The 43,270-nt window shown below is 45.9% G+C and carries 29 protein-coding genes and 1 pseudogene; 12 read left to right on the top strand and 18 right to left on the bottom strand.

The features are described 5' to 3' along the window. Nucleotides 1–791: 791 nt before the first annotated feature. The 3 genes from QUB66_RS19910 (at nt 792) to QUB66_RS19900 (ending at nt 2,827) form a co-directional block, all read left to right on the top strand. Complete coding sequence (locus QUB66_RS19910) at nt 792–1,430, top strand: class II aldolase/adducin family protein (protein WP_265234879.1); 639 nt, start codon at nt 792–794, stop codon at nt 1,428–1,430. 199 nt (nt 1,431–1,629) lie between these two features. Next, a complete protein-coding gene (locus QUB66_RS19905) occupies nt 1,630–2,184 on the top strand; it encodes an Npun_F5560 family protein (RefSeq protein ID WP_265234880.1) in 555 nt (184 codons plus the stop codon). Continuing rightward, nucleotides 2,177–2,827: a hypothetical protein gene (locus QUB66_RS19900; protein ID WP_332969440.1), complete on the top strand. Its 651-nt coding sequence runs from the start codon at nt 2,177–2,179 to the stop codon at nt 2,825–2,827. Before QUB66_RS19905 ends, QUB66_RS19900 begins: the two co-directional genes overlap by 8 nt. A gap of 98 nt (nt 2,828–2,925) precedes the next feature. On the opposite strand, the gene QUB66_RS19895 is transcribed toward QUB66_RS19900, so the two are convergent. Then, the gene (locus QUB66_RS19895; RefSeq protein WP_265234882.1) at nt 2,926–3,270 is read right to left on the bottom strand and encodes an STAS domain-containing protein; all 345 of its coding nucleotides are present in this window, start codon (nt 3,268–3,270) and stop codon (nt 2,926–2,928) included. Nucleotides 3,271–3,618: 348 nt separating this feature from the next. Between QUB66_RS19895 and QUB66_RS19890 the strand changes: the two genes are divergently transcribed. Beyond that, complete coding sequence (locus QUB66_RS19890) at nt 3,619–4,242, top strand: DedA family protein (RefSeq protein WP_332969442.1); 624 nt, start codon at nt 3,619–3,621, stop codon at nt 4,240–4,242. Nucleotides 4,243–4,448: 206 nt separating this feature from the next. Next, complete coding sequence (locus QUB66_RS19885; RefSeq protein ID WP_332969443.1) at nt 4,449–5,066, top strand: Uma2 family endonuclease; 618 nt, start codon at nt 4,449–4,451, stop codon at nt 5,064–5,066. Nucleotides 5,067–5,127: 61 nt separating this feature from the next. Here QUB66_RS19885 and QUB66_RS19880 read toward each other — a convergent pair whose 3' ends face one another. From QUB66_RS19880 to QUB66_RS19860, 5 genes are all read right to left on the bottom strand, one after another. Next, complete coding sequence (locus QUB66_RS19880; RefSeq protein ID WP_265234885.1) at nt 5,128–6,027, bottom strand: type IV pilin-like G/H family protein; 900 nt, start codon at nt 6,025–6,027, stop codon at nt 5,128–5,130. A 218-nt stretch (nt 6,028–6,245) separates the two neighbouring features. Further along, complete coding sequence (locus QUB66_RS19875) at nt 6,246–6,545, bottom strand: type II toxin-antitoxin system Phd/YefM family antitoxin (RefSeq protein ID WP_332969446.1); 300 nt, start codon at nt 6,543–6,545, stop codon at nt 6,246–6,248. Between the two features lie 4 nt (nt 6,546–6,549). Beyond that, a complete protein-coding gene (locus tag QUB66_RS19870) occupies nt 6,550–7,140 on the bottom strand; it encodes a Uma2 family endonuclease (protein WP_265234887.1) in 591 nt (196 codons plus the stop codon). 59 nt (nt 7,141–7,199) lie between these two features. Further along, on the bottom strand, nt 7,200–7,889 hold the full coding sequence (locus tag QUB66_RS19865; protein WP_265234888.1) for a Uma2 family endonuclease: 690 nt from the start codon (nt 7,887–7,889) through the stop codon (nt 7,200–7,202). Between the two features lie 314 nt (nt 7,890–8,203). Further along, on the bottom strand, nt 8,204–9,406 hold the full coding sequence (locus tag QUB66_RS19860; protein WP_265234889.1) for an argininosuccinate synthase: 1,203 nt from the start codon (nt 9,404–9,406) through the stop codon (nt 8,204–8,206). 327 nt (nt 9,407–9,733) lie between these two features. Here QUB66_RS19860 and QUB66_RS19855 point away from each other — a divergent pair, with 327 nt between their 5' ends. The 3 genes from QUB66_RS19855 (at nt 9,734) to argZ (ending at nt 16,804) form a co-directional block, all read left to right on the top strand. Beyond that, nucleotides 9,734–10,672: a glycosyltransferase family 2 protein gene (locus QUB66_RS19855; RefSeq protein WP_332969448.1), complete on the top strand. Its 939-nt coding sequence runs from the start codon at nt 9,734–9,736 to the stop codon at nt 10,670–10,672. Between the two features lie 584 nt (nt 10,673–11,256). Then, nucleotides 11,257–14,466: a PAS domain-containing protein gene (locus QUB66_RS19850; RefSeq protein ID WP_332969450.1), complete on the top strand. Its 3,210-nt coding sequence runs from the start codon at nt 11,257–11,259 to the stop codon at nt 14,464–14,466. Nucleotides 14,467–14,689: 223 nt separating this feature from the next. Further along, nucleotides 14,690–16,804: a bifunctional arginine dihydrolase/ornithine cyclodeaminase gene (argZ, locus tag QUB66_RS19845; RefSeq protein ID WP_332969452.1), complete on the top strand. Its 2,115-nt coding sequence runs from the start codon at nt 14,690–14,692 to the stop codon at nt 16,802–16,804. A gap of 735 nt (nt 16,805–17,539) precedes the next feature. Here the strand turns inward: argZ and QUB66_RS19840 are convergent. From QUB66_RS19840 to QUB66_RS19810, 7 genes are all read right to left on the bottom strand, one after another. Beyond that, nucleotides 17,540–18,517 (bottom strand): BsuBI/PstI family type II restriction endonuclease, encoded by a 978-nt coding sequence (locus QUB66_RS19840; RefSeq protein ID WP_332969453.1) that lies wholly within the window; start codon nt 18,515–18,517, stop codon nt 17,540–17,542. Between the two features lie 19 nt (nt 18,518–18,536). After that, nucleotides 18,537–20,066 (bottom strand): Eco57I restriction-modification methylase domain-containing protein, encoded by a 1,530-nt coding sequence (locus tag QUB66_RS19835; protein ID WP_332969454.1) that lies wholly within the window; start codon nt 20,064–20,066, stop codon nt 18,537–18,539. A 310-nt stretch (nt 20,067–20,376) separates the two neighbouring features. Next, entirely contained in the window at nt 20,377–21,522 is a 1,146-nt protein-coding gene (locus tag QUB66_RS19830) for a citrate synthase (protein WP_265234896.1), read from the bottom strand. A gap of 248 nt (nt 21,523–21,770) precedes the next feature. Continuing rightward, nucleotides 21,771–22,265: a phosphohistidine phosphatase SixA gene (sixA, locus tag QUB66_RS19825; RefSeq protein ID WP_332969461.1), complete on the bottom strand. Its 495-nt coding sequence runs from the start codon at nt 22,263–22,265 to the stop codon at nt 21,771–21,773. Between the two features lie 88 nt (nt 22,266–22,353). Further along, nucleotides 22,354–25,965 carry a diguanylate cyclase domain-containing protein gene (locus tag QUB66_RS19820; protein WP_332969455.1) on the bottom strand — a complete coding sequence of 1,204 codons (3,612 nt, stop codon included), beginning with the start codon at nt 25,963–25,965 and terminating at the stop codon, nt 22,354–22,356. Nucleotides 25,966–26,515: 550 nt separating this feature from the next. After that, the gene (locus QUB66_RS19815) at nt 26,516–27,793 is read right to left on the bottom strand and encodes a DHH family phosphoesterase (RefSeq protein WP_265234898.1); all 1,278 of its coding nucleotides are present in this window, start codon (nt 27,791–27,793) and stop codon (nt 26,516–26,518) included. 241 nt (nt 27,794–28,034) lie between these two features. After that, nucleotides 28,035–28,532, bottom strand: coding sequence for an HNH endonuclease (locus QUB66_RS19810; RefSeq protein ID WP_265234899.1), 498 nt, complete (start codon nt 28,530–28,532; stop codon nt 28,035–28,037). A gap of 343 nt (nt 28,533–28,875) precedes the next feature. Here QUB66_RS19810 and QUB66_RS19805 point away from each other — a divergent pair, with 343 nt between their 5' ends. Then, nucleotides 28,876–29,340, top strand: a complete 465-nt coding sequence (locus QUB66_RS19805; protein ID WP_265234900.1) for a COP23 domain-containing protein — start codon at nt 28,876–28,878, stop codon at nt 29,338–29,340. A 395-nt stretch (nt 29,341–29,735) separates the two neighbouring features. Here the strand turns inward: QUB66_RS19805 and QUB66_RS19800 are convergent, their stop codons facing one another. From QUB66_RS19800 to QUB66_RS19790, 3 genes are all read right to left on the bottom strand, one after another. Further along, entirely contained in the window at nt 29,736–29,966 is a 231-nt protein-coding gene (locus QUB66_RS19800; protein WP_332969456.1) for a hypothetical protein, read from the bottom strand. Between the two features lie 327 nt (nt 29,967–30,293). Next, complete coding sequence (locus QUB66_RS19795; protein ID WP_265238680.1) at nt 30,294–30,659, bottom strand: hypothetical protein; 366 nt, start codon at nt 30,657–30,659, stop codon at nt 30,294–30,296. A gap of 222 nt (nt 30,660–30,881) precedes the next feature. After that, nucleotides 30,882–37,592: a translocation/assembly module TamB domain-containing protein gene (locus tag QUB66_RS19790; RefSeq protein WP_332969457.1), complete on the bottom strand. Its 6,711-nt coding sequence runs from the start codon at nt 37,590–37,592 to the stop codon at nt 30,882–30,884. Between the two features lie 621 nt (nt 37,593–38,213). On the opposite strand from QUB66_RS19790, the gene QUB66_RS19785 reads away from it, so the two are divergent. Both QUB66_RS19785 and murQ read left to right on the top strand, forming a co-directional pair. Then, nucleotides 38,214–38,600, top strand: a complete 387-nt coding sequence (locus QUB66_RS19785) for a DUF3110 domain-containing protein (RefSeq protein ID WP_265238676.1) — start codon at nt 38,214–38,216, stop codon at nt 38,598–38,600. Nucleotides 38,601–38,724: 124 nt separating this feature from the next. After that, on the top strand, nt 38,725–39,639 hold the full coding sequence (murQ, locus tag QUB66_RS19780) for an N-acetylmuramic acid 6-phosphate etherase (RefSeq protein WP_332969458.1): 915 nt from the start codon (nt 38,725–38,727) through the stop codon (nt 39,637–39,639). Between the two features lie 70 nt (nt 39,640–39,709). Here murQ and QUB66_RS19775 read toward each other — a convergent pair whose 3' ends face one another. Beyond that, the gene (locus QUB66_RS19775) at nt 39,710–40,234 is read right to left on the bottom strand and encodes an adenylate kinase (protein WP_332969459.1); all 525 of its coding nucleotides are present in this window, start codon (nt 40,232–40,234) and stop codon (nt 39,710–39,712) included. Nucleotides 40,235–40,590: 356 nt separating this feature from the next. Between QUB66_RS19775 and QUB66_RS19770 the strand changes: the two genes are divergently transcribed. Then, the gene (locus tag QUB66_RS19770; RefSeq protein WP_332969460.1) at nt 40,591–42,312 is read left to right on the top strand and encodes a putative bifunctional diguanylate cyclase/phosphodiesterase; all 1,722 of its coding nucleotides are present in this window, start codon (nt 40,591–40,593) and stop codon (nt 42,310–42,312) included. 530 nt (nt 42,313–42,842) lie between these two features. Here QUB66_RS19770 and QUB66_RS19765 read toward each other — a convergent pair. Then, nucleotides 42,843–43,270, bottom strand: a pseudogene (locus tag QUB66_RS19765) (CAP domain-containing protein); the annotation flags it as partial.

The following is a 43,270-nucleotide window of genomic DNA, read 5'->3' as shown; positions in this document are numbered from 1 at the left end:
ATATTAGCAAGGGTTTTAGCAATTAATCACGCCGCGGGCGATCGGCTAGCATTTGTGTTGATTTGGTAAACTTTTTTAATTTTGTGTTCCGCTCACTGAAAAATCAATATTAGCAAGGGTTTTAGCAATTAATCACGCCGCGGGCGATCGGCTAGCATTTGTGTTGATTTGGTAAACTTTTTTGATTTTGTGTTCCGCTCACTGAAATATTAGTATTATGAAAGTAAGTAAATTTACGGTTAATTTTACCTAAGTTCCCGGATCAAGGGCTACTTTCTCGTTAAGTATTGTTGAGGAGGCCAGCAACCTCAGTATAAATGCTGTACTCTTGAGCAATAAATTGTTGACGTATGTTAAATAGTTTCACATAAGAGACTAGATATAGCAACAGCCAAGAATAAAACTCCCAGCCGGAAAGCGTGCGTTTTTACATTCAACTTTTGCAATCACCTGTTGAGGCTAAATTTATGATGTTTGGAATAATTTGTTCTTCTTGCGTAGTATACTTTTTGCTGATGTCGATCGCCAATTACGGCGACACAGGAATGTAGATTATTTGGCGATGCTTAATCAGGGTATGAAAAAGAACTAGGCAAAAATCCAGAAGTTTTGTGGAAAATGGTTTTTATGATTTGCATATTTAGCCGTTCATACCGTAAATCAGCAACGCCGATTATTTAAGGCACTCAGGCACTCTAGACAGAAGGCAGCAGACAAAAAACAGTTTGACAACTTCGGTCAAGTCTCAGAATAAGACTTGTGTGTCGTGTACGGGCTAGGCAGAAAAATAGATGGATGAAGGAGTCGTTAAGTACCGCTGCGAATGGCAAGAGGCAGATCCTTTAGCTGCCGATAACATAGCAGATTTGATCGACTGGCGCGATCGACTCCACTCTTGGGGACTAATAGGTGTCTACGAAAATGGCATTGGTTTTGGTAACGTCAGCGTCAGACTCGACAATTCTTGCCAATTCGTGATTTCAGGCACCCAGACGGCACACTTGCCAAATCTGGGGCCTGATTTCTACTGTACTGTCACTGAATTTAACTTAGAACAAAATTTTCTCGGCTGCCGGGGCCCCGTACCAGCTTCGTCGGAGTCCCTAACTCACGCAGCCCTGTACCTTCACAGAGATGATGTGGGCGCGATAATTCACGTTCACAATCCTCAACTATGGCAGCAACTGCTGTTTAAGATTCCTACGACTAGAAAAGAAATACCTTACGGTACTCCGCAGATGGCCTTAGAAATGTTTAGACTTTTTGAGGAGGAGAATTTAGGCGATCGCAAAATTCTGGCGATGGCCGGTCACGAGGACGGAATTATCTGTTTTGGCAGTACCTTGGATGAAGCTGGCAAAGTGCTCTCGGCGGCGATCGGGTTAGACCTAGAGAGTCAAAAATTTGAGACTAAGGTTCAAAGCTACTAGATTCATCTGTGCAGTAAATCTAAAATCTCACATCGACTGACTTTGGTGCCTGATGTGAGTTAGACTGGCTTTGACCGTTGACATCTGGCAGATCGATCTAGCAGGCCCGGGTGCAAAATTTTTAAATTGCCTCTTGCCTCTGTGGTGAGGGAAAGATATTTTAAAGAAACACATTTTATAGCAAAAGCTGAGAGTAATCGTGAATCCAACTAAACTTGTAAGCTCAAAAGAACTGCAATCAGAGGTATCTCGTCTCACCGAAGAGCTGCAAATGCGCGACCAATTGGTGCAGCAGTTATCTCAAGAACTTTTCAGACTGGTGAAGGGAAATTCGAGTTTTGTGCCGGCGCCGGAAGTTTCCGATCGCCACCAAGCTCAAATGCAGGCAATGCGGGAACAACTGCAAGCTGTGGAAGAGCAGGTGGGTTTTTATCAGGAACAAATCGCCGATCGGGATACGGAGGTTTACCAACTGCGGCAATCGGTGCAAGAATTGACCGATCGCTCTAGAATGCTCGAACAAGTGGTTCAGGAATTGCCTGGGGTTTACCGCCAGAAGTTTGCCGAGCGGATCGAGCCGATTAAGGAAAAGTTGGATCAACTGCAAAAGGAAAACCGCCAGTTGCATATTGAGTTGCAGAGCGTGACTTACCGTCTGGCGATGCGGAATCGCAAGGCGAAAGGCCTGGATCTGCCGAGCGTCGATCCTGATGACGATCGCGGTATTCAAATGCCGAGCTTTGGCAATGTCTAAGGTTTTGATTGTGGCGGGCGATTCGCGGGGCCTGGCCGATTGTCTCCTGGAGGCGATCTCTCAATCCGATCCTTTAACTGAAGTCCTGATCTGCGGGGTTTCCGATCTCTATTCTGGTGCGATCGCCGATGGTGGATCGATCGTTTGTCCTTTGACGCTGGATGTGCCGTCGGATCTGGTTTTTCCGGGTCAAGATGTGTTTCGATTTGGCGCTAATGTTGTGGCGGCGCGCGATCGAGTGGCCCAGGAGTTACAAGTGCCCGTCGGCGATGGCAATTTTTGGCTACCGGTGGTGTTGACGGCAAAGGGGCCGCTGTATGCTGAGGCGATCGCTGCGGAATCTGACAAGTTGTCTGGCGAGTTGAGTTACCGTCAACCGCTGCATTTGTCGGATGTTTGGCGACAGCAGTTGTATGAGTTGGCTTTCGGGTTACTGAATCTTTTAAATGCACCACCGGCGACTTATTTGATGCAGTTCGGGTTCGTTGGGGAAAGGATTTGTTTCGATCGACTTTTGCCTTTTCCGGCTGCACCTGCGATCGCTTCTGTCGGCGTTCAAGTGCCGGATTTATTTGTCTGCCATTGGTATTGCTTGACAAATAAGCCGATTTATGATATGCAAATTACTTTTTGGTGTTCGTAGTGAGGACTTTAGTCCTTTCTTGGCTAATAAATCAGGACTTGCATTCCCAACGATCGAACCTAGTTATGGGCAATTAACCGGAGATCGTATAATTTTTATCAGGCAACTAAAGCGGGAGTTGGTGTTGAGATAATTTGCTCGAAACTGTCAAAAATTTCAAAAAGTTGGTCGAGTTGAGTAAGTTCAAATATTAGCCTGACAGTGGCTGAGACGTTGCAGATGACGAGGCGGCATCCCCGGTGGCGGGCGGCGTTGAGTCCGCCGACTAGGGCGCACAAGCCGGAACTGTCGATAAAATCTACGTCGCCCATGTCAATTACCCAGAGTTGGGGGCGATCAGGCAAAATCTCGGCTAGCTGTTGCTGGAGGAGGCTGCCGGCTTCGGAGTCGAGGCAGTTTTGAGGTTGGAGGATGATGTGTTGGTTGAAGTTGGGAAATTCCATAGCAGTTATCCTCGGATTGTCAAGTATCAATAAGTGAGTTCGGTTGCTGCCAAAGTTGAGATCATCAGGGAATTTCAGCTAAGGTTCTAGGATGCGCGATCGCCCTTGTGGGAATCGGTGGCGATCGCCCTGGTGATAAATTTAGTAGGATGACGGGCTGGCGATGGGCTCAACGCAACCGCAACTATTCTCCATTCATCTATAATGCCCTAAAGGCTAGTTTTTTGTTAGGCGGGCGATCGCGAGTTTTGTGTGTTCTTAATCACAGCGAAGGATTGCACTATTGGCTGAATCGAGCCAAGATATAAATGTATTGAGCTTTGCAAAAGTTTACGAAGGCAGTATCGAATGTCTTTTGAGTTTTTATCGTTAGAGACTATTCAGCAATTTGCCCACGATTACGGCTACTGGGCGGTATTTTTGGGTATTTTGCTAGAAAATCTGGGAGTCCCTCTCCCAGGCGAGACAATTACTATTGCTGGTGGCTTTTTGGCTGGCAGTGGGGAACTGAATTTCTGGTTTGTGCTCGGAAGTGCGATCGCCGGTGCGACTCTCGGCGGAAATTTCGGTTATGCGATCGGCAGATACGGCGGCTGGCCGCTGCTGCTGAAGCTAGGACAATTTTTCCGCTTTCGGGAAGAACAACTGTTTGACCTAAAAGAACAGTTTAGCAAAAATGCAGCTAAAGCGGTATTTTTAGGCCGTTTCATCGCACTGCTGCGGATTTTTGCCAGCCCCCTAGCGGGCATCGCAGAAATGCCTTTTTGGAAATTTTCGCTGTTCAATATTCTGGGTGCAGCAAGCTGGGCATCTGTCATGGTAAGTTTGTCATACTTTCTAGGACAAGTTGTGTCTTTAGAGAAGTTGGTAGCTTGGGCGGCTCAATTTGCTGTATTTGCTTTGCTGTTAGCAGTTGCTTGGATTGTAATTCCTATGTGGTTAGAGTCGCGGACTTTGGACAAGACCAAGTAGAGACGCAACATTGTTGTGTCATCAACTCCGATACCGCCTAAGTAAGGACACAACAACGTTGTTGTGTCCTTATTTTTTGTATTGCTAAGACTCTCAGAAACCGGGTTTTTGACAACTCTGGGTACAGCGCCGAATTCTTGCAAACAACCAGGTTTCTAACACCTAATGCGGTTATAATTGCGAGTACGATCGCACGAGGATGTACTATGACGGCATCAACAGAAATTCGCGAAGAAGTAATGGAGAGTAAGCCACAAAGTTATTACTCTCCAACCGAGTATTTTGATTCAGAAGAAGCCGCAGAGTATAAAAGTGAATATCATCGCGGTCAAATAGTACCAATGGCGGCAAATTCCGCTAATCACAATATGATAGTAGGTGATTTTGTTACTCCTTTGAATTTTGCTTTTAAAGGACAGAAATATTATCATTTATTTGCTTTGGGTTTGCGTTTATGGATACCACAGAAGCAATTTTGTACTTATCCTGATGTGATGGTAGTTGCGGGTAAGCTAGAGTTTGCTGAGGGGAGGAAAGATGCGATTACTAATGTGGTGATGGTGGCTGAGGTTTTATCGAAATCGACAGCGAATTACGATCGTGGTGACAAATTTAAACTTTTTCGCACGATTCCTACATTCAGGGAGTATGTTTTGATCGATCAGTACGAAATGCACGTCGAACAGTTCTGTAAGAGGGATGACAATAAGTGGGTTTTGTCTGAGTATGATGGTGCTGATGCGGTTCTGGCGTTGAGTTCGGTGTCTTTTGAGATGTCTTTGGGCGAAATGTACGATCGTGTGGATTTTGAGTCTGAGGAGTGAGGAATGAGCTTTTGAATGCACTCAAGTAATTTCAAATATGCTATTAATCTAGTCCAGATTTTCAACGCACTATCGGCGAATAACCAAGAGGACATTGTAGCCCATCTTTAGAGTTGGTAACAACCGGTAATCCAGGAAGCTCTTTTGAAGGTTGATAGCTTTCACAAAATAGAGAAGATGTAGACTTACTGTCAGCATTGTTAACCCAAAAAACTATTCCTGTATAGTTTTTCAATCCATCTCTCTTTGCTAAACCAATTGATTGCACAAAACGCCCATCGTTGCTCAAAACAATACTATATGAATAACCTGCCGTCTCTGATTTTATACCTAATCCCAATTCTGGCAAAATAGACGTAAAACGTCCATTTTCAGCATAAAAAGCTTGTTGTCCTCTATTTATAGATGCAACATATTGTTTTCCTTCCGATTGTCTAGCTTGGTTGGGTTCTTTAAAATTAATTACTTTCACATTATCAGGCAATGTCGTTTTTTCAGATACTTTCTGAAAAATCCTGGCATTAGAATCAAAAGAAGTAGGTCGAGATGCTCGAATATTATTTAAGATTAAACGCAACTTACCATCAGCCGTAAACTCAAAAATTGTCCTTCCCGTAACTTGACCTCGTGTTAATATATCCAAATTCTTGGGTTGATGATTTACATCAGTCTGATATTCCATTTGTTTAGCAATAGTAGGCGTATTCCAAACAAATAACGTCCCTTCATTAGTAAAAATTAATGTTACAGAATTACCAGGAGTTTGTGTTTGCCATTGACCTATTAATTGTTTGGGAACAGACTGATTACCATTAGCCACAAAAGTTGAATTTGAAGAAGTTTCAGGATTTCGTGCCCTCCAGAATGCAAAGCAAGCTATGGCTAATACTACTATCCATCCTGGACTAATAAAAACTTTTTTCAAAGGTGAAATCTCAGGTCTTTTTTGAGGGGGAGTCATAGTAATTTACCATTTTTACAAAGCTTTGCTACACAATAAACGTTAGAAGCTCACGATAGCACAGGTTCGTCGCGGTGAAATTGTCTATATGTAAGTTAGGGATTTTTCATAAATAGTTGCCCTGCTTGTGCAGTCAAAATAACTTGATATTCTACAGGCTCCATTTTTAAGTGCTGTCAAAGGTTTAACTCGGCTTTTAACTGTTGTAAGTCTATTGTTTATCCATTCTGTGCTTGTTCAATGCCCGATCGCAAATGAGCCATAAACTCGCGATCTGAGAGAATTTCTATTGTTTCTAACAGAGATTCAAATTGTTTAAAACTGAGGGCAATTATTGCCGATTTCCCATCCTTAGTGATGATAGCTGGCTCTGCTACTAAGTCATCCGGCCACTTTGGTAGTTGTTGTTGCGCTTCTGCAATTGTCAGGTATTTTGGCATATTTGCAATTATGTTTTTTTGCTCGAAAACTTCACCATTTTTATTATACCGCACTCGCCCTGTTTTCAAGCTAGCCACTCGTTCAATTCTCTATTTCCGCATCATTCCCAGCAAACACCACATCCTCATATATAGCATCCATACTCGTGCGAAAATGAACACTAGCTAAGCAAACTTCGCTTCCGGGCGTGTAAGACTGCAAAACCCACAACCCCTCAGCATTGCGCCGAAAACACTCCACTCGCTGCCGTTTTTGGTTAATTAATACGTACTCCTGAAGCGTTTCTAATTCCTGATAATCAGCAAACTTATCTCCGCGATCGAATCCTTCAGTTCCATCAGACAAAACCTCGACAATTAAACAAGGATATCTTTTATAAGATTGAAATGCTTTGTCCCGTTCATCGCAACTTACCATCACGTCGGGATAGTAGTAAAGATTCTTAGATTCAATCCTCGCTTTCATGTCTGACATATAAATACGGCAGCCACTACCCCGAACATGATTTCTCAACAGTGCAAATAAGTTGCCGGCGACAGTCACATGAGCATCACTCGCACCCGCCATTGCGTAGACTTCGCCCCGAATATACTCATGCTTGATGGGGCTGAGTTCTTCTAATTTCAGGTATTCTTCTGGGGAGATGTAATTTGGGCTTTTATTGGCAATCATTGCTTTTTCAGAATGAATTGTTTGATGATTCTAGTATCCGCGATCGTATTATACCACAATCATTCTGTTTTTAAGCTAGCAATCTGTTGAGCAAACCACATGGCTGCACTGCCATTTGTTTCTGCATTTAAGCGTTCCAAAGTTTGATTCAACAAACAAATTGGCAATCCTGAAAGTGCTAGAGAAGTCTCGCATTCCTGATACTTGCCGTTTGACTGCAACTGAAAGGCAAAAACTCGCAAACCTTTAACGTCAACTACCCAATATTCAGGAATTCCCAAATCGGCATAGAGATATTTTTTCTCATCTAAATCTATTGTTAAAGTTGTGTCAGCAATTTCGCCAACTAAATTAGGAACTCGCCACTGTTCTAAATTAATGTAACGCCGCTCTCCTGTTTGCCAAGTTGGGTATTCGCTCCCCACGTAAACCATTAAATCTGGTGATGCAGCTTGCTTTTTAGGTTTTTCTAGCAAGCAGCCGCCCAGGGAACTGTATATCTGTTCTGGTACTTGACTAAACCAGATAGCGAATAACATTGGAAACAAGTTATTGATGATGGCGTGATTGATTCCTTCTTTTCCCATATCAATGACTAAAAGCCGATCGCAATTAAAGCACAATCCGATGTGATCATTATCGTTGGGAGCATCGCGATAAGCCAAGTAATCTTCCCAAGTGGCGGTTTTACCTTGAGATGTAGTTGTCGTAATATCTGTTTGAATAACTCTTGATATTGAGGCGGTCATGGCATTTGCGGGGATTTTTAAATTATTCTATTTATACCTTAGCAAATGCGGTGCGCAGTGCACACCCTACGTACTTTAAATCAGGTGCGCAGCATTTAATTCTTCAGTCCGCGGAGGCGGACATTGTTTGTGTAGTCGCGGTTTCAACCGCCGACTCCGATCTTCAGTCCGCGGAGGCGGACATTGTTTGTGTAGTCGCGGTTTCAACCGCCGACTCTGATCTGCCGACTCTGATCTGCCGACTCTGATCTGCCGACTCTTATTTTTAGCAAATAAGGTGCGCACTGCGCACCCTACTAATTTTTAGCTAATTTCTAGCCTCTATTCTTCTCCGACCAAATGCGCGTTGGCAGTCCCCAAACGTAGACAAATCCTTCGGCCGCTTTATGGTCGAATTCATCCTCAGCGCCGTAGGTTGCTAAGTCGAAACTGTACAGCGAATACTCGGATTTGCGGCCGACAATTGTGGCATTTCCTTTGAACATTTTTAGGCGCACGGTTCCAGTTACTCGCTTTTGAGTATCCTGAATAAATGCGTCTAAAGCAGTTTTTAAAGGGTTGTACCAAAGACCATTGTAAATCATTTCGCTGTAGGTTTCTTCGATGCCGCGCTTGTATCGCGTGACATCTGCTGTCAAGGTCAAACTTTCTAAGTCTCGGTGCGCGTGCATTAATACTAAAATCGCTGGTGTTTCGTAAATCTCCCGCGATTTAATCCCGACTAGGCGGTTTTCAATCATGTCGATACGCCCGACTCCGTGATTTCCAGCTATTTCGTTGAGTTGGGTAATCAGGGCGACTGGTGATAATTCTTTGCCGTTCAAACTGACAGGCTTTCCGCACTCGAAACCGATTTCTATGTATTCGGGTGTGTTGGGAGTTTGCTCGATCGCCTTTGTCATCAAAAACACCTCTTCCGGCGGTTCCGCCCAAGGATCTTCGAGGATGCCGGCTTCGATCGCCATTCCTAACAAATTGCGATCGATACTATAAGGCGAAGACTTCTTCACCGGCGACGGAATCCCGCATCTTTCGCCGTAGGCGATCGTTTCCTCGCGGCTCATTTTCCACTCCCGCGCCGGTGCTAAAATCTTAATCTTGGGATTCAGTGCGCCGATCGACACATCAAACCGTACCTGATCGTTTCCCTTACCCGTACAACCGTGGGCGATCGCATCTGCACCGTATTTTTCCGCAGCTTCTACTAACAATTTAGCAATCAGCGGGCGAGCCAGCGCCGTAGAAAGCGGATACCGATTTTCGTAAAGCGCGTTAGCTTGAATCGCTGGAAACGCATAATCCTTGACAAATTCCTCGGTAGCATCGATTACCAACGATTCCGAAGCACCAGATGCCAAAGCTTTCTTGCGGATTGGTTCCAATTCGTCTCCCTGTCCCAAATCCGCCGCCAGAGTAATTACCTCTTCGACTCCCCACTCCTTCATCAAGTAAGGAATGCAGACGGAGGTATCGACTCCGCCCGAATATGCTAGCACAACTTTTTTAGCGCGACTCATTTGTATTTACATCCTGAATTTAACTTAATACGCTTGGGCCAGAGCCGATCCCCCCTAGCCCCCCTTAAAAAGGGGGGGACAAGATTCTTCTCAAAGTCCCCCTTCTTAAGGGGGATTTAGGGGGATCTCCGGGCCATAAACACTGTTAACCCAACCGTATTGGAATTTAACCAACTTTGTATTATGCACCTAATTGAGATCGATTCTTGTCAGCAATCGTACAGATTTAGATATTCTTTTTTTGCTAAGGTTGGCGATTTCCCGGCCTAGTTGCTGCGAAAAATCTGCTACCGTGGGATACGGTAACTGTGGCGATGGGGAAAAGTTGTGTTTTTTAGTGTTGTGATTCCGACGTACAATCGTAAACCGATTTTGGAAAAATGTCTACTGGCTCTGGAAAATCAGCAGTTTGGTAGTAGTGTCACAGATTATGAGGTGATTGTAGTCGATGACGGCTCGACGGATGGGACGATCGAGTGGTTGAGCAACGATGCCGAGTTTTTACCCCATGTGCGATCGATCGCCCAATCTCACCAAGGCCCAGCCGCCGCCCGGAATTTAGGCGTTGAAAATGCTAAGGGCGAGACAATTATTTTTATTGACAGCGATTTAGTTGTAACAAAGCATTTTTTACAAGCACACGCAGATGCTTTACTACAGGGCTACAAAGATACTGATGCGGTTTTTACTTACGGCAGCGTGATTAATACTTGCAATTTCGACAATCCCACCTCGGAACCTTACAAAATAACGGATTTTTCGGCGGCTTATTTTGCTACAGGAAATGTGGCCATCGCCCGCCACTGGCTGCTGGAAGCTGGACTGTTTGACAATCGCTTTCAACTGTATGGATGGGAAGATTTAGAATTGGGTGTCAGGTTGAAAAAATTAGGTTTAAAACTGATTAAATGTCCGCAGGCTGTAGGCTATCACTGGCATCCAGCTTTTAACCTAGATCAAATACCAGGCATGATTGACCGAGAAATTCAGCGCGGGAGAATGGGAGTTTTGTTTTATCAAAAACACCCAAGTTGGGAAGTAAAGCTAATGATTCAAATGACTTGGCTACACCAAATACTGTGGGGAGTTTTGTCTTTGGGCGGGATGCTGAATGAGCGGACGATGACTCCTTTTTTGCAGTGGCTAATTGACCAAGGCAAACCGCAGTTAGCTTTAGAAATAGCTCGAATTTTTCTGAATTGGTATAATGTTAAAGCTGTGTATGCTGCTTACGGTGAATTACAGGCTGATGCAAAAGTTTCATAAATTAGCCCGCCCAAACAACATATCACATACGATCAGAGCTTGTCAGGGCTTGTGTATTTGCTGAAAGAGAGTCAGTATATTTACGCAAAAAACACAAGTCCGAGCAATCCAATAAATACAGGTAAAACAGGGCTTTAAACATTGTAAAAGTTTGGCGTTTAATGTAAAGTTGCGTGCTGAGCCGGTGATTTGAGGAATATCGGCTGTTTTCTCGATCGCCTGGGATAATTTTATGCCCACAAATTTTAAAAATGCAGACATTCTTGATACAATTATTACAAATATCAGGGGTAATCTATCTTAGCGAGCGATCGGACAGTGCCACTGCCTCAAGCGAAAGGGATACTGAGAGTCTGATTTATGCTGCCATAGCTGATAAAAGCATCGCATACAGTCGCTCATTGACCGCCAGTCCTCGAAAAACAGGATGCCGAGCTGATTGAAACTTGTATTGCTCAAATCCGCGCCATAAATTAACCTCTACCAATACTCATGCTGCTACAAACTAATAGTTTTATGTACAAATAATTGTAGGATTTAATATTTAAGATTTGATAAATAAAAATAGTGATAGGGGAGTTATTATGAATCAATATGATCAAGAATCCGCTGAAACAAAAACACTCGCATCTCAAAAAGATGTATTAACACAAAACATTTTAATCGTTGATGATCACCCAGAAAGCTTGCGCCTTTTATCCCAGGTTTTGTCTAAGCGGGGATATAAAGTGCGGCCGACACGGGATGGCAAATTGGCTCTTAACTTTGCTCAATCGACTCCACCGGATTTGATTTTGCTGGACATCATGATGCCCGGTATGAATGGCTATCAAGTCTGCGAACAGCTAAAAGCTTCTCCCAAAACCAAAGATATTCCTGTAATTTTTCTCAGCTCTTTAAATGAAGTATTTGATAAAGTCAAAGCTTTTTCGCTGGGGGCGGTAGACTACATTAGTAAACCGTTTCAAACAGAAGAAGTGGTGAGCCGCATCGAAAATCAACTGCTGCTCAGTCGTCTTTCTAAGCAAATTGTAGCACAAAATGCGCGGCTGCAAGCAGAAATAGAAGAACGCAAGCGGGTCGAAGCAGAACTGCGAGAAAGTCAGCACTGGCTGTCGGCAGTAATTAAAATGAATCCTAATGTTTTGTACATTTACGATGTGATGGAACAGCGGATTTTATATATCAATCGCGAACTGTATAGGGATCTTGGCTATTCCCTGGCAGAAATACAGCAAATGGGAGCAGCATTTCTGCCTAACTTAATCCACCCTGATGATTTGCCAGCTTTCTCAGAACACATGAGCCGGATTGAGACAGCACAAGACGGTGAAAGCTTTGAGATTGAGTACCGAATTCAGCACCAAAACGGTGAATATCGCTGGTTTTTTAGCATGGATACCGTGTTTACCAGAACAGCAGAGGGTAAACCTTGGAAAATTCTGGGAAGTGCTACTGAAATTAGCGATCGCAAACAAGCAGAACTCGAACTGAAAACGGCTTTAGCTGCTTTGGAACGGCAAATTAAGCAAAGATTTCTGCTAGAAACAATTACTCTGGAAATTCGTTACAGCTTAAAGCAGGATCGAGTGTTTCAAACAGCAGCAGCCCAAATATGTCGAGTTTTTAATGCCGATACTTGCTTGATTCACACCTACACAGAAGATCCAAGTCCCCGCCTTCCTTGTGTGGCTTACTACACAAGAATTGAATCAAAATCGCTTTCAAATTTAGAAATTCCCATCGAGGGCAACCCTCACGTTCAGTTTGTATTGTCCCAAGATAAAGTTGTAGTTTGTAATGATATTTATGTGGAACCGCTGCTAGAAAATGTCATAGGTTTGTGCGAGGAAATAGGTTTGAAGTCGATGATAGCAGTGCGGACTTCTTACCAGGGAAAAGCTAACGGAATGATGTGCTTGCACCAGTACGCTCACCGCCAATGGACGCAAGATGAGATCGGATTATTGAAAACTGTGGCGGCACAAATGGGAATTGCGATCGCCCAAGCCAATCTTCTCGAACAAGATAAACAGCAGCGACTGAAACTGCAACAGAGCGAAGCTACTCTAGCAGCAGCCCAGAAAATTGCCCATATCGGTAGTTGGGAATTTGATGTCGTCACAAATAAAATTACTTGGTCAGCAGAAGTATTCCGCATTTTTGGTCTTGACTCAACCGCACCTGAACCGACATACTTGCAACTTTTGGAGATGTATCATCCCGACGACAGAGAGGTTTTTGAGCAAACTATCAACCTCGCTATTTCAGAAGGAACTCCCTACAAAATTGAATTGCGAATTTTGCATTCTAGCGGTCATATCCGATATGTGGAGATCAGGGGAGAAACTGTTTCTAACGAAACCCCAGAAGTAATCCAACTGTTGGGAACAGTCATGGATATTACTGAACGGAAACAAGCCGAAGCTGCTTTGCAAATTAGCGAAGAGCGTTTTTATCTAGCATTTGAAGGCTGTGCTATGGGATTGTGGGATTGGAATGTGAGGACGGGAGAAGTATATTTTAGTTCGCGGTGGAAGACGATGCTGGGATATGAAGTAGAGGAGGTTGAAAATAATTTTGCATCCTGGGAGCAACTGGTACATCCAGAGGATTTGTCACAGGCTCAAGCAGCGATACAAGCTCACTTTCAATGGGAAAGTTCGATGTACGAAGTGGAATTTCGGATGCTGACAAAATCCGGCGAGTGGAAGTGGATTTTAGCTCAAGCTAAAGTGATGGAACGCGATGATTCGGGAAATCCTTTGCGGATGACGGGCACGAACACTGATATTAGCGATCGCAAACAAGCAGAAGCAGCTTTGCAATTTAGCGAACAGCGAGAACGAGAAAAAGCCGAACAGTTAGAACAAACTTTGGCATCATTAAAAAAAGCTCAAGCCCAGCTCATTCAATCCGAAAAAATGTCAAGTATCGGGCAAATGGTAGCGGGAGTTGCCCACGAAATTAATAACCCGATTAGCTTCATCTACGGTAATATTATTCCAGCCGCACAGTACGCTGGCGATTTGGTAAAATTGATTCAGCTTTACCAACAACATTATCCCGAACCATTTCCAGAAATTGCCAAAGAATTGACAGAAGTCGAAGTAGATTTTATCGCTGAGGATTTCCCAAAAATTATGGCTTCAATGCAAGAAGGTGCTAACCGAATTAAGCAGATTGTGCAGTCTTTGCGAAACTTTTCGAGACTCGATGAAACAGAGTGTAAAGTAATCGACATTCATGAAGGGATAGAGAGCACTTTGGTGATTTTGCAGCACCGATTGCAGTCACAGCCAAAACGTCGGGAAATTCAAGTTATTAAAAATTATGGCGAGCTGCCAAAAGTCGAGTGTTATCCGGCTCAATTAAACCAGGTATTTATGAATTTGCTGGTGAATGCGATCGACGCTGTGGAAGAGTCATTAGTCATCACTCATTCGTCATTAGCAAACAATATTTCAACAGTTACAAATGATGCTGGAAAAATGTTTGAGAAAAATCCTCAGATTCACATTAGCACTGAAATAAATAGGGACAATCAAGTTGTTGTGCGGATTGCTGACAATGGGCCCGGTATCCTTCCCGAAGTTCAGTCAAGGATGTTTGACCCGTTTTTTACTACAAAGCCGATCGGCAGTGGCACTGGTTTGGGGTTGTCGATTAGTTACCAAATTGTTAAAGACACCCACGGCGGTAAGTTGCGGTGTAATTCAGAGGTTGGGCGGGGAACAGAATTTGCGATCGAACTGCCGATTTCGCAAAAAGTGAAAAGTAAAACCTTTTATTAAGGTTAATTGACGGCAAATAATATCAAACCCTGACATTTGATCCGATATTTCATTGGAACCATCTGTGGTCTAGTTTAATCTTATCTTAATCGTGATAGAATTAAAAGCTACTTTTTTCGCTGCTAGACGTTTCACTCTTTCTCTTGGGAATGAATTTTACAGTTGATTTCATACATATTATCTCAACTCGCGTCTGTAGCATCTACTACATTTTAACTGACTTATGACTGACTCAATACGCTTCCTGATGTGCGCTCCCGACCACTACGATGTCGATTATGTAATTAACCCTTGGATGGAGGGAAACGTCCACAAATCATCGCGCGAGCGAGCCGTCGAACAGTGGGAGAAACTCTACCACGTCCTGAAAGACAACGCCATTGTAGATCTCGTGCCGCCCGAAAAAGGCTGGCCGGATATGGTTTTCACCGCCAACGCAGGCTTGCTTTTAGGCAATACTTTCGTCCTCAGTCGTTTCTATCACAAAGAACGCCAAGGCGAAGAACCCTATTTCAAAGCATGGTTTGAAAGCAAAGGTTTCACCGTGCACGAACTCCCGAAGGACTTGCCGTTTGAGGGCGCAGGTGATGCTTTGCTCGATCGCGAAGGACGCTGGCTGTGGGCTGGATACGGCTTCCGTTCCGAACTCGACTCGCACCCATTACTAGCAAACTGGCTGAACATAGAAGTGCTGTCGCTGCGTTTAGTTGACGAACGTTTCTATCACTTAGACACCTGTTTTTGTCCGCTCACAGGTGGCTATTTGCTCTACTATCCAGCAGCATTTGACTCTTACTCGAACCGCTTAATTGAAATGCGAGTTGCGCCGGAAAAACGCATCGCCATTGAAGAAGCAGATGCCGCGAACTTTGCTTGCAATGCTGTCAATATTGACAAAGTTGTGGTAATGAACAAGGTCAGCGAAGGCTTGAAAACGCGCATCACTGAAGCGGGTTTCAAAGTCATTGAAACGCCGATGAGCGAATTTTTGAAAGCCGGCGGTGCTTGTAAGTGTTTGACGCTGCGGGTGAATGAACCGGTGCAAGAAGATCGATCGGCAAACGTGATGGTAGAAAGCCGCACAATCCGCATGGCAGGCCACTTGCTAGATGCGGGTTTGATCAGTCGCGCTTTAGACTTAATCATCGAAAACGGCGGCAGTTTCCAAGTGCTGAATTTCAATTTAGGAGAGCAGCGCCAAAGCACATCATCTGCGGATGTTAAAGTTTCGGCACCTTCCCACGATGTGATGGAAGAAATCATGGGATTGCTGATTGATTTGGGTGCAGTGCCACCACCGGAAGATATTTGCGACGCTATTTTAGAAGATGTTGTGCAGGATGGCGTCGGCCCGGATGACTTTTATGTTAGTACGATTTATCCCACGGAAGTGCGGGTAAACGGTCAGTGGGTGAGAGCGCGAAATCAGCGGATGGACGGTGCAGTTGCGATTACTGAAACCGCAGAAGGCCCGGTGGCTACGTGCAAATTATTGCGCGATTTGAAAATAGGTGAAAAAGTCGTTGTCGATGTGGTGGGCATCCGCACTATCCGCAAAACAGAATCGCGAGAACAGCGCAATTCTCAAGAATTCAGCTTTATGTCGGGTAGCGTTTCTAGTGAGCGCCGGGTAGAATTGGTGGTGGAACAAGTAGCGTGGGAATTGCGCCAAATTCGCGATCGGGGAGGCAAAGTTGTAGTGACGGCGGGGCCTGTTGTCATCCACACGGGCGGCGGCGAACATTTGGCGCATTTGATTCGCGAAGGTTATGTGCAAGCATTGTTGGGTGGAAATGCGATCGCGGTTCACGACATGGAACAAGCGAGCATGGGAACCTCTTTGGGAGTTGACATGAAACGCGGCGTTGCTGTGCGCGGCGGACACCGCCACCACTTGAAAATGATTAACACCACGCGGCGTTATGGAAGTATTGCTAAAGTCGTTGAAGCAGGCGTAATTACCAGCGGTGTGATGTACGAATGTGTGAAGCACAATATACCGTTTTCGCTGGCTGGTTCGATCCGCGATGATGGGCCACTTCCTGACACGCAAATGGATATGGTGAAGGCTCAAGAAGAGTATACTGAGCTGTTACGGGGCGCGGATATGGTGTTAATGCTGTCGTCTATGCTGCACTCGATCGGTGTGGGAAATATGACACCGGCGGGTGTGAAGATGGTCTGTGTGGACATTAATCCGGCTGTGGTGACTAAATTGAGCGATCGGGGGTCGATCGAATCTACGGGAGTTGTCACGGATGTGGGATTGTTCCTGAGTTTGTTGGTGAATCAATTGGATAAGTTGACCAGCCGCCATCATGTAACTCAATCTGTGTAGATTCTGGGCGGATGTTGCGGTAGATAAGACGGCGGTTGAAACCGCGTCTACACAAACGATATCCGCCTCCGCGGACTCAAGAATAGAGCGCGTAGGGTGCGCCTCGCCGTGCACCTTACGAAATTCCTCTAAATATTGAGGTCAAGAGCAATGGTACAGGAATTAATAGACCTGAGAAATTGTATTTTAGAGGGCAGGAATGAAGATGCTCTCTTCATTGTCGATGAATTAGATAAGAACTAATGGCTGGCCCTAAATCTCCGATTGTGTATGGTATCAAAGATAGAGGTTCACCATACCAAAGCGTATTAAAATATCTATTCCAGATGATAATAATTGACCAACAAAACCATGTTATGGAAAATGTGTAAAGCAGAAAAAGCCCGATTGGTAGTAGCGATCGCTTTTCTAGTTTCATATTTCCTCTAAATTAGTATATTATCGCAACTTTTCACTCAAAGTTTATGCGCTAGCCCCAACAATCATCTTCTCAAGTTTACTAAAGGCGATCGCTATCTCACCCAACAACAAATATTCTCAAATGCTTTGATGTGTTTTGGAGTGCGATCGGCAATTATCTCTCGAAACCTAGCAACTAAATTAACTATTTTTGCTTGCCTAATCTCGAATAGAAATAAATAATCTCAACGATGCGATCTCCAACGGTCTAACGGCTTACGCTTCAACGAACGGCAATGATATAGCGTGTGTCACCTTTTTGCGTGCAAGCGCTTGTTAGATACTTTTACCATGAGGACCGAGGAAACGCTCACCATTAAAATGAACTAGATGATCAGGGTTATCTGCAATCCACACTTCAGTTTCCCATGCAATATCAGCCGCATTCTTGCGAAATTCAGCACGGTCTGGAAACGCTGTCACGTAAACAAGACCTACCTTACAATCTTTGAAGGTTTCCTCAAGTTCAATCCAACGCTTTGGGGATATAGGACCATGACTGGTAACTGCTTCAATCAAAAATAGCCATTCCCGATCTTCGTCATACACTACAATATCTGGCAATTTGTCATGTGACATTGGGGTTACACCTAGAGATTCCAGATATTCGGCTTCTCGGAACATCAGCTTTCCGCCTTCTTTTCGACTGCTGGCGGTGTCACCAATGTATAACAATCGACCGCCAGAACCGATGAAGCGCGAACAGAATTCGTGAACAATGTCAGCGTGAAGCTGATTATGCTTACCAGGTGACAACGTGATAGTTTCGCCATTTGGTAAGCTAATTGGAATTTTGTGCATATCAAGAGCGCGTTCATATTGTGCCTTCAATTCGGGCACCGCGTCTTTGTAATCTTGAACTTTTCCCAACCAGCCGCCGTTCGGGTATTCCGCCAGAATTTCCAATATTGACCGATTCAATGAATAGTTATTGTCTTTGCTATTGGTTGCTCGTGTAGGGTCGTCTCGGTTTCGATCAACAATACGGGCTTGCTCGAATTGATGAAGTGTTTGCCGTCTAATGGTTTCGCGACTGTTCGCCTTATAATCCATTCCATATTCGTTACGGATGAATTCCATGATCTTTACGGTTTGCAAAAGCTTTGCTGTTGATGAACTCCAGTTATCTGAAGGTTTTATGTTAGCCAACGCCAAAAAGACCCATGCTGATCGATCATTACACTGTGCTTTTGGCAGCCCCAAGGCGGTCAATAATGCTTTCGCTTCATTAAGTTTTTCTTGTTGTTGTACCATAAATCCCAATTTCTACCCCTTATATTAAATCCACTACACCAAGAACTGGGTTCACGATTAAATCAATTTTAGCCGTTTCAAAAAGCATCAGCTTTTGTGCTTGCTCACCAATTTCTTTCACTTGGTCACGGGATGGAAATTTCATCACCCTAATTTCAGTAGCATTAACTTGAGTATTTCCCGAAATACACCTAAAATACTTGTCCATGAATGATGAATTAAGAACAGCCGCAAGACCATAGGCTTCAATAGTAGATAATTCACCACCTAATACACCGATATAATTTGTCTTGTTGCCAAAACCAATCCATTCGCAATAGTGCATCTTGGCAAGGTGAACACTAGCGACCAATCGCTTTTTTTCGTCTTTGGATGAAAAACGCTTTAGCAACACATAAGTACCATTTTTAATCATATGTTTGTCATGGTCTTCATTAAGGCTGAAGGATACGTCTTTCCTATGGTTACCCGTCCAAGTTGCAGTTAATGGTGTCACATTGTGTGGACGGTATAGCGGAACTGTATTTTTTGTCCTAGTTTCTTGGGTGATATATTGACGGGTGCGATGTTCGACCACACGACCAGTCGAAATAAAATATCCTGCATCTTCAAAAGTAGTTTTGAAAGTTTCAGCTTTCTGCAAAATGACAGCAGCACAAGCCGATTCAGGAATTCTAATTAATCGTTGATTGTTTGAATAATCGACGATTAAATGAACTGGATATTGTTTTTCATCAGCATGGTTGATGCTGATATCACAGTCACTCGACCTAACTGTTATAGTGTTTGTATTACTACCTTTAACGAGGTAACAAATAATATTTTCTTGAAGCACCGATGAGTCATCATTATTAAACACCTTGTCTCGGTGTTTGAAAATATGAATCAAGCTTAGTGCTGATTCAGTCAGTAAGTATTCACGGAAACCTTTGAAATATAGTCCATTTGTGAAGCTGCGAGGTGTTATTGTGACCATTTGCCCACCAGCCTTCATGGAAGCCATTACAACTGCCATGAATGAAGCATATATATTTGGATCGCCGTGATACAAATCGGCTACCGCTTTAGCATAAGGTGAATCTTTCGCACTGTATTTAAAGTATGGCGGGTTGATTACTGATATATCAAATGGCTGAATATTTTCTTTCTTATCTGGTCTAGCAAGTACAAAGTCTTCACAACAAATTTCATAAGTGAAGGTTCCTAGCTGTTTACAAAACTTGTTCTGAACAATCTTCAGTGTTTGTTCAAGGCTAACAACGGCTTCACAGTCAAGTTCATATAGTACAGCATGAACAGTCCTACAACCCATACCTAAGCAATGCAAAGCAGTAGAGGCAGTTAATATACCAGTTCCTGCGCCAGCGTCCAGAATGCGAACAGTATTACTTTTGGGTTTGACGACCAGAGATGCCATGTAATCTGACACAACCGACCCGGTGAAGAACTGCCCTAAAGTCTTCCTGCTTTCTAATGACTTAGATCTGAGAAACGCACTTTGAAGGCTAATAATATCGTTTTTGGGTTCAATAAATGATTGCCGATTCAACGATTTTTACCCTTGCCCGTCTTATAAACTATAAACATTATCTCTCATTTGACTCAATTTAGGATGCACTATATTTTGTGTAGCTAACGGCTAAGTTGAGCGGCAGTAAAGTACATTTGCTCAACTAAAATATCATATTTGTCCGATCCAATGATCTATTATACTACGATCGCTTCTCAATTCTTAATTTTGGCGATCGCCCCAAAAATTGATCTTCTCAAAGTTAAGCCCTTGGGTGTGTCGCCATCGACAATCCTTCATCAACAGCGACAATCTCATGGCGACGCACCCTACGGCTACAGCTTTGAGGTTAAGATTGGGGCCTGTCCTCGATCGCAATATAAGGCTCACCGTGAGTACCCGTATAGATTTGAGTCGGGCGGTAAATGCGGTTTGTCTCTAGCTGTTCCTTCCAGTGAGCTAGCCAACCGGCAACCCGGGCGATCGCAAAAACAGGCGTAAACAAATCGATCGGAATTCCCATTTTCCGGTAAACCAGACCCGAATAAAAATCTACATTAGCATAAATTCCTTTCTGCCCCAATTTCTCCTCAACCACTTCTTCCAACTTGACAGCAATGTCGTAATAATCATCGTGTCCGAAATTTTCAAACAACTGTTCCGCTAACCCTTGAAGAATAGTTGCTCTCGGATCTTTCACCTTATAAACTCGGTGTCCGAATCCCATGATTTTGTCCTTATTTGCAACGCACTTCTCCACAAAAGGCCGCACGTTTTCTACCGAACCAATTTGCTCCAACATCTCAATCACTTCTTCATTCGCTCCCCCGTGCAGAGGCCCCGCCAAAGTGCCAACTGCTGAAGCAATCACCCCGTAAGGATCTGTCAGAGTCGAAGCTGTTACCATTGCCGAAAATGTAGAAGCATTGATTGTATGTTCGGCGTGCAGAGTCAGACAAACGTCAAAAATGTTAGCTAACAGCGGATCTGGTTCTCGCTCGTTTAGCATATAAAGAAAGTTAGCCGAGTAGTTCAAATCATCCCTCGGCCGCACTGGGTCATTTCCCCGCCGCATTTGTTGAAACGCTGCTACCATTGTGGGAATCTTAGCTAGCAGCCGCACTACAGCTTCTCGAATGTATGCTGGGTTGGCCAAAGCTCGGCGCGAGTAGAACAAACCCAAGGCCGCTGCTGAAGCTTGCAGCGCGTCCATTGGATGTCCTCTTTCGGGAAAGCATTTCATCATATCCCGGATGCGATATTTGATCCGGCGGTGATAGCGAATTTCATGCTCGAAAGCTTCTAGTTCTTCCTTTGTCGGAAGTACGCCCCAGATTAATAAATACGAAGTTTCCACAAAGGAACTTTTGAGAGCTAGTTCCTCAATGCTAATCCCGCGATATTCTAGCACCCCTTTTTGTCCATCTACATAACTAATACTGGACAAGGTGGCGGGAACACCTTCTAAACCTGGTTTGAATTCGCCGACGACCATTGCGATACCGTATTGTGTGATTGAATCTAATCAAATTACATTACCAGAAAGCAAGATAGTGTCACCGTCTTGACAAATAATCATTTACTCGCGACTCAGGCGCAAGGATGCTCAGAAACGAAATTTTTCCACAGAGTTTGCGATCGCACCGTTAGATATTTTAGTTCCTCACACCCTGTTGCGGAGTCGGAGAATGCCGGTCAAACAGGGCTGGCGCGCCCTGTGATTATCGCGCCGATTCGCTGTTTCTAACAAAGCAAAAACTTAGGCCCTGTGAGCCAGAACATTTGGCTGCGGCCGACTGGGGAGCCTGTTTCGGGGAGGATTAAGCCGATGATACCTGCTTTTTTGAGGATCAGGGCATCTTGCGATCGCCCCCAAAGCAAAGTTTCTGCCCAATTGCCCAAATCTGGTTGGTGGCCCACCAAGACTAAGCTGCGGTTGCCTGTTTCCTGCCACTGCTTGTACCACCTCAGCCAGTCCCCGATGTCTCCTGAAGGTGCGAGGGCGGCGGATTCTTCTATTTTGGAACTTAGACCGACTGAAAGCAGGATTTGCGCGGTTTGCGAGGCGCGCAGTAGGGGACTAGAGAGCATCATATCGAACTGAATTTCGAGCTCGTACAGCCGCTGGGCGATTTTTCGGGTTTTACGATCGCCCTCTTTAGTCAGCGGGCGTTCTGAGTCTGTTTCGTATTCTTCTGGTTCGGCTGCGATACCGTGACGGATCAAATATAAATGCACTCTCGCTGTCCTTTTGATAGCTTTGCGATGGCTACGCCCCGGCTTACGCACGCGATCGATGAAGTTTGGCGCGATCGACATCTTTTGCCTATTCTACAACTGGATTGACATCTAGCACTGTCATCTGGTACGCGCCATAGGCGTAGCGATCGCGCCCTTGTCGTTTCGCATCATACAATGCTCGATCGGCTGCGGCGATCAATTCATCCGGGGATTTGCCACAGCAGGGAATCATGCTAGCAATTCCCATACTCACAGTCAGGATCGCACTCACATCAGATTGCTCGTGAGGGATGGCCAAATCTCCGATGGCATCTCGGATCGACTCAGCAACTGCGATCGCCCCAGCAGCATCCGTATTTGGCAGAATAGCAGCAAATTCTTCGCCCCCATAGCGCACAAACAAATCCGTCGAACGTCTAACCGCAGCCGCCGCAGCTTTCGCCACTTCCACCAAACAAATATCCCCAGCTTGATGTCCGTAGCGATCGTTATATAGCTTAAAATAATCCACATCCAACATAATCAATGAAAGCTGTTGTTTGCCCTGCATCAGTCGGTGCCATTCCGACTGCAATCGCTGATCAAAACAGCGGCGGTTTGCTACTTGGGTTAACCCATCTGTCATAGCCATTAATCTTTCTTGTTCCGCCCGGTTTTTCAGAATCTCCTCGGCCTCCTGGCGTTCTGTAATATCAGCGAAAGTGGTCACTACTCCATAGGGTTGAGATTGATTGAGATGGAACAGTGGTTGAGAATTAATCGAAATCCAAGTCAGGGTTTGATCCGATTTGTGAATGCCCATCACCACATTCGATCGCGCTTCTCCCGTGCGTAGGGTGATTATTGCCGGATGCTGTTCCCGCGGAAACGGTTCGCCATCCTCGCCAATGGTGCGCCAGTCTAAATCTATGGATGTACGCCCCATCATTTGGTCTGGTGTCAGCCCGAGAATCCTTTCAGCACTAGCATTACAGGTAGTAATTTGTCCGTTTGCTAGCTGAAGTACGACACCTTCGGTCATTGTAGTAATCACAGAACAATACCGTTCATCGCTTTCCTGCAATTGACTCAGGAGACTGTTTTTAGCCTCAAACTCCGAAGCCAGATGCAGGCTCCCGGCCATAAACCCCGCCATTAGTTGTAAAGTTTGGATATCTGACTCTGTAAAGGCAAAGGGTGTAGCTGAAACGACTTTTAAGACGCCAACCCGATCGTCCTGATAGAACAAGGGAACAACCACCAGTGACCGGAGACCAATGCGCTGACAGGCCGCCAGATCCACCCGTGCATCGGTTTCTGAATCCTCGCAAATCATGATTTGGCCGGTCGCAATACATTTTCCCGATAAACTTGTCCCTACTTTGATCCGTAATCCAAGATAGGCGGTGGCGATACCGCTGGCTGCCCGATACACCATTTCATCCCCTTCCAGCATTGCAATCACGGCCCCATCGGCACCGATCAATTTTTGAGTTCGATCGGTAATCACCGCCATCACGGCATCCAGGTTAGGATTACGAAGGGCGATTTCCTGTTGGGTGGCAATCACTATACCCAGACGCTCGAACTCTTTTTTTAATGCTGCTTCTGCTTGTTTGCGAGCGGTGATATCCTTCATAAAACAGTGATGCCCGATCGATCGCTCCTGCGAGTCGTAGGCCGCCAACATCACCACCTGCTTGTAAAAAATCGAACCATCTTTCCTGATACCACGGGCCTCAACCTCCACTCGGCCGCAGGCTAGCATTTTTTGATAAGCGACCATCATCGTGTCGCAGTCTTCGGGATGAACTGTTTTCTGCCAATTCATACCAACCATTTCTTCAGGCTGATAACCTGCTATATTCGCATAGGCTTGATTAACGGTGATATACCGTCCGAAAATATCCAGCCGCGAGATGCCCTCCACCGCATTAGCAAGAGCTCTACTCATTTCTTTGAGTTCTGTTTCTGCCTGGACAATATCCGTAATGTCTTGGGATGTGCCAAACAACCGAATGACTTGTCCCTCTGCATTGAGTTCGGCCTGTCCCCTGGCTTCGATATAGCGGAGCGAAGCATTGACGCCCAAGACTCTGAGCCGCAATCGATAGGGTTCTCCGTGACTGAGGGATCGTAGAACTACCTGGTGTAGCTGTTCGGCACTTTCGGGATGGTAAAGCCGCATATTTTCTTCATAGGTAGGTTCGCCCAGGGCCCTGTTGCGTCCCACAATCTCGAATAGTTGGGCAGACCAGGTAATTTTATCTGTAATTACGTCCCATTCCCAGTTACCGATGTGGGCAACCCGCTGGGCTTCTGACAACCGGGTTTCACTCTGTTGCAGGGCTGTTTCCGTCTGCTTGCGGTCGGTAATGTCCTTTTCGTTCACGAGCAACATCGGGTTGCCTGTTACCGGGTCGTTGGTACATCGCACGTCCATCTCGTGCCACCGAATTCCCGCCAGAGTAATGACTTGAGTCTCAGCAGTAAAGACCTTACCGGACTTGAGAATTGCCATTGCTCGCTCTCCTACCCGATCGTCCACAAAGCGGCTCACAAAAGCATTGTCTGTCTTTCCATAACAGCGCAAGGCCGCCGGGTTTTGCAGCAGCAGCAAGCCTTCTAGGCTGTACAGCGCAACCATCAGCGTGGTGTGGCGGAGTGCTTCGATCGATCGCAGGGTTTCCGGCTCAATGCGATCGACGGTTTCGATCGTACCCTCCACCAGCATTGCCAAACGCCCGCCGTCAATTCTAATGCCAGAGCACCGACAGCCGACAAAAACAGGCTCACCGGCCGGGTAAAACGTCCACCGCTCGGACAAGGTTTTGCCTTGCTCAAACTGTTGCAGATAGCTCTGCAAGCGAATCCGAGTAGACTCCGACACATCGCTAAAGTTGCGGCTCGTGAGTTCTTGCCGCGTCGCAGCATTCCACAAATACAAGGATGCTTGGTTTGCCCACCGCATTTGCCAATGCTCAATATCAAATATCCAGAGCGGGTATTGCAACAAATCAAAGGCGTTGATGTTGACAATATCGCTGATCAGGGAACAGGCACTGTCTGGTTCCAGGCTATTTTGATGGTAGACTTTTTCTATATTGGTGGCAGTTTGATCCGGTGCTGTTTCGAGTTGTGGCGGTTGATTTGGTGGCAGCACCGGGTGGTGAGATTCCAGTTGCCGTATCCTCAAGCTGATCTGCACTGCAACGTGTTGCAGGATCTGAATGTCGAGAGGTTCCCACTGACGCGGACTTCGGCATTGATGAGCAATCAACAGTCCCCACAGCTTCGGAGATTGCTGCTGTTTGCCATCTAGCAAAATTGGTACAACTAAGTTAGCCTGCACTTGGAGGCGATCGAGCAATTCGACATGACAAGCTGGAATATGACCGCTGTTAATATCAGCAATGCTGCTGGTTTGTCCCTGGCTGTAACGCTTTACCCAGGTTTTTTCAAAGCAAGCGTCATAAATCAGTTGTCCCAGGATGGGCGGCCACTCGCCACCAACGGATTCAGCCAATACTACACTATCTCCATGCGGTAAGAAGCGATAAATAATTACGCGATCGGTTTGCAGCAACACCCTGGTTTCTGCTACCGCACATTGCAAAATGCTCTCCAGATCCCCGAACTCGTTGATTTGAATTGCAATTTCTGAAAGTTTTTCTAGAATTTTCTCTAACGACCAAGAGAAATCCTGTTTTGTAGACATCTCCGTGTTCCTTGTTCTGTGAAGCTATTTTATACTATTCTAGCCCGCGACAAATAAATATAATAATTTGTTTTAATTCGTAGCAACGTTTTTTTTGACTTTAACAATAAAACTAAAAAGTTGTTTTCTTGTTCAGGAACGCTCAAGCCAAAAAATCATCTTTATGTTATATTCCCAGGAATTTATGTGGTTTGGTCTCGGAAATAGCTAATTGTATATTTCAATACGGTTCATTTAAGACTGTCTTGGCGGTAAAACGATGTGAAAAACAGACACTGCGATTGCTTCACGAGTACCTTATATTCGGACAAAAAAACCTTAATTAAACCGTATTGTATTATATCCGGTCAATTACTGGTAACAAAAAAGGTTCGTAGTGAGGACTAAAGTCCTCATATAAGGACTAAAGTCATCACTACGAACCAAATAAGATTCTAAAGTTGAGATGTTTGCGAGACGAGTAAAAAATGCGATCGAACCTCACAGCGACAGATTGCTCGGCATTACCAGGCTGTTGCTCAAATCAAGACTCTACCGACAAACTCCATAATTAATGATCGTAAATAGGATTATCTTTAGGACTAATTAAATTCAGCAACTTTTGCTTGATCTGAGCATCGAATACTTCCCATTTGTGCCTTGCATAGTCGCTGTTATCATTCCTGCCAGACAGAAATCCCACCGGAATCTCAAAACCTCCAGCTTGACTTCTGCCTCCACCAAAAAAGCGTCCTTGAGCATCTTGACCGAAGGCTTCTTTAATAAATTCGTCGGGGTCGAGAGTAAGTTTATTCGTTCGCAGCGAGCCAATTACTACTTCAAGTTCTTCGTCTTTGTCGTGTACAATGGCGTAGACAACTGCTGTGTGTACGTTCTCTTCTGTTACTAGAAAGTCCGCTGCTTGGGGAATGGAATCCCGATCGTCATAACGGAGGTAGCCGATGCCCGCGATCGAGAAATTGTTCTGGACGATGCGGTGTTTGAGCGCTCGCTCGATCGCATCCATCACCCATTTAGACCGAGAGGACTGTAACACCGCATTCAACAACTGTGAGTCATAAAATCGGCTCAAATAAGCCGCAGCTAAAAAATCCTCCTCCTGAGCTTGTCTGAGGGCGTTGGTATCCGATCGCAAACCGTGCATCAAAGCTGTAGCGCATTTGACGTGCTGGCTAATACCGCTGTCGAGAGTTAGCAGTCCAGCCTGCAAATACTCCGTAAAAATCGTGGCTGTAGCGCGGATTTGAGGGCGCAAATCCGTAAATTCTGCGTTTATTTCTCCCTGCAAATTGTGGTGGTCGATCACGGCGGCGATCGGAATTCCTGCCCCTAAAATAAACTCGGTTAAGTTACAAGTCGTGCCTTGGTTGTCGATAAAAACGCAGCCCTGATAAGCCGATAAATCCTTAGCTTTTGCCGTTTCCAGCGTCCAGCGCTGTAACGGTAAACCAGTTAATTTAACTAAGGCAATATTTTCTTGGTGGCTGAGGGCGCCGGCGTAGATCATCTCGCATTGGATATCGTACTTTTCGGCGATTAATTTGTAAGCCCAAGCGCTGGAAAGTGCGTCTGGGTCTGGAAAATCTTGCAATAATATTAACTGGCGATTGCCTCTGTGCCGATCGAACATTTGGCGCAATTGCTCGACTTTGCGATCGTGCAATTCCCCGCGCAGACTGTCGCGATTCTCTTCGGAAACAACTTCGGCTTTGCCGCGCCGTTTTCCAGGTACACTCACTGCGGGTACAACCTCGCTGCTGGAGTTAACCTCAGCTTCGAGATTATTGCCAGATATTTCATCAGAATTGGTAGGGGGGTGGTCTTTCATTGTTAGAAATTAGCAATTTAACTTTGTCTGGACTGGCGCGCCAAAAGCTCTTAAACCCGGTTTCTTTGTAGATGCCGCGTTGTCAAACCGAATATTTCTTAAGAGAAACCGGAGTTAAGAGCTTAAATTATCTCTTAACTATTTAACTTTTTAACTCAAAACTATCGGGCGGACACACTGATGGCGCCACACAATTCAAAACTTCCGCAAAAAACCCCCGCGCTTGCTTGCGACAGGGGTTTCAAAGGCCGATTACATATTTTTGCCATTCTTGGTGCATACCACTCTTAACGTGTCTAGTCACTTCAAAATAAAGACCACTGTGAGGTTTCCTCGGCGGATAGCGCAGCACCATTCCCGCTTCTTTCGGGGTGCGACTGCCTTTATTGACATTGCAGCGCACGCAGGCTGTAGCCAGGTTTTCCCAACTTTCACCTCCCCCGCGCGATCGAGGAATCACGTGATCCAGCGTCAAATCGTCCCCGCTATAGCCACAGTATTGACAAGAGTGCCCGTCCCGGTGCAAGATGTTCCGGCGAGTCAGCGGAATATCCTTATAGGGAACTCGGACGTAATGCCGCAGTCGAATCACAGTTGGTAGCGGGAAGTTTGGCGCAATAAATTTCCCGTTATGTTCTACCTGTTCTGCTTTTCCTTTCAGCAACAAAACTACCGCCCTTCGCCAATTGGTGATGTTGAGCGGTTCGTAGGAGGCATTCAGCACCAGAACATTGCCCATTGTTGATTATTAAAGAGAAGATTTTTAATGATGCTAACACAGGTTCCAATTTAGGGGGGCGGGCTCAGGAATGGCAAGGCGATCGCCAAAAACGGCTAAAAACCTTACCTTTACCCTATACCCTCGCGCCTGCGCCCTTTGTGGCTGCACGTATTTTTTGCCCCAGCGTTTGTCAGCGAGGGATTTTCCGTGAGTTTAGGCGAAGATAAGGTCAGTATGTGCGATGGCCAAACTTTACAGAATAAATTTTATTTTTTTCCCTAAATGCCTAATCTTCCCGGCAACCAGCAGCGTAACTTTTTAGAGTATTAGTAACCTTAAATTAAAAAACTTATCACTGCCCATGAAATTTCGGCTCTTAAAGTCAGCTTTTAGCGCGTCAATTATTGCCCTAGCAGCTCCGATTTTAGCAAACAGTCCCGCCTTTGCCCAAACAACGTCATTCTTCTGTGGCGCTGCTGGTGGTCGCCCGGCCACAATTGCCGTCCAACAAGGAAAAAATATTCCCGTTATTCTGTGGGTGGCTGACAACTATTTCAATGAATCAGGAGAAGACGCCATTACTCGGTGTACACGAGTCTCTGGAATTCTCAACAACTCGCAACCCCAAGGAAACTGGGATAATATTGTCACAGCAGGTGCATCTCCTAGCGGTCAAATAATTATTTGTGCAGCTAATCCTCAAGATGGTTCCTGTAGATTATTATATCAAGTACCCAAAGGGCAAAATCCCGAACAAGCCCGACAAGAACTTTTAAAAAGAGTTAAAAATCCTAATCTAAATACTTCGCCTGTCAAGGTAAATTGATAGTCATCAGTCATCAGTCATCAGTCATCAGTCATTAGTCATTAGTCATTAGTTAGATCATTTTCGCTGCATCGAAATAATCATTTTTCGATGACAGTTATTTTCTTCAGTAGGGTGCGCAATGCTAGCCCTGTCAAGGTTTTTGCTGAGCTTGCTTCAAAAGTCGAGCTGTAGATACATGACGATGCAGTGGGTCTACAATCAAGTCCGGTTTTTTCTTCTTAGGAGAACGAGGTTGTTTAAGCAAAGATTTCAAGTTAACTAGCTGGGCTAAATCTGTCAACCAAAGAGCAAATTGGGGGGGTGATAATGATCCGACAGTCCTCCAGTATATAGGGTCAATCGCAATGATCATTCCTTGATAATTCCCCTGAATTTCAGTAATTAAGTAGAATTCAGAAAGGCTGGCATCGATTTTCCCGCGCACCATGTATGCTGCCGAGAGTTCTACGGATTACAGCTAAAGTATTGTAGGCAACCAAAGCTAAACAAAAACAGAATAAAGCAGCTTGGGGATAACCTAACCCTGGAATTTCTCCGGCAAAGTTCTTCTCTAGAACTTGAAACATCGTTTCAATATTCGGCGTTGCTGATTTACGGTATGAACGGCTAAATATGCAAATCATAAAAACCATTGTCCACAAAGCTTCTGGATTTTTGCCTAATTCTTTTTCATACCCTGATTAAGCAACGCCAAATATTGTTTCCGGCATCAACTTTTTCCTCGCTTATCCTATTCCCAGTCTGCGCAAGTGTTCTTCGGAATACACCATCCAGACTAACCTACTGACAGGACTTCCAGACCAAGCTCAGCACACACCTTGACAGGGCTAGCCTCCGTGGGCATAGGGCATAGGGCATACCTCACCACGCTTGAGAACCGCTATAAGAGAGAAATCTGGAATTAGGACGGACACGGAACACCGCCCTTACAAATTATCTAAATGCAGCTATTAGCCTAGGGCTTGAGTAGTCGTTTCAGGTGACATAACTAGGTTTCCGGTTATGTCCATAGTTGCACATTTCAACACTTCGTTAAATGCTAATCCCCGAATCTTGAGTTCCCAACGAATGCCTTTTTCTTTCATTCGCTTGGCTTTGCGCATATCGACATCGGCGGCTTTTTGATGCAGCAGTAAATATTTCATTGCTGCTGTGGCTTCTACTTTCGTGGGAAATGCAATGTAGGTGATATATCCGCCGTCCCAGTGGTTGGCGTTGCGGATGCTACTGATAGTTGCTACTCTGGGACTAAATCGGTTCCAGTAAAAGTCGCTGTAGCCGATCGCCTGTGTGTTCACTTGGAGTTTGTTTGCCATTTGACTTAACTCCTATAATCTTTTGTGCGGGGTTGGCAAGACTAATTTTCTGCTGTTACTATTATAGCAAATTATTGGGAAATTGGTAATTGAGAATTGGGAATATTGCAAAGCGTCAGAAACCGGGTTTCTTACACAATCAGGGTTGGTGGCAAAATATATCGGAAGAAACCCGGTTTCTGGGAACATGACAATTAATGACTAATGACTAATGACTAATGACTAAAATCTCAATTCGTATTCGGCGGTGACGCGATTGTCTCCTTGGAAATTGGTTGAACCTCTGAGCAATATTTTGTCGTTTAAACGATACCGCATATTGAATTCTGTTGGCTGATTTGCTGACAATACTCGAATGATTGATGCTGAAAGATTGCGCGTGATATCGGCCCCGACTTCTAAGCCTATACCGAGGGAACCTGCGCCGGATGCGACCCCTGAACTGGAACTGGCTGTTTGACCTTCATTACCCCTAATTCGAGTCGGAAACAACCGGAATTCGCTCAATCCGGTGGCGTTGGTAATCACGGATTGCAGGTTGTTTAATAATCCTGCACCGGCTAAATTGGCGATCGCCAGTGTACTATCTCCCTGTCCTAAAGTCTGTACGAAACTGCCACCTAGTAGCGCTACAATCTCTGTTTCCGATCGACTTGGAGAACTCCTCAACTCCAGACTTTCCGCCAATTGAGAAGCTTTACCCTGCACTAACGCTTGAATTCGGACACTCCGCACGCTGCCGAAACTTGTCGGTTCGTCGGCTATTTCAGAGGCGACAGATGTTCCCGGAGTGCGGAACCGCGTTACTTCCTGTACCGAAGTTGCTAATCTCACATCCAGCGTCGGATCGAGTCCTTGTCCCGCTACAAAGGTAGCAGTTTGCGGGTATCCCTTATCAAGCTTAAACTGCGTGGTAAACAAATTCACCGCCCCGGAAGTCAACCGAATCGTACCCTCCGGGCGAATATCGTCTAAAGTTCCATTCACCGTCAAACCCCCAGTCGCCTGGAAACTCAATATCGGCTGACTTGTTACCCGCACTCCCCGGCCCAACTTCAGTTGCAAATCGTTGAAGGCAACATCAAAGGAAGGGGAAGGAGAAGCCGAAGCCGTGGAAGGAGAATCGGAAGGGGAAGGAGATGCCGCAGGTGTGGAAGGAGAATCGGAAGGCGAAGCTTCTGTCGCAGGTGTGGAAGGAGAATCGGAAGGCGAAGAAACTAACTGAGTCTTGCCGCCGCCCGCACTTGGGAGAAATACTTCGCCGTCGTAGAGTTCAATGTTACCGCTCAAGCGCGGCCGAAAAGCCGTGCCCCTGGCTTGGATTTGACCGACTGCGCCGCCGCTATACAATCCTTTAAGATTCAAGGCCAGCTTGTCGAGATTGACAGCCAAAGGATTCGCTGCATCGACATCGCCCTCGGCAAAGGGCACCGACAGCGGAATCACGCCCTGCGCCACAACTTCTCCCTTACTCAACTGTCCCCGAATTCCTTCTACCCGAATTCGATCGCCCTCAAAGCGCACCGTCCCAGTCAGCCCTGTCAGCGGTTCTGGGAAGGCGTTCGCCCGGACGGTTGCATTTTCAAAATTTGCAATTCCTTGCGCTACAGGCTCTTGCAGCGTCCCTCCGACACGAATTTGCACCTGTCCCTTGCCGCTAACCCAAGCAACTTGCGGAGTCAAGACATTAATAATTGCCAATCCTTCATTTTTCAAATTCGCCCTCAAATCAATTTGATTGCTGTCAGCTTTCACAGCAGCAAACGGCAACTCAAAAGGCAAACTTCCCTGAACCTCAATCGGTTCGATTTGAGTCACCAAAGCGCTGCCGCCAAAATTGAGGCGGGCGTTGCTGTAACTAAAACTGCCGTCGGCTTGTTTAATCGGTTCTCCATTTAGCGTACCGTCAACCAAACTCAATTCTCCGGTGGCCTGCGGGTTTTCCAAACTGCCGGCCAAGTTCGCCCGCAAATTCAAATTTCCGGTGACATCGACAAAGGGCAATTCTACCAGTTCGGCTACCTTTTCCACCGGCACATTTTCGATTCGCAACTGCCCGGATTGACCTTTTTGCCCCAGTTGTCCCGAAAAGCCGATCGCACTTTTGCCCGATCGAATTTCCAGAGGTAAAATAGTTAAAATCCCGTCCTGAAAACCGCCCTCAATGCTGAACTTTTCAGCGACATATTTTCCCCACTGCCAATTATCGCCCGCAACGTTAAATTGAGCTTGCACGCCCGTTCGCAAAGAACCGGCGACAGAAATTTCCCCGCCAAAAGTGCCCTGCAATTCAGATAGCGGAGGCAATTTTTGCGATTCTGCAATCACCTCCTGCCGCTGCTGCAAAAGCACTTCAATTTCTGCCAAACGGCGCAACTGTTCGATTAGCGGGGCTTCCGGTTCTCCGACTGCTACAGTTTGCACATCGGCGGCGTTAGCGTAAACGGGAGGTTTGAGGCCTCTGGCTAAATCGCCTAAATTGAAATATTGTAAAGCGACTAAAACCTGTTGCAAGTTGCCCTGCTGGATGTTAACTTTCCCAGCAAATTCTGGGTTTGCGCCGGTTTTCACATTGCCGGAAATTAAGTATTGACCAGTACCTTGACGGAAGATGCCGTTTGTCAGAGTGGCGCTGCCGTTAGCATAGCTGAATTCGGCTTGGAAACTGTCACCTTTAATGTAGCCGATCGCCGGTTGGGCGATCGCAATTTGTCCGTTTGCTTGCAAAGTCTGCGGATTTAACGGCATCTTCCAGCCCGGTACATTTACCTGTCCCGAAACCGTACCAGTTATCGGCCCCAAACCGACAGATTGCCCCGGCGTGAGGTTCAAAGCAGCCAAGGGAAAATCGCTTAAATTGACTCGCAAAGTTTCTCCCTCAGCTTGGCCGCGGGCTACCGATTCCCCCCGTTGAACCAAGAAAGATGTCGGTAGAAAAGATGAATTTAAAGCTAATTCAATTTTGTCTTGGCGACCGGCCAAACGCAAGTCTACACTTTTATCCGAACTCGCACTTACAGTCCCCGCCAGTACAGGATCGAATTCAACTTGATTTACTGCTAAATTCCGCACTTCCACATCGCCAACTAAGCTGAGGGCGGTAAGAGTTCCGGTGAGGCGGCCCGTGAAATCGACATTGCCGCGGACAGGCTGATTTTTCTCTGAAGAATTTTTGAGACCAATTGGTCTCAAAAATGCCAACTGTTCTGCTGGCAAGGATTCCAGGTTAAAGTTGGAGAGTTTTACATCCAAATCTAAGTTGGAAATTGAGGGTAATCCTTTACCTTCGAGTTCGACATTCACAAAACCGTTGGCTGTCAAACCCGGAGTTGCAGCTTTTTCTATTTCTACCCGCTTCCCGTCCCAATTAAATACTGCCTCAAAAGGTTGTTTCAAAAACGGCAATTCGGAGATGCGGAAACTGCCGCCGGCGCGAACAGTTTGGGCCGAAGCAGCGGCAATCGGGCCGGATAAATTGACATTGCCGTTAAATATGCCTCGCAATAGCGGGAGATTTTGGGCTTGCGAGACTAAACTGCTGGCTTGCAAGCTTTGGCGCTGGGCTTCAAAGGCTTTCTGGAAGCGACTTAAGGCAATTTGGTCGCCTTCGATTGAGGCGCGCCAATTCCCGGAGGCGGCGCTAGCTATGGCGTTGACAACTCCGCCACCGTTGGCGAGTCGAATTTGTCCGTCGCCCTTGGCGGTGATGCCGTTGGCAGTTAAATTATCTACACTGCCTAAAATTCGGACTTTCCCGTCGAGGGTTCCAGCAATTTCTGGCGGTAAATTGGTTGTCAGTAAACCTGTTTGTTTGAGGGTTTGTTCTAAATTGCTGACTGTAACTCCGTTGGTTTCCAGCAATGCTTCTAAGTTGCCGTTTTCCAATTTGGCTGTAGTATCGATCGCCCCTAGTCGATCGACCAAAACCCGTCCTTCCCCACTAGCACGAATTCCTTTAGCTGTCAAATTATCCAAACTGCCCGCTGCTTGAAATTGGCCGTTAACTCTGCCGTCAAATCCTTTGGGCAAAGTCGCCGTCAGGGTAAACAGTTGGGTATCGCGGATTGTTTGTTCTAAGCGGCTGAGAATAACTCGATCGAGATCCGCGACAGCTTGCCAGCGTCCAGCATCTAATTTTCCCTTAAAATCAACAGTACCGTCAGCAATATTCAGTTTACCGCTGCTGTTTACAGAAACATCGGCGACGCTTGATTTACCAAGACTTCCGGCTGCTTGAATTTGATTAGATATTTGTCCGTCAAGCGATTTGAGATTTTGGATTTTGGATTTTAGATTGTTGATGTTGGCTACAACTTGGGGATTGTCAGCGGTGAAAGCTAAGCCTACATCTAACAGTGGCAACCCTAAATTTACCAGGCTGCTGATGGAAGTGCGATCGGTTTCTGCGATTCCCTCCCAATTTCCCCCCGCTAATCCTCCTTTGAAATTGACATTGCTGCCGCCCAGATTTAGTTGGCCTCTGCCACTGACATCGATTGCGCTAGCCGTCAAATTGTCAAGATTTCCCGAAGCGGTAAATTGACTCGATAGCTGGCCATCAATCGATTTTAGATTTTGGATTTTGGATCTTAGATTGCTATTTTGTTGATTTTCGGGATTGAAGGCCGAAGCCACATCTAACAGCGGCAATCCTAAATCTACCAAGCGACTGATGGAAGTGCGATCGGTTCCTGCGGTTGCTTGCCAATTTCCCGCTGCCAATTCTCCTTTGAGATTGACATTGCTATCGGCAATATTGAGCCTGCCGTTGGCGATCAAATTGATGCCACTAGCGGTTAAATTGTTAACATTTCCCGCCGCTTGAAATTCACCTGCTAGCTGTCCGTCTAACGATTTGAGATTTTGAATTTTGGATTTGAGATTTTCGAGATTGGTGGCGGGTGATCTGTTAGAATTGGCGGGCTGTTCCAGGGCTAAAAATGGCAATCCAATATCAATTAAGCGATTGAGAGCAACTTTTTCTGTCTGCCCAGAAGCTTGCCATTGACCGGATTCGAGTTTGCCATTAACATTAACAATACTGTCAGCAAGATTCAACGTTCCTTTGCCCCTAGCAGCAATACCATTTAAACTCAAATCGTCCAGAGTTCCCGCTGCTTCGGCGGTTCCGGTGAACAAACCTGCTAATTCAGGAGGTAAATTAAGTCCCGGTACGACTTGCTGTAAACTATTTATAGCCACGCGATCGCCCTTGATTATAGCTTCCCACTGACGGTCTTTGAGCGCCGCGTCAACATTCACAGCAGCGTCGCCAATTTTCACAACTGTATTTTGCAAGTCCGCAGAATTGCGGTCTGCTCTAATTTCGCCATTCGCGGGAAAAGTCCCTTGCGGTGCTTGCCATTTAGCTATACCTTGAATGTTGTCTAAGGGGCCGAAAACTTGAGCTTTTGCGGAGACATTGCCAATTTTAAGAGTAGCAGGAATTGGGACAGCGTAAATTTGGGCGATCGCATCTCCGGGTACATTTTCCGCTTGCAAATCAAACACCAAACCCGATCGCGAATTCTCACTTCCCGACGCGAGATATACTTCACCTTTCCCGCCAATTTTACCACCCGCCGCCGGCACTACCAAAATATCGCTCAATGTCAAAGCCAAAGAGGAAAACTGCCCAGTTGACGATGGAGAATTTGGAGTTGGAGTTTGAGCTATTCTCCCCCGTTCCAGTTTAAAATTAGTGCTAACATTGTTTAATTGTAGGCGATCGACTGTAGCGGGTTTTGTCGAGGCGATCGTACCTACCAATACTGGATTTGCAACGGTTCCAGTTAGCTTAGCATCCGCCTTAACTTCTCCCGCCACAGCAACTGGTAATACAACTTTCTGCCCTAACTCTGTTTCCACCGCACTGACAACACTTGCCACAGCTATCGGTGGCACATTAGTTATTAGATTGAATCTAGCTTGTTCGGTATTAAAATTAGCTCCAGTTGCCACTGTTCCTGCTATTTGAAAAGGAATTAAACCGTAATTACCAGTCAAAGTATCGACAATCACATTAGTTTCCTGAAACCGCAATTGACCGCTACTATTTTGGATAATCTGTTTCAGCGGTTTGATACTTGCCTGCACTCCTGCAAAACTCGCCACCCCAGTAATTCCAGATAATTTATTGTCTCGGACTTGCACGGTTAAATTGCTATTTGCCAGACCTTTTTGGAGAGAAACGCCGGAAACTTTCAGCAAGCGAGTGATGTCGGATAAAGGTAAGTTTTGCGCTTGCAATAGCACGTTAGTTTGAGCCGCAGGCAATAGAGAATCCGCCTTGACTGCAAAATTGTCATTATTAGTAAACTGACCGTTAAATTCGTAGAGAACGCGCTGATTTTGCTCGCGAAATAGAGCGCTGCCATTTTTCAGAGTTACGGAAATCGGAGCCGAAGTTTTTTGCCCGACTGCGGGACTCGGTACCAAAACTGCGCCGACATTTTCAACTCGAATTGCCTCAATTTCAGTTTTAAATAAACCCGCAGGTTTTGGCTCGGAGGTGGGAATATTAACCCAGCGGCCTTGAGCGTCCTGTTCGATATAAGCGCTGGGTTTAACTAAGGTAATATCTAATTTTAGGGTGCGATTGAACAGCAGTTGCCAGATTGAAAATTGCACTTCCACTGCTTCTGTGGAAGCATAATCTGGATCGGTAGCCGTTGCAGGTACGCTCGATCGACCAAACCGCAAACTCGTCGGAGTAAATCGCTCCAAGCTGCCAATTTGCACTGGCCGCTTCAGTGTCTGACTGACCTCAGATGCCACCAAAGGAGCTAACTTTTCCCGCACCCACTCCCGTGCGGCCACCGCCCCAACCAGGCCGAGAATGCCCACTCCCGTACCGCTAAGCAGCAGGATACGCCACCAGCGGCGCTGAGGATGGGGTGCAAGTTGTTTTTTGTCATCGTCCGAGTTAGTCATGGGTGTTTCTCAGAGCTTGTGAGAATTCAGGGATTGAGGACATCAGCCGATTTGAGACAGGAGAAGGAAGTTCGGCAGCGGATTCGCTCCACGGATGTAATGGATGTAACGGATCGAAGGCAGAAGGAAGAATCAATAAAAGCTCATATTTGTGCAATTAAGAGCGTCCTAACCGTCTTCGTGCTTGCTATATAACTTTTTTGATTCGCTCGATTGTGGCTTCTGCCTTTGGTAGACTGATAACTGAGGCAGGAAGTGCCGATCGTCTACGGGGGCTATGCTAACGCAGACGATCGATCTTCCAGATTTACGCCCCACGCAGGGGCAGACTCCAGAAACCTTGACCGAACTTAATCAAAGCACGCAACATCACCTCAAACCAAGTCCTATAACTCCCCAGAATCCTCTTGAGCCCCGCGCGTGCAGGATTTGGAGTCAATCTCAAATCTTAAATCTAAAATCTCAAACCAAGTCCTCGAACTCCCCCAAATCCTCTCAATCCCGTCAGTACAGAATCTATAGTCAATCTAAAATCTAAAATCTAATATCTAAAATCGACTAATTGGTGACCCGATCGCTTCTAAGATAAAAAAACGGTGGTTAAGAAGGTCTTTAAAACTTATGCGAGTGTTCGTCTTACTCTTCAATGCCCGCACCGAGAATGAGGGAATTCATACCATTCAACTCGGCTCACGCAACAAAGTTCTGATGTTTGAGTCAGAAGACGACGCGACACGCTTTGGCGTGATGTTGGAAGCCCAGGATTTCCCCGAACCCGCTGTCGAGGCGATCGACGATGAGGAAATTAAGGAATTCTGCGACAGTGTTGATTATGATTGGGAACTGGTACCGGCGGGCGCACTGGCGATTCCGCCAGAAGACAATGTAACACAGACTGAGTGGCAAGCAGAGGGGCAGTCGCAACCGGAGTCACAGCCGGAGTCGGATTCTGATGTTTCCCAAGACGAACTGGATTCTATGCGCCGCCGACTTGAAGGACTTTTGTAAGAGTCAGTTGACAGTTGACAGTTGACAGTTGACAGTTGACAGTTGACAGTTGACAGTTGACAGTTGACAGTTGGCGGTTGGCAGTAATCGGTACTCATTAGTAGATAGACTTGAATTGCAAAATATGAATAATTTGGAAGAACGGGGGCATCTGCTGACGGAACAGGTGAATCCCAACAGCGAGAATTTAGACCAACTTAGCTCGATCGAATTAGTGGACTTGTTCAACCGCGAAGACGCCCAAACCTTAAGCGCGATCGCCCGTGCGCGCGAACACTTATCACGGGCGATCGACATCGCAGCCGAGTCTCTGCGTCAAGGAGGCCGCCTGTTTTACGTCGGTGCGGGTACTTCCGGGCGTTTGGGGGTACTCGATGCCGCCGAGTGTCCCCCCACCTTCTGCACGCCACCAGAACTCGTACAGGGCATAATTGCCGGGGGTGCAGGGGCTTTGGTGCGGAGTTCGGAGGATTTGGAGGATCGGGCCCAGGATGGGGCTGAGGCGATCGCCCACCGTCACATTACCAATCTGGATGTGGTTGTCGGGATTACGGCTGGGGGTACGACGCCGTTTGTGGCGGGTGCTTTACAGGCGGCGCGCCAGCGGGGGGCGAAAACTGTGTTTATCGCCTGCGTACCCGTGGAACAGGTTAATTTTGACGCTGATGTGGATATTCGGTTGTTGGTTGGCCCGGAAATAGTCGCGGGTTCGACGCGCTTGAAAGCTGGTACTGTGACCAAAATGGCTTTGAATATTCTTTCGACTGGCGTAATGGTGAAGCTGGGGAAGGTTTACGGCAATCGGATGGTTGATGTGGCGGTGACTAATCAGAAATTGCGCGATCGGGCTATACGGATGTTACAAGACTTAACTGATTTGAGTCGGGATGAAGCGGGTTTTTTGCTGGAAAAAAGCGGCAAGTCTGTCAAGCTGGCTTTGATGATGCACTGGACTAATTTGGAGAGGGAAGAGTGCGATCGAATTTTGGGCGAGTTTCAAGGTAATTTGCGATCGGCTGTAGCATCAATTAGTCAGTAGTCAGCAGTCAGTAGTCAGCAGTCAGTAGTCAGCAGTCAGTAGTCAGCAGTCAGTAGTCAGCAGTCCACTGTCAACTGTCCACTGTCAACATCGATTCAAAAAATTGTGAAATCTCTTCAGTGGATCTGAGGTGATAAACACTTTTGGTATTTTGAGCGCGATCGACATATTCGCGATATTTGGGAGTCAAATACTTGTAACATAACCAAAGAGTGCGGTAACTATTAATTGAACTCTTCAAGATCGGACTTTTTTCCGGCCAGCCTTCTGGCGGTTTAAAGCTACCTGCAATCATCCGTTTAGTCACCCACCAGAAATGCACGTACAGCGGTAGATCGACAAAAACCAGACTATCCGCCTCGTTGAGTCGAAGCCAGAGGGTTTCCATACAACCAAACCCGTCAATAATCCATCGATCAGTAGCCAAAATTTGAGCGTGGGTACGCTTATATTGTTCATAGGGAATTTCAGCGCCCCCAGATTGATATTGAATCTTATCCAAGGCGTAAAGTGGCAAACCAGTGATTTCTGATAATTTCTTGCTGAGAGTTGATTTGCCGCCTCCAGTATTACCAAACACGGCTACTTTTTTCATACTTACTCCTTTTAGTTATTAGTCATTAGTTATCAGTTATCATTAGCAGACTAAAAGCTGAAGGTTGATCGAATTTGTAGCTTTCCAAAAAGTCAATTTCGGTAATTTGTGGCGCGATCATTGACGTTTTTGATAAATGCGATTAGGGTCATTATATATATTTATTGTTTGGCGATCGCTTGGATATTTTATCAGACAAGCGATCGCGACCCTGTATTGTCTGTCGATCGCTTTGTAAAATATCTGTCAAATCTAAGGCGATCGCTCCTTAGTTAAAAAAGCCGTTTCTGAAGCCAACGCACCTAGTACGAGACTGCTGGATACTCTACCCACCTTGAAATTTAAAACCGAGTCCTATGCAACCAAAGCCTAACCTTAACCTATACTCATCCTTGGGGCATCTCCCCTGGCTGAAAAAAAGCTACACTGCCAAAATTATGGTGGTTGCATTTTTAGGAACGCACGTTCCTTTGCTAACCTTAATGGTCTGGTTTCTTACCTCAAACGCTTACTCTGTAGAGACATCAGTCCGGGTTCTGCTGATTGCTCTGCTGGCGACATTAGCGGGTACGGCAGCAACGCTTTATACGCTACGCCACCTCCTGGTTCCGGTAATCTTAACCTCGGAGGCTCTACAAAACTATCTCGATACAAGAACATTGCCGAACTTACCCACAAAGTTTACTGATGAAGTCGGTACGTTGATGGCAAATTCCTCACAAACGCTTTACAAACTAGATGAATTAATTCATTACATTACTCACTACGATGAACTGACTGGATTGCCAAATCGTGACTTATTCTGCGATCGCCTGAATGAAACCCGATCTCAAAATCACTCACCCTTAGTCGCAGTGCTGGTATTAGGTATCGATGATTTCACAGGGATACGCCATGCGTTGAAGCCTGGGATATGCGACTTACTAATTATAGCCGTTTCCCAACGGGTTGTACAGTGCATGGATGGGTCAGATGCCTTGGCGCGTTTGGGCGACGGTGAGTTTGCGATCGCTCGCAGCGAACTCCCCTCGCTGGAGAGTGTGGTCAAGCTATCCCAACTCCTACTGAGTACGCTGACCAAACCTTTCTCTATAGATGGCCAACAGATCCACATCACCGGCAGTCTTGGCATTACATTGAACCATCTAGAAAATACGAATTCTGTAGAGAAACTTCTTCAGCAAGCCGACTTCGCACTTCATCAGGCAAAGCAGCAAGGGCGGAGTCACTATCAGTTTTATTCACCCGAAATGAACGTTCAGTTACAGGAGCGACTGGCCCTAGAAAATAGCCTGCGCGGAGCGCTGGAGCGTAACGAACTACTGGTTTACTATCAACCGCTGATCGACCTGCACGGCGGACGGGTGACAGCAACGGAGGCGCTGGTTCGCTGGCAGCATTCTACAGAGGGTTTGGTGTCTCCGGTAAAATTTATTCCGATCGCCGAAGCCAATGGCGAGATCGTGCCCATTGGTGAATGGATCTTGCGAACGGCTTGCGCTCAAAACCGTCGCTGGCAACTGGCAGGGCTGCCAGCCCTGCGGATTTCGGTGAATCTGTCGGCTCGACAATTTGAGCAAACGAATCTGGTTGAGATGGTTCGCCAAATTTTGGCAGAGACGGAACTCGAAGCTACGTATTTAGAACTTGAAGTGACTGAAAGTGCCTTGATGACTGATATTGAGCGATCGGTCACAATCTTAACGCAACTGCGAGAACTTGGCGTGTCCCTCGCCCTAGACGACTTTGGCACAGGTTATTGTTCGCTCAACTACCTGCAACGGTTTCCGGTTAATATGCTCAAGATCGATCGATCCTTTGTCAAAGATGTACTGTCTAACCCGAACAGCGCCACCATTACTGATGCGATCATTGCTCTGGCAAAAAGTCTGCGGTTAACGATCACCGCAGAAGGCATTGAAACCAAGGAGCAGCGTGACTACCTGCAAGCGCGAGGCTGCGATGAAGGTCAAGGGTTTTACTTCAGTCGCCCTGCTAACGCTGAGACAATCACCAAACTGCTAAAGGACTCGCTTGAGTCTGATGCAGAATCTATCGCTATTGCCACACACTTTTAACTTAATTGGCGTAAGTCCCACGCTGTAATTGTACTCAATTCAGCGCTGCGATATAAGCCAAACAAAGTCTATGAATTTCTCACAAAAAGATGGTATGATATAAGTGGTTGCGACCCACCCACTCGACTGCAAACAAGAGGCTACAGTAGCAGTAATATGCTTGGCCTTGGACAACTGCGAGAGAAAGGGGGAAAAGACAGACCGCTGGTTATTGGGATACGTCCCAATGTGAAATACAATCCAAGTTTGTCATACGAAATAGTTTTTTGCCTTGGGAAACAGGGCTTCTGCGTGGGTTCCCTACGAAGGGATAAAGGCTGTAAAGCCAGAGATGCTGTGTAAGACTTGGATCGTCTTTGGTGACGAATATTCAGCAATGGATATCCCCAACAGAGCAACGGCAAACGAGACACGAAGCCTACACTATACCGTAAGGTTAGTGTTAGGTATTTCACGCTGAACCACTAAAGCGCTCTTGTTTTTAGATTCCCGACTTATCCAAAATGTCGGGAATCTCGATATGCTGTTTTTTAGGCGTTAACAAAAACAGCAGATGTAAGCTGACTTTGACTGACACCCTGCACGATTCCTAAATAATTACTACCAGACTTAATCGCCGTAGAAGCGATGCTTGCGCCTCCATCCAACTGCAAACTCACATCTTCAAAAGTCAAGTTTGCAAATCCGATACCGTCAGTCAAACCAATCTTATCTCCGATCGCAAAATCGGCGATCGCATCCGCACCAATTAAAGTAGCCGAAGCAGACAAACCTCCTGCTAAGATAAACGTATCATTTCCAGCACCGCCGGTCAGAATGTCTTGGCCGCGATCGCCCGCCAACAAATCGTCCCCGTTACCGCCAATCAAGATATCGTTTTCGGTAGTGCCCTGAAGGAAAGGATCAGAGTACGTTATGATTAGAGAAGTGTTTGCCATAGCGTGATATGACATTAGAA

The organism is Microcoleus sp. A2-C3, from assembly GCF_036706065.1.
In the GTDB taxonomy this organism is placed as follows: domain Bacteria; phylum Cyanobacteriota; class Cyanobacteriia; order Cyanobacteriales; family Microcoleaceae; genus Microcoleus.
This window is presented reverse-complemented; position numbering and strand designations above follow the sequence as displayed.

Excerpts from the sequence above, each read along its gene's own strand:
- QUB66_RS19910 (WP_265234879.1), top strand. The coding sequence starts at position 792 with ATGGATGAAGGAGTCGTTAAGTACCGCTGCGAATGGCAAGAGGCAGAT.
- QUB66_RS19900 (WP_332969440.1), top strand. The coding sequence starts at position 2,177 with ATGTCTAAGGTTTTGATTGTGGCGGGCGATTCGCGGGGCCTGGCCGAT.
- QUB66_RS19895 (WP_265234882.1), bottom strand. The coding sequence starts at position 3,270 with ATGGAATTTCCCAACTTCAACCAACACATCATCCTCCAACCTCAAAAC.
- QUB66_RS19890 (WP_332969442.1), top strand. The coding sequence starts at position 3,619 with ATGTCTTTTGAGTTTTTATCGTTAGAGACTATTCAGCAATTTGCCCAC.
- QUB66_RS19885 (WP_332969443.1), top strand. The coding sequence starts at position 4,449 with ATGACGGCATCAACAGAAATTCGCGAAGAAGTAATGGAGAGTAAGCCA.
- QUB66_RS19880 (WP_265234885.1), bottom strand. The coding sequence starts at position 6,027 with ATGACTCCCCCTCAAAAAAGACCTGAGATTTCACCTTTGAAAAAAGTT.
- QUB66_RS19870 (WP_265234887.1), bottom strand. The coding sequence starts at position 7,140 with ATGATTGCCAATAAAAGCCCAAATTACATCTCCCCAGAAGAATACCTG.
- QUB66_RS19865 (WP_265234888.1), bottom strand. The coding sequence starts at position 7,889 with ATGACCGCCTCAATATCAAGAGTTATTCAAACAGATATTACGACAACT.
- QUB66_RS19860 (WP_265234889.1), bottom strand. The coding sequence starts at position 9,406 with ATGAGTCGCGCTAAAAAAGTTGTGCTAGCATATTCGGGCGGAGTCGAT.
- QUB66_RS19850 (WP_332969450.1), top strand. The coding sequence starts at position 11,257 with ATGAATCAATATGATCAAGAATCCGCTGAAACAAAAACACTCGCATCT.
- argZ (WP_332969452.1), top strand. The coding sequence starts at position 14,690 with ATGACTGACTCAATACGCTTCCTGATGTGCGCTCCCGACCACTACGAT.
- QUB66_RS19840 (WP_332969453.1), bottom strand. The coding sequence starts at position 18,517 with ATGGTACAACAACAAGAAAAACTTAATGAAGCGAAAGCATTATTGACC.
- QUB66_RS19830 (WP_265234896.1), bottom strand. The coding sequence starts at position 21,522 with ATGGTCGTCGGCGAATTCAAACCAGGTTTAGAAGGTGTTCCCGCCACC.
- QUB66_RS19820 (WP_332969455.1), bottom strand. The coding sequence starts at position 25,965 with ATGTCTACAAAACAGGATTTCTCTTGGTCGTTAGAGAAAATTCTAGAA.
- QUB66_RS19815 (WP_265234898.1), bottom strand. The coding sequence starts at position 27,793 with ATGAAAGACCACCCCCCTACCAATTCTGATGAAATATCTGGCAATAAT.
- QUB66_RS19810 (WP_265234899.1), bottom strand. The coding sequence starts at position 28,532 with ATGGGCAATGTTCTGGTGCTGAATGCCTCCTACGAACCGCTCAACATC.
- QUB66_RS19805 (WP_265234900.1), top strand. The coding sequence starts at position 28,876 with ATGAAATTTCGGCTCTTAAAGTCAGCTTTTAGCGCGTCAATTATTGCC.
- QUB66_RS19800 (WP_332969456.1), bottom strand. The coding sequence starts at position 29,966 with ATGATTTGCATATTTAGCCGTTCATACCGTAAATCAGCAACGCCGAAT.
- QUB66_RS19795 (WP_265238680.1), bottom strand. The coding sequence starts at position 30,659 with ATGGCAAACAAACTCCAAGTGAACACACAGGCGATCGGCTACAGCGAC.
- QUB66_RS19790 (WP_332969457.1), bottom strand. The coding sequence starts at position 37,592 with ATGACTAACTCGGACGATGACAAAAAACAACTTGCACCCCATCCTCAG.
- QUB66_RS19785 (WP_265238676.1), top strand. The coding sequence starts at position 38,214 with ATGCGAGTGTTCGTCTTACTCTTCAATGCCCGCACCGAGAATGAGGGA.
- murQ (WP_332969458.1), top strand. The coding sequence starts at position 38,725 with ATGAATAATTTGGAAGAACGGGGGCATCTGCTGACGGAACAGGTGAAT.
- QUB66_RS19775 (WP_332969459.1), bottom strand. The coding sequence starts at position 40,234 with ATGAAAAAAGTAGCCGTGTTTGGTAATACTGGAGGCGGCAAATCAACT.
- QUB66_RS19770 (WP_332969460.1), top strand. The coding sequence starts at position 40,591 with ATGCAACCAAAGCCTAACCTTAACCTATACTCATCCTTGGGGCATCTC.